This window comes from Saccharothrix sp. ALI-22-I (genome assembly GCF_001984175.1).
Classification (GTDB): domain Bacteria; phylum Actinomycetota; class Actinomycetes; order Mycobacteriales; family Pseudonocardiaceae; genus Actinosynnema.
The window spans coordinates 734,820-792,490 of the sequence record NZ_MTQP01000067.1 but is presented as its reverse complement, the minus strand read 5'-3'; the positions used below and the strand labels follow the sequence as shown (position 1 = coordinate 792,490).

Annotated in this window: 45 protein-coding genes and 2 tRNA genes (1 of these 47 only partly in view); 25 read left to right on the top strand and 22 right to left on the bottom strand. The window is 70.2% G+C overall.

Annotated features, from left to right (window positions below):
• Positions 1 to 969 precede the first annotated feature (969 nt).
• From ALI22I_RS49890 to ALI22I_RS52565, 4 genes are all read left to right on the top strand, one after another.
• Entirely contained in the window at positions 970 to 4,272 is a 3,303-nt protein-coding gene (locus ALI22I_RS49890; protein ID WP_077010008.1) for a TNT domain-containing protein, read from the top strand.
• Positions 4,235 to 4,726: a hypothetical protein gene (locus ALI22I_RS36150; protein WP_077010007.1), complete on the top strand. Its 492-nt coding sequence runs from the start codon at positions 4,235 to 4,237 to the stop codon at positions 4,724 to 4,726. The genes ALI22I_RS49890 and ALI22I_RS36150 overlap by 38 nt, the downstream gene beginning before the upstream one ends.
• Positions 4,723 to 6,231, top strand: coding sequence for a TNT domain-containing protein (locus tag ALI22I_RS36145; protein ID WP_077010006.1), 1,509 nt, complete (start codon positions 4,723 to 4,725; stop codon positions 6,229 to 6,231). The genes ALI22I_RS36150 and ALI22I_RS36145 overlap by 4 nt, the downstream gene beginning before the upstream one ends.
• Before the next feature lie 83 nt (positions 6,232 to 6,314).
• Positions 6,315 to 9,176, top strand: coding sequence for a TNT domain-containing protein (locus tag ALI22I_RS52565; protein ID WP_238598737.1), 2,862 nt, complete (start codon positions 6,315 to 6,317; stop codon positions 9,174 to 9,176).
• Between the two features lie 17 nt (positions 9,177 to 9,193).
• Here the strand turns inward: ALI22I_RS52565 and ALI22I_RS36135 are convergent, their stop codons facing one another.
• Positions 9,194 to 9,781, bottom strand: coding sequence for a pentapeptide repeat-containing protein (locus ALI22I_RS36135; protein ID WP_077010004.1), 588 nt, complete (start codon positions 9,779 to 9,781; stop codon positions 9,194 to 9,196).
• A gap of 153 nt (positions 9,782 to 9,934) precedes the next feature.
• Here ALI22I_RS36135 and ALI22I_RS36130 point away from each other — a divergent pair, with 153 nt between their 5' ends.
• Both ALI22I_RS36130 and ALI22I_RS36125 read left to right on the top strand, forming a co-directional pair.
• Positions 9,935 to 10,924: a malate dehydrogenase gene (locus ALI22I_RS36130; protein WP_077010003.1), complete on the top strand. Its 990-nt coding sequence runs from the start codon at positions 9,935 to 9,937 to the stop codon at positions 10,922 to 10,924.
• A 68-nt stretch (positions 10,925 to 10,992) separates the two neighbouring features.
• Positions 10,993 to 11,802 (top strand): inositol monophosphatase family protein, encoded by an 810-nt coding sequence (locus ALI22I_RS36125; RefSeq protein ID WP_077010002.1) that lies wholly within the window; start codon positions 10,993 to 10,995, stop codon positions 11,800 to 11,802.
• Positions 11,803 to 11,856: 54 nt separating this feature from the next.
• Here ALI22I_RS36125 and ALI22I_RS36120 read toward each other — a convergent pair whose 3' ends face one another.
• Positions 11,857 to 12,765: an NAD-dependent epimerase/dehydratase family protein gene (locus tag ALI22I_RS36120; protein WP_077010001.1), complete on the bottom strand. Its 909-nt coding sequence runs from the start codon at positions 12,763 to 12,765 to the stop codon at positions 11,857 to 11,859.
• Between the two features lie 82 nt (positions 12,766 to 12,847).
• Between ALI22I_RS36120 and ALI22I_RS36115 the strand changes: the two genes are divergently transcribed.
• Complete coding sequence (locus ALI22I_RS36115; RefSeq protein WP_077010000.1) at positions 12,848 to 13,561, top strand: TetR/AcrR family transcriptional regulator; 714 nt, start codon at positions 12,848 to 12,850, stop codon at positions 13,559 to 13,561.
• On the opposite strand, the gene ALI22I_RS36110 is transcribed toward ALI22I_RS36115, so the two are convergent.
• The 7 genes from ALI22I_RS36110 to ALI22I_RS36080 all read right to left on the bottom strand — a co-directional run bounded on the left by ALI22I_RS36110 (position 13,480) and on the right by ALI22I_RS36080 (position 17,486).
• Positions 13,480 to 13,707 (bottom strand): DUF1918 domain-containing protein, encoded by a 228-nt coding sequence (locus ALI22I_RS36110; RefSeq protein ID WP_077009999.1) that lies wholly within the window; start codon positions 13,705 to 13,707, stop codon positions 13,480 to 13,482. The genes ALI22I_RS36115 and ALI22I_RS36110 overlap by 82 nt on opposite strands.
• A 67-nt stretch (positions 13,708 to 13,774) precedes the next feature.
• Entirely contained in the window at positions 13,775 to 14,170 is a 396-nt protein-coding gene (locus ALI22I_RS36105) for a bacteriophage spanin2 family protein (protein ID WP_077009998.1), read from the bottom strand.
• 37 nt (positions 14,171 to 14,207) lie between these two features.
• Positions 14,208 to 15,068, bottom strand: a complete 861-nt coding sequence (locus tag ALI22I_RS36100) for an ABC transporter ATP-binding protein (RefSeq protein ID WP_238598736.1) — start codon at positions 15,066 to 15,068, stop codon at positions 14,208 to 14,210.
• A gap of 92 nt (positions 15,069 to 15,160) precedes the next feature.
• The gene (locus ALI22I_RS36095; protein WP_077009996.1) at positions 15,161 to 15,958 is read right to left on the bottom strand and encodes an ABC transporter permease; all 798 of its coding nucleotides are present in this window, start codon (positions 15,956 to 15,958) and stop codon (positions 15,161 to 15,163) included.
• Positions 15,951 to 16,727 carry an ABC transporter permease gene (locus ALI22I_RS36090; protein WP_143532615.1) on the bottom strand — a complete coding sequence of 259 codons (777 nt, stop codon included), beginning with the start codon at positions 16,725 to 16,727 and terminating at the stop codon, positions 15,951 to 15,953. The genes ALI22I_RS36095 and ALI22I_RS36090 overlap by 8 nt, the downstream gene beginning before the upstream one ends.
• A 49-nt stretch (positions 16,728 to 16,776) precedes the next feature.
• On the bottom strand, positions 16,777 to 17,172 hold the full coding sequence (locus ALI22I_RS36085; protein ID WP_077009994.1) for a hypothetical protein: 396 nt from the start codon (positions 17,170 to 17,172) through the stop codon (positions 16,777 to 16,779).
• On the bottom strand, positions 17,169 to 17,486 hold the full coding sequence (locus tag ALI22I_RS36080; protein ID WP_443216995.1) for an ArsR/SmtB family transcription factor: 318 nt from the start codon (positions 17,484 to 17,486) through the stop codon (positions 17,169 to 17,171). The genes ALI22I_RS36085 and ALI22I_RS36080 overlap by 4 nt, the downstream gene beginning before the upstream one ends.
• Positions 17,487 to 17,562: 76 nt before the next feature.
• Here ALI22I_RS36080 and ALI22I_RS36075 point away from each other — a divergent pair, with 76 nt between their 5' ends.
• A complete protein-coding gene (locus ALI22I_RS36075; protein ID WP_077009992.1) occupies positions 17,563 to 18,756 on the top strand; it encodes an MFS transporter in 1,194 nt (397 codons plus the stop codon).
• On the opposite strand, the gene ALI22I_RS36070 is transcribed toward ALI22I_RS36075, so the two are convergent.
• The gene (locus tag ALI22I_RS36070; protein WP_077009991.1) at positions 18,693 to 20,345 is read right to left on the bottom strand and encodes a serine/threonine-protein kinase; all 1,653 of its coding nucleotides are present in this window, start codon (positions 20,343 to 20,345) and stop codon (positions 18,693 to 18,695) included. The genes ALI22I_RS36075 and ALI22I_RS36070 overlap by 64 nt on opposite strands.
• 112 nt (positions 20,346 to 20,457) lie before the next feature.
• On the opposite strand from ALI22I_RS36070, the gene ALI22I_RS36065 reads away from it, so the two are divergent.
• Positions 20,458 to 21,339 (top strand): DNA adenine methylase, encoded by an 882-nt coding sequence (locus ALI22I_RS36065; protein WP_077009990.1) that lies wholly within the window; start codon positions 20,458 to 20,460, stop codon positions 21,337 to 21,339.
• Here the strand turns inward: ALI22I_RS36065 and ALI22I_RS36060 are convergent.
• From ALI22I_RS36060 to ALI22I_RS36050, 3 genes are all read right to left on the bottom strand, one after another.
• Positions 21,326 to 21,895 (bottom strand): HhH-GPD-type base excision DNA repair protein, encoded by a 570-nt coding sequence (locus ALI22I_RS36060; protein ID WP_077009989.1) that lies wholly within the window; start codon positions 21,893 to 21,895, stop codon positions 21,326 to 21,328. The genes ALI22I_RS36065 and ALI22I_RS36060 overlap by 14 nt on opposite strands.
• Positions 21,896 to 21,930: 35 nt before the next feature.
• Positions 21,931 to 22,695 carry a Fic family protein gene (locus ALI22I_RS36055; protein WP_202971142.1) on the bottom strand — a complete coding sequence of 255 codons (765 nt, stop codon included), beginning with the start codon at positions 22,693 to 22,695 and terminating at the stop codon, positions 21,931 to 21,933.
• A 305-nt stretch (positions 22,696 to 23,000) separates the two neighbouring features.
• Entirely contained in the window at positions 23,001 to 24,110 is a 1,110-nt protein-coding gene (locus ALI22I_RS36050) for a J domain-containing protein (RefSeq protein ID WP_077009988.1), read from the bottom strand.
• A gap of 58 nt (positions 24,111 to 24,168) precedes the next feature.
• Between ALI22I_RS36050 and ALI22I_RS36045 the strand changes: the two genes are divergently transcribed.
• The 4 genes from ALI22I_RS36045 to ALI22I_RS36030 all read left to right on the top strand — a co-directional run bounded on the left by ALI22I_RS36045 (position 24,169) and on the right by ALI22I_RS36030 (position 24,987).
• Positions 24,169 to 24,241, top strand: a tRNA-Cys gene (locus ALI22I_RS36045).
• A tRNA-Arg gene (locus ALI22I_RS36040) sits at positions 24,242 to 24,315 on the top strand.
• A 13-nt stretch (positions 24,316 to 24,328) separates the two neighbouring features.
• A complete protein-coding gene (locus ALI22I_RS36035; RefSeq protein WP_077009987.1) occupies positions 24,329 to 24,688 on the top strand; it encodes an MmcQ/YjbR family DNA-binding protein in 360 nt (119 codons plus the stop codon).
• Between the two features lie 41 nt (positions 24,689 to 24,729).
• Positions 24,730 to 24,987 (top strand): Prokaryotic metallothionein, encoded by a 258-nt coding sequence (locus ALI22I_RS36030; RefSeq protein ID WP_077010181.1) that lies wholly within the window; start codon positions 24,730 to 24,732, stop codon positions 24,985 to 24,987.
• 38 nt (positions 24,988 to 25,025) lie between these two features.
• Here the strand turns inward: ALI22I_RS36030 and ALI22I_RS36025 are convergent, their stop codons facing one another.
• Both ALI22I_RS36025 and ALI22I_RS36020 read right to left on the bottom strand, forming a co-directional pair.
• Positions 25,026 to 25,505 (bottom strand): hypothetical protein, encoded by a 480-nt coding sequence (locus ALI22I_RS36025; protein WP_077009986.1) that lies wholly within the window; start codon positions 25,503 to 25,505, stop codon positions 25,026 to 25,028.
• Between the two features lie 142 nt (positions 25,506 to 25,647).
• Positions 25,648 to 26,454, bottom strand: coding sequence for a metal-dependent hydrolase (locus ALI22I_RS36020; protein ID WP_077010180.1), 807 nt, complete (start codon positions 26,452 to 26,454; stop codon positions 25,648 to 25,650).
• A 280-nt stretch (positions 26,455 to 26,734) separates the two neighbouring features.
• Here ALI22I_RS36020 and ALI22I_RS36015 point away from each other — a divergent pair, with 280 nt between their 5' ends.
• The 10 genes from ALI22I_RS36015 to yhjD all read left to right on the top strand — a co-directional run bounded on the left by ALI22I_RS36015 (position 26,735) and on the right by yhjD (position 35,510).
• Positions 26,735 to 27,955, top strand: coding sequence for an NADP-dependent isocitrate dehydrogenase (locus ALI22I_RS36015; protein WP_077009985.1), 1,221 nt, complete (start codon positions 26,735 to 26,737; stop codon positions 27,953 to 27,955).
• A 218-nt stretch (positions 27,956 to 28,173) separates the two neighbouring features.
• Positions 28,174 to 28,488: a hypothetical protein gene (locus ALI22I_RS36010; RefSeq protein WP_077009984.1), complete on the top strand. Its 315-nt coding sequence runs from the start codon at positions 28,174 to 28,176 to the stop codon at positions 28,486 to 28,488.
• A 12-nt stretch (positions 28,489 to 28,500) separates the two neighbouring features.
• A complete protein-coding gene (locus ALI22I_RS36005; protein WP_077009983.1) occupies positions 28,501 to 28,719 on the top strand; it encodes a hypothetical protein in 219 nt (72 codons plus the stop codon).
• Positions 28,720 to 28,728: 9 nt separating this feature from the next.
• Positions 28,729 to 29,553 (top strand): exodeoxyribonuclease III, encoded by an 825-nt coding sequence (locus ALI22I_RS36000; RefSeq protein ID WP_077009982.1) that lies wholly within the window; start codon positions 28,729 to 28,731, stop codon positions 29,551 to 29,553.
• 16 nt (positions 29,554 to 29,569) lie between these two features.
• Complete coding sequence (locus tag ALI22I_RS35995; protein WP_077010179.1) at positions 29,570 to 29,878, top strand: nucleotidyltransferase family protein; 309 nt, start codon at positions 29,570 to 29,572, stop codon at positions 29,876 to 29,878.
• Complete coding sequence (locus tag ALI22I_RS54090) at positions 29,875 to 30,288, top strand: HepT-like ribonuclease domain-containing protein (protein ID WP_338013532.1); 414 nt, start codon at positions 29,875 to 29,877, stop codon at positions 30,286 to 30,288. The genes ALI22I_RS35995 and ALI22I_RS54090 overlap by 4 nt, the downstream gene beginning before the upstream one ends.
• A gap of 117 nt (positions 30,289 to 30,405) precedes the next feature.
• The gene (locus ALI22I_RS35980) at positions 30,406 to 32,946 is read left to right on the top strand and encodes a bifunctional FO biosynthesis protein CofGH (RefSeq protein ID WP_077009981.1); all 2,541 of its coding nucleotides are present in this window, start codon (positions 30,406 to 30,408) and stop codon (positions 32,944 to 32,946) included.
• A gap of 140 nt (positions 32,947 to 33,086) precedes the next feature.
• Entirely contained in the window at positions 33,087 to 33,374 is a 288-nt protein-coding gene (locus tag ALI22I_RS35975) for a hypothetical protein (RefSeq protein WP_143532614.1), read from the top strand.
• A gap of 64 nt (positions 33,375 to 33,438) precedes the next feature.
• Positions 33,439 to 34,467 (top strand): tryptophan--tRNA ligase, encoded by a 1,029-nt coding sequence (gene trpS, locus ALI22I_RS35970; protein ID WP_083752243.1) that lies wholly within the window; start codon positions 33,439 to 33,441, stop codon positions 34,465 to 34,467.
• A 71-nt stretch (positions 34,468 to 34,538) separates the two neighbouring features.
• A complete protein-coding gene (gene yhjD / locus ALI22I_RS35965; protein ID WP_077009978.1) occupies positions 34,539 to 35,510 on the top strand; it encodes an inner membrane protein YhjD in 972 nt (323 codons plus the stop codon).
• A 34-nt stretch (positions 35,511 to 35,544) separates the two neighbouring features.
• On the opposite strand, the gene ALI22I_RS35960 is transcribed toward yhjD, so the two are convergent.
• Positions 35,545 to 35,892, bottom strand: a complete 348-nt coding sequence (locus ALI22I_RS35960) for a hypothetical protein (protein WP_077009977.1) — start codon at positions 35,890 to 35,892, stop codon at positions 35,545 to 35,547.
• Between the two features lie 24 nt (positions 35,893 to 35,916).
• Positions 35,917 to 36,153 carry an SCO4848 family membrane protein gene (locus ALI22I_RS35955; RefSeq protein WP_077009976.1) on the bottom strand — a complete coding sequence of 79 codons (237 nt, stop codon included), beginning with the start codon at positions 36,151 to 36,153 and terminating at the stop codon, positions 35,917 to 35,919.
• A 60-nt stretch (positions 36,154 to 36,213) separates the two neighbouring features.
• On the opposite strand from ALI22I_RS35955, the gene ALI22I_RS35950 reads away from it, so the two are divergent.
• Positions 36,214 to 37,497 carry a D-alanyl-D-alanine carboxypeptidase family protein gene (locus ALI22I_RS35950; protein ID WP_077009975.1) on the top strand — a complete coding sequence of 428 codons (1,284 nt, stop codon included), beginning with the start codon at positions 36,214 to 36,216 and terminating at the stop codon, positions 37,495 to 37,497.
• A 147-nt stretch (positions 37,498 to 37,644) separates the two neighbouring features.
• Here the strand turns inward: ALI22I_RS35950 and ALI22I_RS35945 are convergent, their stop codons facing one another.
• The 5 genes from ALI22I_RS35945 to ALI22I_RS35925 form a co-directional block, all read right to left on the bottom strand.
• Positions 37,645 to 38,427 carry a succinate dehydrogenase iron-sulfur subunit gene (locus ALI22I_RS35945; protein WP_077009974.1) on the bottom strand — a complete coding sequence of 261 codons (783 nt, stop codon included), beginning with the start codon at positions 38,425 to 38,427 and terminating at the stop codon, positions 37,645 to 37,647.
• On the bottom strand, positions 38,427 to 40,178 hold the full coding sequence (sdhA, locus tag ALI22I_RS35940; RefSeq protein ID WP_077009973.1) for a succinate dehydrogenase flavoprotein subunit: 1,752 nt from the start codon (positions 40,176 to 40,178) through the stop codon (positions 38,427 to 38,429). Before sdhA ends, ALI22I_RS35945 begins: the two co-directional genes overlap by 1 nt.
• A 24-nt stretch (positions 40,179 to 40,202) precedes the next feature.
• A complete protein-coding gene (locus tag ALI22I_RS35935) occupies positions 40,203 to 40,613 on the bottom strand; it encodes a succinate dehydrogenase hydrophobic membrane anchor subunit (protein ID WP_077009972.1) in 411 nt (136 codons plus the stop codon).
• A 2-nt stretch (positions 40,614 to 40,615) separates the two neighbouring features.
• Entirely contained in the window at positions 40,616 to 41,038 is a 423-nt protein-coding gene (gene sdhC, locus ALI22I_RS35930; RefSeq protein WP_077009971.1) for a succinate dehydrogenase, cytochrome b556 subunit, read from the bottom strand.
• A 227-nt stretch (positions 41,039 to 41,265) separates the two neighbouring features.
• The gene (locus ALI22I_RS35925) at positions 41,266 to 55,536 is read right to left on the bottom strand and encodes a hypothetical protein (RefSeq protein ID WP_077009970.1); all 14,271 of its coding nucleotides are present in this window, start codon (positions 55,534 to 55,536) and stop codon (positions 41,266 to 41,268) included.
• Positions 55,537 to 57,511: 1,975 nt separating this feature from the next.
• On the opposite strand from ALI22I_RS35925, the gene ALI22I_RS51470 reads away from it, so the two are divergent.
• Positions 57,512 to 57,671, top strand: the 5' portion of a protein-coding gene (locus ALI22I_RS51470; protein ID WP_179118472.1) for a hypothetical protein. The gene runs 65 nt beyond the window's last position; 160 of the gene's 225 nt are visible here — the first part of the coding sequence; it begins with the start codon at positions 57,512 to 57,514; the stop codon falls past the right edge of the window.

Genomic DNA, 57,671 nt, shown 5'->3' with positions numbered 1-57,671 from the left:
ACCGGTGGGCCTACGCCTGGTGCTGTGCCTACGGGTGCTGCACCTGCCGGTGGGGTGCCTGGTGGTGGGGCGGCTGGGCCTGCGGCCGGCGGGGGTGCGCCTGCGGCTGGTGGACAGGCTCCTGCGGCGGGTTCCGCACCTGCTGGAACCGGGTCCGGGACCGGCGCTCCGATGGCGGGTGGAGCCGGTGGGGTCGCGCCTCCGGCTGGTGGCGCGCCCGGTGGTGGCGGTGGTGGGCGTGGGCCTGCGGCGCCGCCGGCTAGTGCGTTCGCCCCCGAGCCTTCCTCCTCTTCTGGTCGGGACCAGAACGTTCGTGGGAACGATGCGGTCAACGCGAGTTCGTTGACCGGGATGCCGGTTCAGCCGGTGCGCGACGCCGGGCCGGTGTCGATGCCCGAGCAGCGTGGTCCTGCGACGACCGCGCCGCCGCCGTCGTCGCCCATGCCACAGCCTGGCGGTTTCGGGCCGCAGCCCGGTGGTTTTGGGCCGCAGCCTGGAGGATCCGGGCCCACCGGTCAGCCACCTGGTGGTCCGGCCGCGCCGGTCCGGCCGGAAGGCTCGGCCCCGGCACGTGCTCCGGAGCCCACCGCACGACCCGTTGCACCGTCGCCCACCGCTTCGCCTCGGGTCGATGGACCCGCCCCGGCCTCGCGTGGCACGGACAGCCCAGTTCCCGCGTCGCGTGGCACGGACAGCCCAGTTCCCGCGTCGCGTGGCACGGACAGCCCGGCTCCCGCGTCGCGCGGCACGGATTCGCCGACTGCTCCGCCGCGCGCGGATGCCCCGGCCCCGGCAGCGCGTGGCACCGACGGGCCGGCTCCCGGTACGGATGGTCCGACGCCGACCACCGATGGTCCGACGCCTGCGACGGATGGACCGAAGCCGGACAGCACCGGACCCGACAGCACTGCGCCGGACAGCACCGGACCCGATGGCACCGGACCTGAAGGGGCGGCTGACACGGTTGGCGTGCCCGGTGACGAGCACTCCCCGGCGTCCAGCCACGAGTGGCCCGCCGACACCGACGCCGCAACAGACACCGGCACCGATACCGGCACCGACGCGGGCACGGATCCGTTCCCCCACAAGAACGTCTGGGACCTACCCGCAGGCGTTGTAAAGGACCCCTCGCACGACGGCGCCTACTTCTCGCACAACGGCGACTACCACTCGGTCCACGAGAGCACCGGCCCCACGGACCAGTCCGTCGGCACCTACGACCAGCGCGCCGCCGCCATCATCGAGCCGACCTACCAGCCCTACGGCCCGTACGGCGACTACCAGACCTTCCGCGACGCCCACTCCAAGCCGAACGGCGACATCGCCTGGCCCCCGAACCAGGGCGCGGACGGTCCGCGTGTGGTCGTCGAACTGCCCGCCGGCACCGTGCTCGACCGGTTCGGCAGCCCCAACGGTGACTTCCTCTCACCCCTGCGCCCCGACGGTCAGGCCTACGGGTTCGGCGAGCGCGCGATCATGCCGGACAGCCTCGGCAAGGGCTACCACGTCTACGTCCTGGACGCCCCGCTCACCGTCGAACTCGCCCCGGTCGCCCCCGCGTTCGACCAGAGCGGCGGCGCGCGCCAGCTCCAGCCGGTCTTCAACTTCGACCTCGCCGACCCGGCCACCGGCCAGATGAGCGTCCAACGCCTGCTCGACATGGGCGTCATGCGCGAGGTCGACGTGCCGCCCGCCGACGGCCGCGTGCTGCCGCCCGACTTCGGCACGTTCGACCGCGACGGCAACGTCCTCAGGCCGGACACGGCAACCGTGGCCGACGCGCAGAACGGCGCGTTCGACAACTACACGCCCGCCGACCCGCCGGCCAACCTCACGCCGAACCCCGAGCTCGGCCCGGTGTCGCACACCGGTCCGGTCCCGCTCGGCGAGGTGTCGCAGCGCGTCGACCAGGCGATCCGCAACAGCCAGGTCTCCGACTCGGGCGTCGCGTTGCACACCGAGGACCGGTTGCGAGACCTGTCCAGCCGCATCCCGCCGAGCAACAGCCAGGTCGTCCTGGACGTCCACACCGACGGCGACGGCGTCCGCATCGGCGACACGCACTACACCCGCGCCGAGCTGGTCCAGCTGATCAACAACCACCCGGACCTCGCGGGCCGGCCGATCGTGTTCGTCGGCTGCGACGCGGGCGCGGGCGGCGAGAACAGCCTGGCCGCGCACGTGGCGCGGGAGACCGGGCAGCGGATCGTCGCGCCGGACAACCTGGCCTGGTCCGACCAGCACGGCAACGTCTACGCCAGCTCGCCGAACGAGGCGGGCGGCCCCAAGATCCCGCCGGACGGCGGCTGGCACGCGTTCGAGCCGGACGGCACGCACGCCCCGGTCGGCGAGAACGGGATGCCGCCCGGCCACGAGCCCAAGGGCGACTTGGCCGTCACCGACGACCAGGCGCACCGCGGTCGGCAGGACATCGAGCCGCAGGTGCAGCAGCCGTGGGTGGCCCCGGAGACCACGCACGAGCGGACCGTCCAGCTCCGCAACAACGAGTCCTACTTCCACAGCGGCCAGGACCTGCCCAACGACACCCGGATCAACATCCGCGGCGAGGACGGCAACGTCCGCACCGTCGTGCACGTGGACGCGAACGGCCGGACCTACGTCGACGCGATCGCGCCGAACACCCGCCGCGGCGACAACCCCGAGGTCCGGCATCCCGCGCCGAACGCCCACTACCGCGTCGAAGTGGGCCACCGGCAGGACGTGTTCGTGGCCAACGCCGACGGCACCCGGCAGACCACCCAGGACAGCGTCAAGATCGGCGACCGGGTCGTCCCGATCGACCGCGCAGTGATCATCGAGCCGATCCCCGACCCCGCCGACGGCCGCCAGACGATCGGCCCGGACCACCCGCTCGCACCGCAGCCGAACGAGGCGTTCACCGCCCGCACGGACCTGCCGCCGAACACGCGGATGGAGGTCCACGACACCGAGGGCACCTACCGCGGCACGGTGCAGACCGACGCGGACGGCAAGCCGAAGTGGGTGGCCGCCCCCGACTACCTGTCGAACGACACCCGCAACCCCGAGGTCATGCACACCTCGCAGGGCACGAACTACAACATCGACCGCGGCCCGCTGCACCAGGAGTTCACCACCAACTCCGAGGGCCACCCGCAGCACGCGGTCGAGCGCACCGAGCCGACCACGACCAGACAGACCCCGGTCGACGACGTCCGGCAGGGCGAGCCGTTCAGCCGCCCCGGCCAACTGCACGACCCGAACACCGAGTACCTGGTCTCCGACGAGCACGGCCAGCACCGCGGCCGGTTCCTCACCGACGAGTCCGGTCACGTGGTGTTCGAGGACACCCACTCGGGCCAGCGCAGCCGCGTCAACGCCGAGATCACCCAGGCCCCGGCACACGCGCAGGTGACGTCCGACGGCTTCTACGGCCTCGGCCGCGCCGAGCAGCCGACCCGCAACTGGCCCGCGCCCGCCAACGGCGAGGTCCAGCTGGCCGTGCAGCGCACGAAGACCGACGACGGGTACGTGTACTCGGTGAAGGTCGTCAGCGGCGACGCCAGCGGCTGGACGCCGGAGCAGCGGGCCGCGGTGACCCGCCCGTTCAACAACTCCGACCCGTTCGCCGCGCGCCCCGACCTGCCGCCGAACACCCGGTTCGTGCTGGACGACCACAAGAAGCAGGGCTACGGCACGTTCCAGACCGGCGACGACGGCTCGGCCTCGCACGTGCACACGTTCCGGCCGTTCAGCCCGGACCTGAACAACCCCCTGCCGAACGCGGTGCTGGTCGCGGACAACGACTCGTGGCGCGGTCGCACCAACGGCGACGGCGAGACGGTCGCGACGACCGGCAAGCCCGACCTCAGATCGGGTGGCGCGATCCGGCGTGACTCCGGCGCCCAGGTGGAAGTAGGCAGCCACGGCGAGGTCGACGCGGACGGCCGGAAGCTGTCCGACGGCGGCCACCACCAGGGCAACGAGACGGGCGGCCCCGGTGAGGCGGCGAACCAGTCCAGCCAGCAGCGCGACGAGAACCAGGGCAACCGGCGCCCGGCGTTCGTCACCGCCGAGACCTGGCACCGGATGGAACGGGACCGGGCGAAGTTCATGAAAGCCGGCGGTACCGTCGAGATGATCGACACGTTCGCTCTGCGCGACCCGCTGCAACGCCACCCGCACACGTACCAGACTCGGTGGCGTGTGACGCTCGCCGACGGCACGACCGAGATCTACGTCAGGAGCTACCCGAATGAGCACAACGCAGCCCTCTGGCCGGCCGATTTCTGAGCAGCGCCACGACGAGCTGCTCCAGCACATCGGCGGCATGCTGCTGGACGCTGCTCCGGACGGCTTCCGGCGGATCGACCTGCTGGTGCGGATGACCGTGGCGGTGCAGGACGCGACGCTGAAGGTCTACCTGCCCGACGGGAGCACCCCCGAGGTGTTCCCGCCGGACGGGCTGAACGCCGCGTTCCAGGAGATGCGGCAGGTGACGTACCAGCCCGGCCGCGGCGCGTGGTTCTCGGCGCGGTGCGTGGTGAACGCCCCGGCCCGGATCGACATCACCTACAACTTCGACCACGACCCGCTGTTCGACCCGCCGGTGCCGGCGGCCGACTTCGCCCGTGACCTCCAGGCCTTCCCCCGCGACGAGGCCTACATCCCCGACTGGCTGCGCGCCAAGCTGGTCGAGGCGAGCGCCAGCCCGAAGGATGCAAGCACCGAGGAGCAGAACGCATGACCGCACCGCAGTTGGACGTCGAGGACCAGAACGCCATCCTCGGCTCCGTCACCACCCTGCTGGTGCAGCGCCTGCCCGGTGACTGGGAGCAGCTGTTCGTCGACTTCCGGATGGTGGGCCGCTACCTGGAGACGCAGGTCTCCGGGCTGACCATGTTCGGCTCGTCGTTCGACTGGGAGCTGCCACCGGAGGCGCTGCCGTTCTTCGTGCAGCTGCGCGACGGCATGGCGCGGCCCGGTCGCGGCACGTGGTTCACGATGAAGTTCCACCTCGTGCACCCGGACACCTACTCGGCGGAGTTCGACCGGGACAACGAACCGGACTGGACGCAGCCGCCCGCGCCGCACTACTACGCCGAGGAGCTGGAGACCTACCCCCGCGACGACGACGCGATCCCGGCGTGGCTGCGGGAGCGCGCGGGGCTGGGTCCGGCCACGAGCAGCGTGTTCGCGGCGCCGTTGTTCGACGGTGTCGACCCGCAGGGCAACCCGGCGCACAACCGGCCGGGCGTGCACCCGCAGGAGCTGGACGACGTCCTCGCCTACCTGGAGAACGCGCCGATCGTGCTGTCCGCGCGGTCCTACGGCCAGGACGCGCTCAAGCCGGACGCGACGCCGTCCGTGCCGCTGTCCTTCCACACCGACGGCACCTGGGTGTGGCCCGGCGGCGTGGCCTACTACCTGCGCAACCACCACGTCCCGCCGGTGCCGCAGCTCGTGCAGCACATCCGGGACAACAACTACACCGTGCCGCGGGTCTCGCCGGAGGCGGAGAACGCGGCGACGGCCGTCGCCACCGGGCAGGCCGAGGGCGCCCCGCTGCCCGAATACCAGCCGCGGGTGATCTCCGACGCCGAACGGCGCGTGCTCGACCAGCTCAAGGCGCGGCTCGACCACTACGGGGTCCCCGAGACCGAGTACGGCATCGTCGAGCCGAAGCCGGACGCGTTCGTGATCGAGCCCGCGCCCGGCCCGTCCGGCTGGCAGGTCCAGTTCTGGGACGCCAGCCGCGGCCCGCACGGTCGGCCGAGGGTGTACGAGCACGCGGTGGACGCGGCGAAGGTGCTGCTGGCCGAGCTGCTGTGGCGGGCGGACCCGGACCGGTCGCGGACGATGGACACGGGCGCCTTGGTGAAGCCGGTCCCGGACATCCAGCCCTTGCCCGACGAGCCGCCGCTGTCGCTGTTCCGGGACCGCGAGGACGTCGTGATCCCGGTCGGCACGGAGCTGGACCGGTTCGGGGCCGAGCTCGGCAACCTCGTCTACACGGCCGGGACCGCGTTCGGCAACCGGTCGTTGCCACCGGATTGGCTGAACCGCCGCTACCACGTGTACCGGGTGCAGAAGCCGGTGCCCGCGCTGAAGGGCGTCGCGGTGCCGTGGTTCGGCCAGGTCGGCGGGGGGACGGGCTACTTCCTGGCCAGTTCCGTGCGCGATCTGCTCGCCGACGGGAGCCTGGTCGAGGTGCCCGCGGCGGCGTCCCAGCCACCGCCACCGGGGGTCTAGGGGGCGTCGCGCCGAGTTATTGGTCCGTTCGGCGCAGCGGGGGCCCGTGCGGGCACGGGGAGTCGCGGGGGAAGATGTTGCACGTGTCCGAGCTGAAGCCGCTGAACCCGACCGAGCAGGATGCGCTGGTCAAGCAGATCGGCCTGGCGCTGATGCGGGCCGCTCCCGAGGAGTGGCGTCACGTGACGGCGGAGTACCGCGCGACCGGCCGGTACTTCGAGCTGGCCGCCGAGGTGCGGTCGGCGGACGGCGCCATGCGCCCGTGGTCGCCGCCCCACGAGGTGGCCGGCCTGTTCTCGCGGCTGCGCGCGGGCATGTACCGGGAGGGCCGCGGCAGCTGGTCCAACGCCCGCTACCAGCTCGACCACCCGTCCAGCTACAACCTGGACTTCGACCGCGCCGAGCCGACCTGGACCACGTCACCGCCGCAGCAGGCGTACCTGGACGAGATGCGCTACTTCCCGCGCACCGACGAGAACGTGCCGGACTGGCTGCGCCGACGCCTCCAGCAGGCGCCGCCGCCCCGTGAGCAGCCGCAGCCGCCGCGGGCGTTCCGCACGGCCCGGGTGTTCGACGGCGCGGGTCCCGGCGGTCGCCCTTCGGTGAACCGGCCCCCGGTCGGTGAGGCGGACCGCGAACTGCTGCTGAGCTACCTGGACCGGGCGCCGGTCGCGGTGGTCGGGCGCGGGTTCGACGCGGACGTGCTGAACCCGGACGCGCCGTCGGTGGTGCCGGTGGCGTTCCAGACCGACGGGCACTGGATCTGGCCCGCCGCGGTCGGCTACTACCTGCGGGTCTACGGCGTGCCGCCGGAGACCGAGCTGGTGGAGCGGGCCAAGGCGCTGGACTTCGTGCTGCCCGAGGTGAGCGAGGAGGCACGGGTCGCCGCCGCGGCGAACCTGGGTGCGCCCGCCGCGCCGCAGGGCAGCCAGGTTCCGGTGGCCGAGCCCGTGGAGGCCGCCGAGCCGCCCGTCGAGGTGGGTGCGACGGTGGCCGCGCCGCTGCCGGAGCTGATCGCGGACGACCCGTCCGAGGAGCCGGACTCGCCGGTGGACGTCGAGGAGACCGCGAACCTGGCCGACCTCAAGCCGGAGGTCATCGAGTATGCCCAGGAGGGTCCGCCGTACCGGGTGCGGTTCGACGAGGACGGCCCGGTGATCGACGACCGGTACCGGCGCGAGTCCTACGTGGAGGGCATGGACCTGTTCGCGCCCGCCGCGTACGAGCGGGAGCTGAACGACACCCAGACCTGGAACCCGTTCACCGACGAGGAGCCGGACACCGAGCCCGCCGAGGAGACCACCGAGGTCGAGGCGGTCACCGACGAGCCGGCGCACGAGCAGCCGGCGTTCGAGCAGCCGGTTGAGTACGAGCCGCAGGCGCACGAGCCCGAACCGGTCGAGGAGCCGGCCGACGAGGCTGACGCGCGGCACCCGGCCGATGAGGCCGACGAGGCCGAGGTCACCGCCGAGTTCGAGGTCGACCAGGGCCAGTTGTACGTGCCGGAGCGCGCCGAGTCGCACTTCACCGAGCACCAGCACGACGACCGACCCGAGCAGCACGCCGAGCCGCAGTTCACCGGGCACACCGACCCGCCGTTCGCCGAGCACACCGAATCCCACTTCGCGGAGCGCGACAACGAGCAGTTCGCCGGGCACGACGACGCGCGCTTCGGCTCGCGTTTCGGCGAGACCAACGAGTCGCAGTTCGCCGAGCCGAGCGGTTCCCTGTTCGGTGATCACGCCGAGCAGGGCGTGGCCGAGCGGGAGGAAGCCGGGTTCGACCCGCGAGCCGATTCCCGGTTCGAGGAGCACGCCGAGCAGGCGTTCAGCCACCCCGACGAGCCGCCGTTCGGCGAGCAGGACGAGTCCAGGTTCGAGTCCCGCAACGAATCGCGGAACGAGCCCCGGAACGAGCCCCGGAACGGGTCGCGCTTCGACGAGCGCGACGAACAGCACTTCGTCGAGCAGGTGCCGCCGCCGTTCGCGGACCAGGCGACCCAGTTCGCCCCGGCGATCGAGCTGTTCGACGACGTGGCCCCGGCGCCGACCCCGGCCCCGAGCCTGATCCCGCCGCCACCGGCACCACCGGTCCAGCCACCACCACCGGTCCAGCCGCCGAAGCCGGTCGAGCCGCGCCAGGTCACGCCGGACGAGGAGCGCGAGCTGTCCGGCATCCGGCGCGCGCTGGACGAACTCGACGTGCCGCCCGCCGCCTACCGCTTCGGCGAGCCCGCCGACCGCACCTGGCTGCTGCGCACCGAGGGCCAGGACTGGGAGGTGTCGTGGTTCGACCACGGCCCCACGAACCCCGTCCGCTTCGACCGCCTCGATGACGCCGCCGCCTACCTGGTCGGCAAGCTGATGCTGACCAACCGCCGCGCACCCCGCCCGATGCCACCGCCGCCCCCGCAGCGCCCGCGCCCGCCGATGAACAACGGCTTCCGCGACGAACCGCCGCGCCGTCCCGGGCCGCCGCAGCGCCCACTGGTCGAGCCGCCCGCACCGGTCCCGCCGCCCGCGCACGCCGGCCAGTCCTCGGCGCAGTCCGCGGGCGTCACGACGTCCACCCAGGAGGGCAAGCCCCAGCGCAGCTGGCCGATCAGCCCGATGAACGGCGAACCGCCGCTCACCCTGTTCCGCCACAAGACGATGGTGGAGCTGCCCCCGGGCATGGAGGTGGACCGCTTCGGCGAGGGCGAGGGCAACCTCGTCTACGCGGCGGGCACCCCGTTCGCCCAGCGCTCGCTGGTGCCGTCCTGGATCAACCGCCCCTACCACGTCTACCGCCTGCGCCGTCCGGTCGAGGTGCTGACCGGCGTCGCGGTGCCGTGGTTCGAGCAGCCCGGCGGCGGCACGGCCTACCTGATGCCGAAGACGATCGACGACCTGGTCGCCGAGGGCGTGCTGGTCGAGGTGGCCAACCAGGAGGCCCCGAGCCACTGAGGCCCGACCGACGGCGGCTACTCGACGCGCAACCCGTGCGCGGCGGCGAAGGCGACGGCCGTGTCCAGGTCCACCCGTGCCCCGCGCAGGGTGGCCTGGACGAGCCCGTCGGCGTCCAGCCGTGCCCCGCGCAGGTCGGTTCCATCCAGTTTGCACCCCCGCAACCGGGTGCCGGTCAGGTCGGCGTCGCGCAGGTCCGCGTCACGCAGGTCGGCGTTCTCCAGGTTGGCCTCGCGCAACCGCAGCCCGCGCAACGCCGCCTTCGGCAGCCGCGCGCCGGTCAAACCGGCCAGCGTGAGATCGGTCTCCTTCAACGTGATCGGCCGCAGCGCGCAGTCCACGAACATCGACCCGAGCCACGAGCACGACGTGAACGTGGTCGACGCCAGCACCGCCCGGGTGAACCGGCACGACCGGAACGCGGTGGCCGTGTGCGAGGACCCGCCCAGGTCGGTCCGGTCGAACGTGCACTCGGTGAACGTGCACCCCGATGTCACCAGGCCGCGCATATCGGCCTCGGTGAAGTCGCACTGGACGAACGACCGCCCCGCCCACTTCTGCTCGTACAAGACCGCGTCGGAGTAGTCCTCGCCGATGATGTCCACTGTCACACCTTGTCATCGTTCGCCAGTTGGTAACCTCCGGTTGCCGGGTAACCGCCCGGTGCGCGGTCCCGGAGTAGAGACCGCCGCTGACAGGTCGTCAGCCTGCCTAGTGGTCGTGCCCGAGGACTGAAGCCACAACATTCGGGAAGGCTCATGACCCGCACGCCCGTGAATGTCACCGTCACCGGTGCGGCCGGCCAGATCGGCTACGCACTGCTGTTCCGCATCGCTTCCGGCCACTTGCTCGGCGCCGATGTCCCGGTCCGCCTCCGTCTGCTGGAGATCCCCCAGGCCGTCAAGGCCGCCGAGGGCACCGCGATGGAGCTGGAGGACTGCGCGTTCCCGCTGCTGACCGGCATCGACATCACCGACGACGCCAAGACCGCGTTCGACGGCGTCAACGTGGCGCTCCTGGTCGGCGCCCGCCCGCGCAGCAAGGGCATGGAGCGCGGGGACCTGCTGGAGGCCAACGGCGGCATCTTCAAGCCGCAGGGTGAGGCGATCAACGCGGGCGCGGCGGACGACGTGCGCGTGCTCGTGGTCGGCAACCCCGCCAACACCAACGCCCTCATCGCCCAGCAGCACGCGCCCGACGTGCCCGCCGAGCGGTTCACCGCGATGACCCGCCTGGACCACAACCGGGCGCTGGCGCAGCTGGCCAAGAAGCTCGGGGTGTCGGTCACCGACATCAAGAAGCTGACCATCTGGGGCAACCACTCGGCCACCCAGTACCCCGACCTGTTCCACGCCGAGGTCAACGGCCAGAACGCGGCCGAGGCCGTGAACGACCAGGCCTGGCTGGAGAACGACTTCATCCCGACCGTCGCCAAGCGCGGCGCGGCGATCATCGAGGCGCGCGGCCTGTCGTCGGCGGCGTCGGCGGCGAACGCGGCGCTCAACCACGTCTACGACTGGGTCAACGGCACCGCCGAGGGCGACTGGGTGTCCATGGCCATCCCGTCGGACGGCTCGTACGGCGTGCCGGAGGGCATCATCTCGTCCTTCCCGGTCACCGTGACCGACGGCAAGTACTCGATCGTGCAGGGCCTGGAGATCGACGACTTCTCCCGCGCCCGCATCGACGCCTCCGTGGCCGAGCTGGTCGAGGAGCGCGACGCGGTCAGGGCCCTCGGCCTGATCTGAGTCCGCAGCTGAGTCGTACCCCACGAGAGGGCCGCCACGGGTGGCCCTCTCGTGGCATGTTGGGGGTCATGAACAAGTGGCCCGTGCCCGCAGCCGACCTGCCCGCCGACGTGCACCCGGCGCTCGCCGCCACCGCGCTCGCCGCCTCCCGCGCCTACGGCGAAGCCCGCCGTGAGTTCACCCGCGTGCAGCTGCGCGAGGAGGTCGCCGACGGCGCGGACGGCACGCCGACCATGCGGGTGGACGCGATCGTGGAGGCCGCGATCGCCGAGGCCGCCGCGCAGGCGGGCGCGAACCTGCTGTCCGAGGAAGCCGGGTTCATCGACAACGGTTCCGCCGCCACCCTCGTGATCGACCCCGTGGACGGTTCGGCGAACGCCGCGCTGGGCGTGCCGCTGTCGTGCTTCGCGGGTGCCCTGGTGATCGACGACCAGCCGGTCGAGGCCCTCACCGTCTGGTTCGACACCGGCCGGGCGTGGTCGGCGCAGGCGGGCAAGCCCACGCCGTTCCGCACGACCGGCCGCACGCAGCTCAAGGGCGCCTCGGTGTGCATGATGCGGCCGAAGCGCGGCACCGAGGAAGCCTGGATGCGGGTGGCGAACCAGGCCGACCGGATTCGCGTGCTGTGCACGACGTGCCTGGAGACGGCGCTGGTCGCCGAGGGCTCGGTGGACGCCTTCGCCGACCCCGGCTCGGACACCCACCGGCTGATGGACCTCATCGCCGCACTGGTGACCGTGCCCGCGGCCGGGGGAGCGCTGCTGGACCTGCGCGGCCGGCCGTTGACCTTCGACCTGGACCTGTCCCGCCGGTGGTCGGGCATCGCCGCCGCGACGCCCGCGCTCGCCGACGAGCTGATCACCACGATCCTCGGCTGACGGCGGCGGGAGCGTTCCCGGGTTGCCGTTTCGCTCACGCCGCCGCGCCGGTGTTCACGCGGATCGGTACCACTGCGCCGTTTCCGCGATCGCCTGCTCGTGCGGCGTGACCGGAAACGGCCCGAACGCGGCGTCGAACGCGGAGTGGTCCACCACCCACGGCTTGGTCCGCTGGTGCTGCAATTCGCCCATACCGCGCAACCTCTTGTCGAACAACGCACTCACGGTGACGGCCACCGACGGCAGCCGCAGCGGCTTGCGCGTGTTGCCCAGCACCCGGCCGGTCAGCGCGATGAACTCCCGCACGGTCAACGTTTCGGCGGCCGGCGTGAGCCAGATCTTCCCGTCGGCCCGCTCGTCGTCGCCCAGCACGATCTGCGCCCGTGCCGTGTCGGCGAGGTAGGCGAACGTGTGCGGCACGTCCAGCGACCAGAACCACGTCGCGCCCTTGCCCTGGGTCATCGGCTTGATCGCCAGCTCGCCGGGCAGCGAGCCGATCCCGCCCGGCCCGTAGTAGTCCGACGACCGGCAGGTCGTCACCGGCACGGACGCCTGCCGCAAGCGCCGGCCGAGTTCGCTGCGCAGCTTCTCCTTCGGGCCCACCGGCCGTTCCGGCGTGGTCTCGGTCAACGGGCCCGACACCGGGCCGTACGAGTAGAGGTTGTCCGCGAAGACGATCTTCGCGCCCACGGCCTCGGCGGCGGCGATGGTGTTCTCGACCATCGTCGGCAGCGTGTCCGCCCAGCTCGTGTACGGCACGTTCGCGGCCAGGTGGATCACCGACGCGCCCTTGACGGCGTCGAGCGCGGACGCCCGGTCCATCAGGTCGCCGCGCACGTCCTGCGCGCCCTCCGGAACTCCACCCGAACGTGTGACAGCGCGGACCTCTCGGCCCTCGGCCACCAGCTGCCGGGTGATCTCGCGACCGATGCCCCGACCAGCTCCCAGAACGACCACCGTCACGGCTCCCCCTAGTGTTAGCCTCTTACTCTTGTTAGAGTTTCTAACACAAGTTAGAGTATGTTTGTCAAGGAGGTGGGGAGAAGTGGTCAACGTTCGCCGCGAGCGGTTCCGCGAGGAGACGAAGGTCGAAGCCAAGCGCATCGCGCTGGAGCAGTTGGCGGAGCAGGGGATCGCCGGGATCTCGGTCAACGCCATCGCCAAGCGCATGGGCGTGACGGGTCCGGCGCTCTACCGGTACTTCAAGGGGCGCGACGACCTGCTGAACGACCTCGTCCGGGACGCGTGGCACGACCTCGCGGACACGGTCGAGGCGGCGGTCGCGGCGTCGGAGGGCGCGGAACCGCCCGATCGGGTGCGTGCGTTCGGGGAGGCGTTCCGGTCGTGGGGGGTCGGCCAGCCGCACCGGTACATGCTGCTGTTCGGCACGCCGCTACCCGGTTACCAGGCGCCGGACGACACCCTCATGGCCGCACACCGCACCATGAGCGCGTTTCTGAGCGTGCTGCCGCACGAAGGGGCAGCACCGGGGAGAGCCACGGCTGAGCCGTCCACACTGGACGCTCAGCTCGTGGCGTGGGCGGACTCGCGCGGCGAGGGCGACGTGCCCCCCGCCGTGCTGCTCACCGGCCTGCGCGGTTTCACCAGACTGCACGGAGTGCTCAGCCTGGAGGTGACCGGGCAGTTCGGGCCGATGGGCATCGACCCGGCGCTGCTCTACCGCGCCGAGGTCGAGTCCTTGCTCCTGGTTGATTCGGAAGAGGTCCGAGGCTCGACCAGGCTGTCGGGGCCGGGGTAGACCAGCCCTTCATGGCCGTCGGAGAAGCGGACCAGATATGGGGGTGCACCTTCCGAGCCGCGTACCTCCAGGATCTCGCCGATCGTATCGTCGAGACCCACCGCGCGGCTGTGGACGTGCAACCGGTCGCCTACTGTCGCGTGCATCTGCAACACCTCCGGTGCGTCACAGCGTAGGACTGTTCCGAAGGTACCGACAGCCTGGCATTTCCGCTCAGCCGCAGGCGGCGGTCAATTTCGCCACCTGGTCCAGCTTGGCCTGGGACCAGGTCGCGATGTTGGCCGGGTTCAGGTCCTCCAGCGTCACCTTGCTCATGGTGTCGGAGACGCCGGTGATGGCGTTCTGGAGCGTGGTGTCGCCCGCCTTCGCGGCGAGGTCGTTGAGCTCCTGGGCCTTCTTCTGGGTCTCCTCCAGCGCCTTCTGCGGGTCGGTGGCGTCGGGGGTGAAGCCCGCGAGCTTGAGCGCTTCGATGCACAGCGTTGCCTTGTCCGCGGCCTGGCCGACCTGGTTCGCCGTGTCCGAGGCCTGCTGGACGGCCTCGCAACCGGACACCGCGCCGACGAGCCCCAGCGCCAGAAGGAGGGTGGCAACCGGACGACCTGCACGCATAAGGGCTCCCGTTCTAAGCTGACCGTTTCGTCCGACTCTACCGACGTGCGTACAAACGACGCACCACGTCATCGATTTCGGGCTCGACGACCACCAAATCGTGCACCTCGGCACGGGCCGCGACAGCCGAGATGAGCGCCGCCGCCGTGGTGTCGGCGCGACGGAACGTGAGGTGGTGTCGCAGTCCGTTCAGCTCGGTCCGGGTCGCCGTGACGCCGGGCAGGTCGTCCAGTCCCTCGGCCGGCTTCTCCAGGTCCACGACCAGCACGCGTTCCGGCGCCACCTCGGCACGCAGTTCGTCCAGCGGCCCGTCGGCCAGCACCGTGCCACGGTCGATCACCACCAGCCGGGGGCACAACCGCTCGATGTCGTCCAGGTCGTGCGTGGTGAGCAGCAGCGTGGTCCCGCGCTGGGTGTTGAGGTCGGCCAGGAACTCGCGCAGGCGTTCCTTGGACTCCAGGTCGAGCCCGATCGTGGGTTCGTCGAGCACCAGCAGCTCAGGACCGTGCAGCAGGGCCGCCGTGACCTCGCCACGCATCCGCTGGCCAAGGGACAGCTGCCGAACCGGGGTGTCCAGGAACGGACCGAGGTCGAGCAGCTCGACGCACTCCCGCAGCCGGGCCTCGTAGTCGCCCCGCGACACCCGGTAGATGGCGCGCAGCAGGTCGAAGCTGTCCCTCAGCGGCAGGTCCCACCAGAGCTGGCTGCGCTGCCCGAAGACCACGCCGATCCGCCTGGCCAGCTCCCGCCTGCCCCGTGACGGGTCCACACCGGACACCCGGACGTGCCCGGACGTCGGCACCAGGACTCCGGTGAGCATCTTGATCGTGGTGGACTTCCCCGCGCCGTTCGGGCCGACGTACCCGACGGCCTCACCCGCCGCAACGTCAAAGCTCACCGCGTCCACCGCAAGGACAGTCCGCTTCTCCCTCCTGAACCGCCCGACCTTCGTCGATAACGTGAACTCACGACGCAGCTCCCGCACCTCGATCATGACCCAGTCCCCCGGTAGTGCCGAACAGCCGACCGCCAAACCAATCCTGCAACCCCCGCCGCCACCACGGCGACCAACGGCGAAATCCACCCCAACAACGCAGGACCGCCCAACGGGTCCGGACGGCCAAGTAACGCAAGGCTCGGGTAGTAGGCAACGAACGCACCAGGAATGACGAACGCAAAGAAGCGCCGCAGCCACGGTCCGTAGACAGTGGCCGGATAGGAGGTGAACGCGCTGCTGCCGTAAGTGACCGTGTTGGCCAGCTCCTGACCGTCGACCAGCCAGAAGCAAATCGCATTGGCCATGATCCAGATCGACCCGAAGATCACCGCGCCGCCAATGGGCGCCGCCACGACCAGCAACACCGTGAACGGTGACCACCCGATGTCGTTGTGGTTCACGGCGTAGACCAGTGTCGCCAGCCCCGCGCCAACCCGGCCGATCTTCCGCAGCTGCACGTCAGAGGTCATCATCTGAGCGAGCGTGCCCAGCGGCCGCAGTAGGACGACGTCGAACGTGCCAGTGCGGATGTAGGTCGGCAGTTGGTCCAGCTGTCCCGCGACCATATCGGCGATGCCGAACGCGGTACCCGCGATCGCGTACATCAGGACGACCTCATTGACCGAGAAGCCACCAAGAGCGCTGACCCGGTTGAACAGGACAAGGATGACCAACAACTCGCCGAGCTGCGTGACCGCTTGGGCGAGGCACTGCAACGCGAATGAGGTGCGGTAGGACATCTGGCCACGCAAACGTGCGCCGATGATTCTGACGTAGACACTCTCAGCCACCCTGAACCACCACTTTCCGCACCGCACGGTTCAGTACCAAATGACCCGCGACGAGAACGACGACAGCCCAGAACGCCTGGTTGACCAGGATCGTCCCCGGCGCCCCCTGTTCGAGGAAGACATCGATCGGCGCTTGGAAGATGGCAGGGAAAGGCGTGGACCAGAGGATGTCCCTCGCCCAGTCGGGGAAGAACGCGATCGGCACCGCCAACCCGCAGAGCACCCAGGTGCAGGACATGTAGAGCCCGTGGACGCCGCGGTTGTCGAGCAACCAGAAGGTGGTCGCGTTGACCAGGAATCGCATCCCAAAGCTGATGACCAGCGCAAGCACAGCACTGACCGCGAACAGCGGCAGCGTGCCGGCGGACGGCCACCGGAACGGGAAGAACACCGCGCCGAAGGCAACAGGCGGAACAAGCCGTACCACCGCCGCGTACCCGGCCCGCCCGACGTCCTCGGCGAGCAGTGCCAGCTGAAGATGCCAGGGCCGGTAGAGGTCGATCACCACATCGCCACTGCGAATGCGGTCAGAGAGCTGTTTGTCGCTGTAGAGCAGGACAAAGGCCATGAGCCCTTGGCCAAGCCACACGTACGTGGCCGTAGCCGCGACGTCATAGCCCGCGATGGGCCCCTGCCCAATGGCCGCGACCAGTACGGCCATCCTGAGCAGCCCAAACGCGATGTTCGTCGCCATCCCGGCGACCATCGCCTGTCGGTAGGTGGAGTATCTGCGGAAGCCGGCCAGCGCTAGACGGGTGTAAGCGCGCACGTCTATTCACCTTAGGAACGACCGCAACTGCATTTATTAAGTGCTCATGTCAAATCGAGCCGGACCCAACCCCGGCCAGCCACCGCTCAGCCCGCTCCCGCAACGCACCATTCCGCACCTGCGGCACAACCGGTTCCATCGCGCGCGCCACAAGCTTCTGGTACCGCCCCGGAATCCCGCCCTCAGCCAGCACCTCGGCCAGCACGTCAGCCGTCAACACATCAGGATCAGCCGCCCAAGCCCCCAACGACCGCACCAACCGAGCCCGCAACGCGAACCGATCCGCAACCGCCCGCGACCGCGGCACCCCACTCCGCTCACCACCGTGCGACGCCGCCAACGCCACCGCCGCCCACGCCAACCGATTCGCGGCGGACCGTTCCTCGTCGTACACCCGCCCCTGAGCCAGCACGCGAACCCACTCCCAGTCGTTCGCGTCGCTCACTGCCGCGCCGCCAGCACTCCGTCGAGCAGACCGGGGTACAGCGCGTCCAGATCAGACCGCCGCAGCGAGCTGATCCGCGCCGTCCCCTGCGGTCGGACGCGCACCACCCCCGCCTCGCGCAACGTCCGCACGTGGTGCGTCAGGGTCGACGCCGTCACACCCAGGTCCAGCACACCGCACGAAATGCCCTCTTCCTTCGAAGCGAGCGCGCGCACGATCTGGAGTCGAACCGGGTCGGCCAGCGCGTGCAGCACCGCCGTTATCCGGATCTCGTCCCGCTCCGGGTGGGCGAGCAAGGTGGTCATACCCCGCATATTACGACATCGGTCGAACTTTGACGGATGTCGTAGTACGGTGCTCGTCGAACCGTCACTCGATCGGGGAGCACCCATGTCCGCCCGCACCTACCTGCTCGCCGCCGGTGCGTTCACCATCGGCACGAGCGGGTACATCGTCTCCGGCGTGCTGCCCGCCGTGAGTGAGGAACTGCACGTCTCGCACGCCACCGCCGGACAACTGCTCACCGCGTTCGCCATCGCCTACGCCATCTCGTCACCGCTGCTGGCCGCGCTCACCGGCCGGTGGGAACGCCGCACACTCCTCGTCACCGCCCTCGGTGTCTCCGCCTTCGGCAACCTGCTCGCCGCCATCGCGCCCAACTACCCGTTGCTCTTGGTCGCACGGGTCATCAGCGCCCTGGGTGCGGCCGTCTACACGCCCGGCGCGACGCTGGTCGCCACCGTCCTCACCCCACCGGAACACCGCGGCCGAGCTGTCGCGCTCGTGTTCGGCGGACTGACGTTCTCGCTGGTCTTCGGCGTCCCAGCGGGCAGCCTGCTCGGCGGACCCCTCGGTTACCAGGGCGTGTTCGCGCTGATCGCGGTCGTCTCGGTGCTGGCGGCAGTCGCCGTCCGGCTCTGGCTGCCGCGCGTCGAGGCCCCACCGGTCGTCCGACTGCGTGAGCGCTTCGCCCCCGCCGCCGACCGGCGCGTGCTGATGGTCCTCGGGCTGACCGTGCTCGCGTGCCTCGCCGTGTTCAGCGTCTTCAACTACATCGCACCGCTGCTCACCGAAACCGCGGGCGTGGAAGGCGCCGTGATCAGCGTGCTCCTGGTCGCGTACGGGTTGGGCGGGGCGCTCGGCAACTGGGCCGCGGGACGTCTCACCGACCGGTTCGACACCCGCAAACTGCTCGTCGTGCTGTTCAGCTGCTTCACCGTCGTGCTGGCGACGTTGCCGCTGACCACGACGACCCCGGTGTCGGCCGGCATCGCGCTGTTCGTGTGGGGCGCGCTGACGTGGTCGGCGAACCCGCCGATCCAGAGCTGGCTGATCGAGTTGGCGCCCGCCAACAGCGGCCTGCTGCTGTCGCTCAACGCGTCCGCGATCTACCTCGGCGTCGGGCTGTCCGGCGTGATCGGCGGGCTGGTGATCAGCTGGGCCGGTCTGCTGCCGTTGGCGCCGATCGCCGCGCTGCTGGCGCTGGTGGCACTGGTGATGCTGATCTTCGCGCTGAAGCCTCAGGACCCGCCGAACGCGCTGGTGGTCAGCTCGCCGCCCTCGGTCGGACTGGCCAAGCAGTGAAAGTACGTCTCCTCGCCGTCCTCGAACCCGACCGCGGTGAACTCCCAGGTCGACGTGTCCACCGCCGGCCGGGTGTTGGCTTTCATCACCTCGGCCGTGCAGACACTGGCGACCTCTGGTGCCCTCACCAACTCGTCGCTGTCGACCTTCGGCACGGGCCCGGACAACCAGCCGCCCGCGAACGCCTCCCAGTAGTGCTCCTCTGAACAGTCGCCGACCCGACGTGCGGTAGACGCCAAGCCGCCGATCGAGGTGATGCCGCGGTAGCAGGTCGGTTCGGCGACGCAGTACCCCGTCGCGCACTCCTTGAGGTGCGGCGGCGGGAGCGTCTTACCGGTCGTACTAGTGGTGGTCTGCCCGCCCGGCGAGGTGGTGGTGTCGGGTGACCTCGTCGCCCACCACCACGTGCCGATGGCGACCACCGTGGCCAGCACCGCGGCTCCGATGACGAGCGCCCACGGCTTCTTGGTGGGCGGACGGACGTAACCCGCGCCGTACGGTCCGGAGTACTGCGGACCCGCGTACTGGGGCCCGGAGTTCTGCGGTCCCGAGTACTGAGGCCCGTTGAATTGCGGCCCGGCGCCGACCTGCGGCTGCCCCGGCGTCATCCCCGGCCCGGCATTCACCCCCGCGCCAGGCCACGACGCCACGTTCGGTCCCGACACCGCTCCAGACCCCGCCACCGCACTCGCGGCCGACCCTCCCACCGCATCGGGCCCGGACATCGCACCTGCGGCCGGCCCGCCCACCGCACCCACCACCGGAACCGTCGGACCGGCGACCGTCGTCATGACGATCCGGCTCAACTCGTCCCGAAACTGCACCGCACTGGGCGTACGTCGGGCGACATCCGGTTCAAGCGCCCGCACCAACGTGTCGTGAAGCTCCTGCGGCACACCCCGCACCGCCGGCACCGGCGACCGCAGCACGTCCCCAAGGTGGTCGAACGACTCAACCGGCCACGGCACCGGCCGAGGAGGCCTGCCCGCGAGCAGGTCGTACAGAGTCGCGGCCAGCGCGTAGACGTCCGCGGCAGGCGTCGGCTGAGCCATCGCGAACGCCTCAGGCGGCGCATAGCTGGGGCTCAACGCGTCCCGCGTGACCGTGCTGGAGCCTTCAGCGTCCAGCAGCGCCGCCAGCCCGAAGTCGGCGAGCTTCGCCGTGCCGTACCGGTCGAGCAGGATGTTGCCCGGCTTGATGTCCCGGTGCAGCACACCCTCCGCGTGGGCGGCGGCCAACGCGTCCGCCAACTGCACGCCGTACTGCCGCACCCGGTCCGCGGACAACGGCCCGTCACGCCGGATCACGTCGGCCAACGACCCACCCGTGCACAACTCCATGACCAGGTAGGGCGTGCCCTGCGGGGTGAAGTTGGCGTCGTGCACGGACACGACGTGCGGATGCCCGGACAGCCGCGCAGCAGCGTGCGCCTCCCGCAGAAACCGCCGCCGATCGCGTTCCGTCTGCAACACCCGGTTATCGATCTTGACCGCGACCTCGCGGTTCAACTGGACCTGACGGGCGCGGTACACGGTGGCGAAACCACCCTGGCCCAACGGCGTGAGATCGGAGAGTCCCGGCAACTGCACGTCGGGACTCTAGCCGCTCACCGCCGCTCTCACCGCCCGCTTCAGCCGCCTTCGCGAAGCCGTGCACCGACCTACCCGGCCACCGCCGCCTGTGCGCGAAGATGCCCAGGTGATGACGACGAGCCTCCAATCCGCGAGTAGCGCCGGCGGTGATGGCCGGTCGTTCCTCAAATGGGCTGGAGGCAAGACCCGCTACGTCGATCAACTAGTGGCGATCGCGCCGCCCTACCGCGGACGGTACTTCGAACCGTTCATGGGAAGTGCGGCCGTATTCTTCGCACACCGCCCCGCCGAGGCTTTCTTGTCCGACTCCAACCAAGAGCTGGTCGTCTGCTTCCAGGTCGTCGCCCGGGACCCCGCAGTCGTCATGCAGCACCTGGACAGGATGCCCAACAGTCGCGATTTCTTTGAGGAAGTCAAAAGCCTCGAACCCGAAGAACTCACCGCCGCCGAGCGCGCCGCCCGGGTGATCTACCTCAACAAGACATCGTTCCGCGGCCTGTGGCGCGTGAACAAAAAAGGCCGGTTCAACGCCCCGTACGGCGCCTACGATCGCCCCTACTACAACCGAAACGTCCTGCTCGCCGCCGCGAAGGCCTTGGCCTTCGCCGAGATATCGACCAACGACTTCGAAGTACAACTACAGCGCGCAAAGCCCGGCGACTGGGTCTTCCTGGACCCACCCTACATCCCCGTCGGCGGCTTCTCCGACTTCAAGCGCTACACCGCCGAACAATTCGGCTGCGCAGACCACGAGAGGTTGGCCGCAGCGATGCGCGACGCTTCATCTCGCGGCGTCTTCCTCACCCTCACCAACAGCAATACCGATGAAACAAAAAACACATTCGCCGAGTTCGACGTCTTCGAGATGCCCACCCGCAGGGACATCAACCTGCAATCGACCAAACGCGTCAGCTCGGACCTGGTCTTCACCAACTACAAGATCAACTCCCCAGGCCCGACAAGCCCGACAACCCCGCCTAACCGTTCTTGACCGCCGCCTTGGCCGCCTTCTTGAAGGCACGCACCTCCAGCAACGACTTCTGGTCCACGACATCCGCGACACTGCGCCGCGACCCGTCCTCCCCGTACGCCCCAGCAGCCTCCCGCCACCCGTCCGGCTGAACCCCGAACTGCTTGCCCAGCAACGCCAGGAAGATCCGAGCCTTCTGCTCCCCGAACCCCGGCAACGCCTTGAGCCGCTTCAACACCACAGCCCCGTCCCCGTCCGCCCACATCCGGGAAACGTCCCCGCCGTACTCCTCGACCACCGCCTGGGCCAACGCCTGCACCCTCTTGGCCATCGACCCAGGAAACCGATGCACCGCCGGCGGCGCAGCCATCACCGCAGCGAACCCCTCCGGATCAGCGTCCGCGATCACCTGAGGGGACAACGCCCCAAGCCGATCGGCCAACACCTTCGGCCCGCTGAACGCCTTCTCCAACGGGATCTGCTGGTCCAGCAGCATGCCCAAGAGCAGCGCGAACATGTCGTCGGCCAGCAGTTCGTCCGCTTCCGGGTTCTGGGCCAGGCACACCTTGCGCGTCATGGCGGTAATGGTGGCACGGGCGTAGTCGCGCGCTGTCAAGAGGAGCGGTCGCTGACGCGCCGGTGTCGGTTCTGTCGGTATTCGTCGACCCAGTTCTTACTGCTGCGCCGCAGACCATCGTCGCCCTTGATCGCGCGCAAGCGCCCGGGCATCGATGCCACGCGAAGCGCGTTCTCGCTCAACTCGCTGGTGGCGAGGGCGGCGAGTGGTACGAGCTTCACCGGACCGGCCACGGCTGGAATGACGAACTTGTAGAGGTTGGCAGTGACGCTGCGTGCGATCAGTTCGCCGAGTGGGCCGTACTCCCCGCGATCCGCACACCTCATCGCCTGGAGGTACTTGTCCCGGTCTCGCTTGAAGATGATCGCCGGCGGGTACCCGAGCCGTCCGAGCAACAGGTTGAGCGCCAACCGTCCCGCACGGCCGTTGCCGTCGAGGAACGGGTGGATCTGTTCCAACGAGTTGTGGGCTCGGACCAGTGCTCCCGGTAGTGGCTCGTCGCCGATGTCACGAAGCTTGTTCGTCTCTCCGACCCAGTCGCGCGTCACACCCGCTGTGCTGCGTCGCCGTAGCCGCGCACCTCCATGTAGTCCCTGAGCGGCTTCGCGCCCCACTGCACGTCCCTCGTCGAGGAGTCTCTCGACTTCTTGCAGGACAAGGGTGTTGCCTTCAAGCGCTGTGCTGTTGTGGGCTTCCTGATGCCAGATGTTGGACCAGATGTCCTCGGCTTCGGCCGGGGCGGGCAGACCGCCGGGGCGCACGCGAAGTTCGGCCACGGCCTCGTCCAACCGCTGGTACACGACCGCTCGTGATGGGCGTCCAGCCGCGTGGTTCCTCGAAGTTGTTCGGATCAAGGGGAGCTAACTGTACCGAACAACTATCGCGTCAGGGGTGCTTCCGGCATCTGCTCCAACGCCTCCGTGATGCGCGCGTTCTGGTGCCCCTCCGGCCACGGGCGCGGGTCTTGGACCTCGTTGAAGACGTCGACCTTCATCCGCCCCCGCTCCTCCCCGGTGGGTTGGCCGAAACGTAGCTCGCCACCGACTCCGAGACATGCGCCATTCGGTTGACCGCCCGGCGCCAACCGCCCGGCGTCAACCGGTCATCACTGCCGGACGATCGGCACGACCTGTCCGATGAGCAGGCGCAACGCCTCGCGGTCCACCGTGGCCGGGTCCTCGGCCAGCCAGTCGCCGATCTCCTCGACGAACTGGGCGGGCGTCATCGGCGGCACGACGGCGTCCGCCGGCTCCTCCGTGGTCACCACGCCGGCGCGGCTCGGGTACACCAGCAGCGCGGTCCGGATGTCCAGCCACGGCAGCAGTTTCCGGTACACGGCGAGGCTGCGCGGCATCCGCATGCCGCCGCCCCGGAACGGGTGGCCGTTGCGCCACACCGTGCCGTCGTCCTCGGCCTCGTAGTGGCCGGGCAGCCACGACTTCGACTCGATCAGCACCAGCTTCCGCCCGCACAGCACGGCGTGGTCGACGTCGGCGAACACCGAGCCCGGCCAGGCCAGCCCGTGGAAGATCCGCACACCGGGCAGTCGGGTCAGGTACTGGCTGAGCAGGTCCGCGGTGAGCCGTTCGCAGACCCGGTCGTCGGTGGTCCCGTGCACCACGCCGGTGTCGTGGTCCAGGGTGAACGCCCGGTCGGCCCGGATCGCCGCAAGGTACCGCCGCACCAACCGGAACGCCGCGGCCGCGGCGGCGGCGACGACCAGCAGCCACACGCCCAACGCGAGCGGCGAGAAGTCCAGCGTGACGACGGGCAGCAGCAGGAAGAACCACCCGCATATGGCGGCCAACGCGGGCGCGTGGCCGGGAGCGAGGTTGGGCACGTACCGGATCCGCTGCGCCACGTCGACCAGGTGCCACCACGCGATGCCGCCGAGGTCCACCGCGGGCTTCGGAGGTACGAAGTCGGGATCTTCGCCGAAGTTTCGCAACCGACCGGTCCGGCCGGAGCGCGGCGGACGGGTCGGCGACGTCGGTCTAGCGCCCGGACGGGTGAACGCCCAACCCCGGTCGTAGTCACGTCTGCGGGACGGATCTCGCAGGGTGTCATATGCCTCTTGCAGCATGCGGAAGGTGCCGGAGGACCCGCCCGCGTCCGGGTGCATGACCTTGGCCAGGGAGCGGTAGGCAGATTTGATCTCCGCCTCGGACGCGTTGCGACCGACCCCGAGGAGTTCGTAGTAGTCGACCCCGCGCACGCGGCAGACCTTAGCGGCACTGTCTCCCGGCCCGTGGTCATGGTTAGGTTTGGGGTAGGAGCCCGGTAGCGCAGTGGTTGTCGCGCCCCCTGCACGGGGGGAGGACGCCGGTTCGAATCCGGCCCGGCTCGGGACCATGTAGCGCAGTGGTTGACGCGCCCTCCTGCGTGGAGGGAGGACGCCGGTTCGAGTCCGGCCTGGTCCGCTCGGTGGTGAGGATGGCAGGCGTGGGATCGCTGGAGCGGTTGCGGGAGTTGTGCCTGGGGTTCCCGGAGGCGAGCGAACGGCTCAGCCACGGTGGGCCGGCGTGGTTCGTGCGCGAGAAAAAGCTGTTCGTGACGTTCAACGACCACCACCACGACGACCGTGTCGCGTTCTGGTGCGCGGCGCCGCCCGGTGTGCAGGAGGCGCTGGTCGGCAGCGAGCCGGACCGGTACTTCCGCCCGCCCTACGTCGGGCACCGCGGCTGGCTCGGCGTCTACCTCGACGTGGACGTCGACTGGGACGCCGTCGCCGAACTCGTCCGGGACGCCTACCGCCAGGTCGCGCCCAAACGGCTCGTCGCACTGCTGGAGTAACCCGAGTTGCCGGGGTGCGCGGGCCGGCGCAGGCTTCCGCCATGGCGACTTGCGACGTCTGCGGCAACGACTACTGGATGGCCTTCGAGGTCCGCACGGTCGGCGGTGGTGTGTACACGTTCGACAGCTTCGAGTGCGCGGCCCAACGCCTGGCACCGCGCTGCGAGCACTGCGACTGCCGCATCCTCGGCCACGGCGTCGAGGTGCAGGGCCGGTTCTTCTGCTGCGCCCACTGCGCGCGCAGCGCGGACAGCCTCGGTGCGGAGATCAGGGACACCGTCGGCGCCCACCCGGGCTGACCGCGGTTCGGCAAGTCCGGCAGGTCAGCGGGTCGGTACTAACCGCAGTCCAGCACCAGGCGGCCGTTGACGAACACCGGCTGGAGGTCGCCGCGCGCGTCCACGCTCTTGGTGCCGTGCGGCAGGACCTCTTCGATCGCGCTGAACGCGAGGATGTCCGACACGCCGTAGCGACCGCGCAGCGTGCGCTGACCGGGGAACCGCAACGCCCGTCCCTCACTCCGGTCGCGGTGGGCCAACGCGGCCCGCAGCGCGCCGCGGGTGAGCGATTCGGGCCCGGCGAGCCGTTGCAGGCTGCCGTTGTGCACGGCCACGCCGTAACCGCGTTCGAGCAGCGTCGACACGGTGTTCTCGGACGGCTCGTCGGTGAGTCGGAACGAGATCGCGTGCCGGCCTCCCACGTCGTGCACGCACACGATCTGGGCGTGGAACAGCAGAGTCTCGTAGAGCGACACCGCGATGGTGTCGGCGGTCACCTGGTCCTCGTGACCGGCGTTCAAGCCGAGCCAGGTGGTCATCCGGCCGCCTCGACATCGTTGTCGTGCGTGTGGTGGGGCACGAAAGTCCTCCTCGACGCGGGTCAGCGCGGGACGGGATTTCGTGGAGACTAGTCCGATCGGGTGATGAAGTGGTAGCCGCCGAATGGCCGTTATCTGAAATCTAGATAGGTAGCAGGTCGAAACTTTCGAGGAACGGGATCGCGCCCGCCTGCTGGAGGGCCGCGGCGGACAGCCAGACGCTCAGGATCGTGATCAACGGGCCGACGATCGCCATCTCGACCTTGCCGCCGGTCTGCATCCGCATGATCTTCGGCGGTGCGACGGGGAACCACGTCTTGCCCATCAGCGGGATCGGCCACAGGATCGGACAGCCCTGTTCGGTGATCGCGTCACCCAGGTAGTGGGCCACGCAGCCGACGCCGACCGCCACGCCGCACGCCGCCGCACTGGCCGGTGTCTGCGCGGTCCAGGCCACGCAGGCGAAGGTGATCGCGGCCGAGACACCGGTGATGAGCAGGGCGTCCCTCTGCGGGCACCAGTCGTTCATGATGCCGCGCACGGCCAGGCCCGCGAAAACGAACATCAGCACCGGCAGCGCCCACTTCTGCGACTGCTGGACTACGGCCGTCGTGCCGATCGCGGCGGCGAGCGCGAACACCAGCGTGTGCGTGAGGCCGCGGTGGCCGCCGTCCCGGTTCGAGTCCTTGCGGGTGCGGGTGGTGCGGTAGACGAACGAGCTGATCGTGTTGATCAGCGCGGACGCGCCCGCGCTGATCGGCCCGAACGTGCGCGAGATGGTGGACGACGGGTGGTCGAGGTCGGGCAGCAGGGCGGCGCCGGTGGCGAGCACCGCGCCGACCGCCCAACTCTGCGGCGTGAGCTGGCCGATGGGGTGGTTCTCCGCGATGGCGGTCACTGCGGCCCAGGCCAGCAGACCGCTCATGGCGTGGGTTGGACCCGTCGACAACGCTGCCCCCTTGTTCACTCGTTCGGATGCGAGGTTAGCGGGCTGTCGGCGTGCGGCGGCGGCAACCGCGAACGCGTGTTCGATTCCGGCCCTGGATCGTCCCCGTGGAGCGGACCGGCGGCGCGGCTGGTTGTATTGGGCGGGAGAACACCCGTGCCACCCCGTCCGCGGCGTCCTGCCGGTGTGACGCCGTTCCCTTTTCAGTCGAGGTGGACGCAAGCAACCCGACATAGCAGTACGCTTGTCTTGCTTGCATTGTCGCGAGAGGAGCGCCCTGAGTATGGGCAAGATCAAGGTTCAGGGGACCGTCGTCGAGCTTGACGGCGACGAGATGACCCGGATCATCTGGCAGTTCATCAAGGACAAGTTGATCCACCCGTACCTGGACGTCAACCTCGAGTACTACGACCTGGGCATCGAGCACCGGGACGCGACCGACGACCAGGTCACGATCGACTCCGCGCACGCCATCAAGAAGCACGGCGTCGGCGTGAAGTGCGCCACCATCACGCCGGACGAGGCGCGGGTCGAGGAGTTCGGCCTGAAGAAGATGTGGGTCTCGCCGAACGGCACGATCCGCAACATCCTCGGCGGCGTGGTGTTCCGCGAGCCGATCATCATCTCCAACATCCCGCGGCTGGTGCCGGGCTGGACCAAGCCGATCATCATCGGCCGTCACGCCCACGGTGACCAGTACAAGGCGACCAACTTCAAGGTCCCCGGCGCGGGTGAGCTCACCATCACGTTCACGCCCGAGGACGGCTCCGAGCCGATCAAGCACGTGGTCGCCAACTACGGCCCCGACGGCGGCGTGGCGATGGGCATGTACAACTTCAACAAGTCCATCGAGGACTTCGCGCGGGCCTCGTTCTCGTACGGGTTGCAGCGCAACTACCCGGTGTACATGTCGACCAAGAACACCATCCTCAAGGCGTACGACGGTGCGTTCAAGGACATCTTCCAGAAGGTGTTCGAGGAGGAGTTCAAGGCGCAGTTCGACACGGCGGGCCTCACCTACGAGCACCGCCTGATCGACGACATGGTCGCCGCCGCCATGAAGTGGGAGGGCGGCTACGTCTGGGCCTGCAAGAACTACGACGGTGACGTGCAGTCCGACACGGTCGCGCAGGGCTTCGGCTCGCTGGGCCTGATGACGTCGGTGCTGATGACGCCGGACGGCAAGACCGTCGAGGCCGAGGCCGCGCACGGCACGGTCACCCGGCACTTCCGCCAGCACCAGGCGGGCAAGCCGACCTCCACCAACCCGATCGCGTCGATCTTCGCGTGGACGGGTGGTCTGAAGCACCGCGGCAAGCTGGACGGCACGCCGGAGGTGACGGGCTTCGCGGAGACGCTGGAGCAGGTCATCGTCGAGACCGTCGAGAGCGGCCGGATGACCAAGGACCTGGCTTCGCTCGTCGGCCCGGACCAGGAGTGGCTGACCACCGAGGACTTCCTCGGCACGCTGGACGAGAACCTCCAGAAGAAGATGGCCGGCTGACGCCTGTTCTTCGCGAGGTTGATCAGGGGACCGCTTCCGGGCGGTCCCCTGATCCGTCTCCGGAGCACTGTCCGGGTCCGTCCGGTCCCGTCCGGGTCTGTCCGGGTAGCGGGCTCACCCGTTCGGTTTCCCGGTGGAGTGGATTGTGGCCGGGGCCGGTGTAGGCCGGTGTCCGGCGCGCTATATCTGCACTTCAGAAGAGGTGCCGGGGAGGCGTGATGTTCGGGATTCCTACGCGTGGTCTGGTCGTCGTCGGGGTGCTGGCGGCGGCCGGGTTCATGTACGTGACCAACGAGGTGAAGAAGTTGGGGGTGGAGGAAGTCGCCGCCCGCGAGTGCAGGGTGACCGTGATCGCCGACATCCTCAACGTCCGGTCCGGGCCGGCCGACACCCAGCCGATCGTGGCGACCATGCGGCGTGACGCGGTGGCGGGGGCCGAACGGCAGGTGGTGAACGGGTTCCGGTTGCTGTCCGACGGGCGGTGGGTGAAGGACGAGTTCGTGACGCCCACCTCGGACAGCAGTTGCGCGTGATGTGATTGGTGGATGTTCTTCAAGTGGCGGCCGTTCCGCCGTGACGTGGTGACGTGCGCGTGCGAGCCGGAGTGGCCCGCTCTGCGCGCGTCGGTGGACGGGCACGACATCGCCGGGGTGCCGTCACCCGAGGGCAGCAGTCCGTTGGTGCTGATGATGGGGCTGGTCGCGTTCTGCGCGCGGTGTGGCGCGGAATACCCGTACGGCTGGGCGGTGGCCGAGCGCGGATAGGCTGCGCCGGTGCTGACTGTCTCGACGATCAACGTCAACGGGCTGCGTGCGGCCGCCAAGAAGGGCTACCTGGAGTGGCTGGCCGCGACGTCCGCGGACGTCGTGTGCCTGCAGGAGGTGCGGGCCGAGCCGGGGCAGTTGTCCGACGAGGTGCGGGCACCTTCCGGTTGGCACGTGGCGCACGCGCACTCCGAGGTGAAGGGGCGCAACGGGGTCGCGGTGCTGACGCGGGTCGCGCCGGAGGCCGTCCGGATCGGGTTCGGGGTGTCGGAGTTCGAGCACTCCGGCCGGTACGTCGAGGTCGAGTTGGCCGACGTCGTGGTGGCGTCGCTCTACCTGCCCAGCGGTGACGTCGGCACGCCGCGGCAGGACGAGAAGGACCGGTTCATGGCCGCGTTCCTGCCGTACCTGGTGGAACTGCGCGACAAGGCCGCCGCCGACGGGCGCGAGGTGCTGGTCTGCGGCGACTGGAACATCGCGCACCGGCCGGAGGACCTGAAGGCGTGGAAGACGAACCAGAAGTCGTCCGGGTTCCTGCCCGAGGAACGCGCGTGGATGGACCGCGTGTTCGGTGAGGCCCGGTATGTCGACGTCGTGCGCTCCCTGCACCCCGACGCGACCGGCCCGTACACCTGGTGGTCGTACCGCGGCAAGGCGTTCGACAACGACTCCGGCTGGCGCATCGACCTCCACGTGGCCACCGAGGGCCTGGCCCGGACCGCGAAGACCGCCGTGGTCGAACGCGCCGCCACCTACGGCGAGCGCTGGTCGGACCACGCTCCCGTGACGGTGACGTTTGACTGGCCGCAGGCCGGAGATCAGGCACAATCGTGAGCGGGAGGTGACGTCCGTGCACGAGATCATCGCAGCCAGACTGTCCGAGGTCGAGGAGCTGTGCCGTGCGTTGGGCGTCCGACGTCTGGACGTGTTCGGGTCCGCTGTCGGTGACTCGTTCGACTTGGTGTCGAGTGACGTTGACGTTCTGGTGGAGTTCGACGTTCGGCCGGGCTTCGACCACTTCGGCAACTACTTCGCCCTGAAGGAAGGGCTGGAGCGGATCTTCAACCGACAGGTCGATCTCGTGAGCGGTTCGAGCATCCGCAACCCTTACTTCCGGCAGCGCGTGATGGAAACCAGGGAACAGCTGTATGCGGCCTGATCCCCGCGCCTAACCTCTGGGACGCGCTGCACGCCGTTGACCTGCTGCGTCAGTTCAGTGCGGGCAAGTCGTTCACGGACTACGAGTCGGACGCCATGCTGAGGTCGGCGGTCGAGCGGCAGTTCGAGATCATCGGTGAAGCCCTGAACCAGCTTCGCAAGGTGGATGCCGAGCTCGCGTCGGCCATCCGGACGTCAATCGGATCGTCGCGTTCCGCGTCCCTGTTCACGACCCTGGTCGACGGTGACGCGCCCTACCAGGCCGACTACGACGACTTCTCGCCCCGCGGCCTCGCCGCACTGGCCCGCGAGTTCGCGTTCAACGACCCGCACGCCGACCCGAACGCGGTCGGCGCGGTTACTGACCGCAACACCGAACTCCTCGTCGCCGGGAGGGCACCGGTCCGCTAGAACACCACTAGAACACCACAAGAGCACCGCTAGAGCACCGGTAGAACGCGGGAAGTCCGCAGTGCTGGAAATCACTCCTGGCCTGATCAGGAATTTTCCGCACATAAGGTCGTTGTCGTGGCCGTGGACATCTCGATCACCCCGCCGGAGCCGACGCCGAGCCCGTCGGCGATGCGACGCGCGTTGCGCCGTGCCGCCGACGGCGCCGTGCTGGACGTCACCGAGGCCGCCGTGCTGCTGCACGCCCGCGGTGACGACCTGGACGTGCTGCTGGACGCCGCGGGCCGGGTGCGCGACGCACACCTGCTGGCGGAGGGGCGGCCGGGCGTCGTCACCTACAGCCGCAACGCGTTCATCCCGCTGACCCGCCTGTGTCAGGACCGCTGTCACTACTGCACGTTCGCGACCGTCCCGCACAAGCTGCCCGCCGCGTTCCTGGAACGGGACGAGGTGCTGGACATCGCCCGCCGGGCCGCCGCCCAGGGCTGCAAGGAAGCTCTCTTCACGCTGGGTGACCGGCCCGAGGAGCGGTGGCCGCAGGCGCGCGAGTGGCTGGAGGCGCGCGGCTACTCCTCGACGCTGGACTACGTGCGGGCCAGTGCGATCGCCGTGCTGGAGGAGACCGGACTGCTGCCGCACCTCAACCCCGGCGTGCTGAGCTGGGAGGAGTTGCAGCGGCTGCGGCCGGTCGCGGCCAGCATGGGGATGATGCTGGAGACCACGGCCGAGCGGCTGTGGTCGGAGAAGGGCGGCGCGCACTACGGCAGCCCGGACAAGGAACCCGCGGTTCGGCTGCGGGTGCTCACCGACGCGGGCCGGGTGAACGTGCCGTTCACCACCGGCATCCTGATCGGCATCGGCGAGACGATCACAGAGCGCGCCGAGTCGTTGCTGGCCATGCGCGGTATCGCCCGCCAGTACGGGCACATCCAGGAAGTGATCATCCAGAACTTCCGCGCCAAGCCGGACACCGCGATGCGCGGCATGCCGGACGCCGACCTGCGCGAACTGGCCGCCACGATCGCGGTGGCACGGCTGGTCATGCCGTCGTCCACGAGCGTGCAGGCGCCGCCGAACCTGGTCGGCGGCGAGTTCGGCCTGATGCTGCGCGCGGGCATCGACGACTGGGGTGGCGTGTCGCCGGTGACGCCGGACCACGTCAACCCCGAACGGCCGTGGCCGCAGGTGGACGCGCTCGCCGAGCACACCCGCGAAGCGGGCTTCGACCTGCAAGAACGCCTCGCCGTCTACCCGCGGTACGTGACCGCGACCGCCGGCCAGTGGATCGACACCCGCCTCACCGCGCACGTCTCCGCGCTGGCGCGGGAGGACGGGCTGGCCGAGCCGGACGCCCCGGTCGTCGGCCGCGACTGGCAGGAGCCGGACGGCGGGCTCGACACCTACGGCCGGGCCGACCTGAACACCGCCATCGACACCGAGGGGCGCACCGAGGACCGCCGTGGCGACTTCGACAGCGTCTACGGCGACTGGGCGTCGTTGAGCGTCCCCAAGGCCGTCGAGAGGCTGCCCGAGGACGCCGCACGCGCCCTCAGGCTCGCCGAGTCGGACCCGGCCAAGATCCTGGACGACACGGACGCCGCGATGGCGCTGCTCACCGCCGACGGCGCGGCCCTGGAGACCATGGCCAGGCTCGCCGACGAACTGCGCGCCGAGGTGGTCGGCGACGACGTCACCTACGTGGTCAACCGCAACATCAACTTCTCCAACGTCTGCTACGTCGGCTGCCGCTTCTGCGCGTTCGCCCAGCGGGAGCGGGACGCGGACGCGTTCCGGCTGTCCGTGGCCGAGGTCGCCGACCGCGCCCAGGAGGCGTGGGACGCGGGCGCCACCGAGGTCTGCATGCAGGGCGGCATCGACCCGAAGCTGCCGGTCACCTACTACGCCGACGTCGTGCGGGCGATCAAGACCAGGGTCCCCGGGATGCACGTCCACGCGTTCAGCCCGATGGAGATCGTCAGCGCGGCGGCCAAGGCCGGCGTGAGCGTGCGCGAGTGGCTGACCGAGCTGCACGACGCGGGCCTGGACACCATCCCCGGCACCGCCGCCGAGATCCTGGACGACGACGTGCGCTGGGTGCTGACCAAGGGCAAGCTGCCCGCCGCGACCTGGCTCGACGTGGTGGCCACCGCGCACGAGGTCGGCATCCGCTCGTCGTCCACGATGATGTACGGCCACGTGGACCACCCCGGCCACTGGCTCGGGCACTTCCGGGCGTTGGCGGCGTTGCAGGACCGCACGGGCGGGCTCACCGAGTTCGTCGGCCTGCCGTTCGTGCACCGCAACGCGCCGATCTACCTGGCGGGCGTGGCCCGCCCCGGCCCCACGCGGCGGGACAACCGGGCCGTGCACGCGTTCGCCCGGCTCGCCCTGCACGGGCGGGTCGACAACATCCAGTGCTCGTGGGTCAAGCTCGGCGACGAGGGCACCGCCGAGGTGCTCCGCGGCGGCGCCAACGACCTGGGCGGGACGCTCATGGAGGAGACCATCAGCCGGATGGCCGGCTCCGAGCACGGCTCCGCGCGCACCGCCGAGCAGCTGCACACCACGGCGGCCCTGGCCGGTCGAACGGCCAGGCAGCGCACTACGACGTATGGCCGAGTGGACGTCGTGAGCCGACCCCTGGGCTGGAGGGCTTGATCGGCTCTGGTTACTCTGCCGCCGGTCGCGTTAACCCGATCCGAACACACCTGCCCCATAGCTTCGGTAGGTTCGCGGCCGTCCGTCAACAAGGTTCACTCCATCGTGGGTGACACGGTGTTGGTGAGGAGGCTGGGCAGTTGCGCGGTCGCGGTGTGGTCCTGGGTCTGGTCCTGGGCGCGGCGTCATCCCTGGTCATCGAAGGTGTCGCGGTGGCAGCCGACGGTTCGGTGGCGATCCCGGTCTCCCTTGAGGCGCCGGTCGGCATCGCGGCGGTGGCGTTCGGCGTGATCGGTCTGGTGGCCGGCCTGGTCCGGCACCGCCGGGCCGCGGTGGGGCGTGCTGCCGCAGCAGCCGCCGCCGCGGTAGCGGTCGTCGTCGAGGTCGACAACCAGACCGAGGTGCGGCCCGCCACCACGGCGGTCTGATCCGCCTGGGAGAATCACTCCCGTGGTCGTCGAAAACTCCGCTGAGAACGCCGCAGGCGCGCCCGTGGGGCAGCCTGTCGAGAACGCGGCTCCGGTGAGCCGTCCCCGCGTGCTGTCCGGTATCCAGCCGACCGCGGGGTCGTTCCACCTCGGCAACTACCTCGGCGCGATCCGCCAGTGGGTGGCGTTGCAGGAGACGCACGACGCGTTCTACTGCGTCGTGGACCTGCACGCGATCACCGTCGAGCAGGATCCCAAGGTGCTGCGGCAGAACACCCGCATGTCCGCCGCGCAGCTCCTCGCGCTGGGCATCGACCCGGACCGCTCGTCGCTGTTCGTGCAGTCGCACGTGCCCGAGCACGCCCAGCTCGGCTGGGTCATGCAGTGCCTGACCGGGTTCGGCGAGGCCAGCCGGATGACCCAGTTCAAGGACAAGTCCGCGCGGCAGGAGTCGTCCGTCGGCGTCGGCCTGTTCACCTACCCGATCCTCCAGGCCGCGGACATCCTGCTGTACCAGGCGCACCACGTGCCGGTCGGCGGTGACCAGCGCCAGCACGTGGAGCTGACCCGGGATCTGGCGCAGCGGTTCAACACCCGGTACGGCAAGACGTTCCGGCTGCCCGAGCCGTACATCGTCAAGGAGACCGCCAAGATCTACGACCTCCAGGACCCGACGTCGAAGATGTCGAAGTCCGTGCCCGCGGGCGTGGTGGAGCTGCTGGAGGACCCGAAGCGGTCGGCCAAGAAGATCCGGTCGGCGGTCACGGACACCGGCCGCGAGATCGTGTACGACCCGGAGGCGAAGGCCGGGGTGAGCAACCTGCTGGTGATCTACTCGGCGTTGACCGGCCGGTCGGTCGAGTCGCTGGTCGCCGACTACGACGGCAAGGGCTACGGGGACCTGAAGAAGGACCTCGGCGAGGTGTTCACCGAGTTCGTCACGCCGGTGCGGGCGCGGGTGGCCGAGTACCTGGACGACACCGCCGAGCTGGACAAGGTGCTGGCGCGCGGCGCGGAACGGGCGCGTTCGGTGGCGTCGAAGACGCTGGCCAGGGCGTACGAGCGAATCGGCTTCCTCTCCAGTGGCGTGTGATCACCTCACGGGCTAACTTTTTCCGTGTGGCGGAAGAAGTAGGGGCCAAGGCCGGGTCGAAGCTCGACCGGATGCGCCGCGAGCGGCCGTGGCTGGACCACCTGTTCCGCGCCGCCCAGCGGTACAGCGAGCAGTACGGGGCGCACTACGCGGCGGCCGTGACGTACTTCAGCGTGCTGTCGCTGGTGCCGATGCTGATGATCGGCTTCGCCGTCGCCGGTTTCGTGCTGTCCTCGCAGCCCGGACTGCTGGACGAGATGAAGGCCGGCATCACCGAGGCGGTGCCCGGCACGCTCGGCAACACCATCAACGAGGTGGTCGAGCAGGCGATCCAGTCCAAGGGCACCGTGGGTGTGCTCGGCCTGCTCACCGCCGCCTACTCCGGCCTCGGCTGGATGAGCAACCTGCGTGACGCGTTGACCGCGCAGTGGGGCCACGCGAAGGCCGACCTGCCGTTCCTGAAGACGGCGTTGAAGGACCTGCTGGCGCTCATCAGCCTCGGGGTGGCCCTGGTGGTGTCGTTCGGCCTCACGGCGGTCGGCAGCGGGTTCGCCGAACTGGTGCTGCGGTGGGTGGGCCTGGACGGCGTGGGGTGGGCCGAGGCGATGTTGAAGGTCGGCACGATCGTGCTGGCCCTGGTCGCGAACTGGCTGGTGTTCCTGTGGGTGCTGGCCAAGCTGCCGCGCGAGCCGGTGGGGTGGCGCAGCGCGGTGAAGGGTGCGGCCGCCGCCGCGATCGGGTTCGAGATCCTGAAGCAGGCCGGGACGCTCTACCTGAGCACCGTCACGTCTTCGCCCGCCGGCGCCGCGTTCGGGCCGATCATCGGTGTGCTGTTCTTCGCGAATCTGGTGGCCCAGTTCCTGCTGTTCATCACGGCGTGGACCGCCACGGCGCGGGAGAACGCCAGGAAGGACCTGCCGCCGCCACCGCCGCCCGCGGTGATCCGGCCGGTGGTGGAGGTCCGGTCCGGCCCCAGCCCCCGCGCCGCCGTCGGGCTGGTCGGCGTGGGGCTGCTGCTGGGTGCGTTGTTCCGGCGGCGGTGACCGCGGCGTTCACGTCGGGGTTTACGTCGCGGGTTTACGTCCAGAACACCGCGATGCCGACGTTGACGACCACCAGACCGGCGAGCGTCGGGGTGAGCCACGTGGCGGGTTTCGGCTTGCTCAGGTTGACCGCGACCAGACCTCCGATCACGACCAGCACCAGCAGTTTCACCCCGATTTTGATGTTGTCGTAGTCCTGGTCGGTCAGCGGGGCCAGACCCATCAGCGCCACGCCGGTCAACAGTTGGAGCGCGCTGCCGTGCAGCCAGCCCTTGTTCAGGGGGGCGTCCGCCCCGGCCCGGCGCTGGACGAAGAACATCGCGATGAGCATGCCCATGCCGAGCAGGTGCAGGAACACCAGCAGTAGGCGCACGAACTCCACGGCGGAGCCTCCAGGTGTGGTGGGTTATTCGCTTTTCGCGGCACGCAGGGCGCGCAGACCGCGCACGCCCAGCACGCCGATGACCGTGCCGAATGTGAGCGACGCGACAACGAGCAGCAGGTGAACGGTGAAGAACGCGGTCGGGCCGGCGTCCCACGAGCGCGGGTCATTCCAGATGTTCTGCAGGAAGGTCGGCCAGATCACCCAGGACCACACCCCGAAGGCAAGCAGGAACACGGACATGCCGCGGGAGAGCTTCACCGGAGCAGTATCGGACGTGGCGGGTGCAGGTCACTCATCCGGGGTGGCTAGCCTGGGCGGGTGCGTTCCTCCGCGTTCCGACGGCCCGTTGCCCTGGTTCTGGCTGCCTGCGCGCTGATGGCCACCGCGGCGTTCGCGGCCGCACCGGTCGCAGTGGCCCAGCCGGCCTGTGAGAACAAGGTCTCACCGCCACCTCCGGTCGACACCTCCGAAGAGGTCGCGCCGGGCGAGAAGCCGCCTTCACCGCTCGAAGTGCCGGAGAACCCGGTCGGTGGACAGCGCCTCGGCGAGTGCGGCCTCGTGCTGCCGCCGAACGCGCCCGTGCCGCCGGACGGCATCACCGCCAAGAGCTGGCTCCTGGCGGACCTGAACAGCGGCGCCGTGCTGGCCGCGCTCGACCCGCACGGCCGCCAGCGGCCCGCCTCGGTCATCAAGGTGCTCCTCGCGACGGTGGTGGCCAAGGAGCTGGCCCCGAACGCGACGGTGGCGGCGACGCCCGAGGACATCGCGCAGGAGTGCACCTGCATCGGTCTGCGCAACGGCGCCGAGTACACCGTCGAGCAGATGCTCCAGGCGCTGGTGATGGCGTCGGGCAACGACGTGGCGCACGCGTTGGCCCGCAGGCTGGGCGGGGTGCCGTCGGCGATCCGCAAGATGAACGCGCTGGCGATCGAACTCGGTGCGCTGGACACGCGGGCGGTGACGCCGTCCGGGCTGGACGCGCCCGGCACGTCGACGTCGGCCTACGACGTGGCGCTGATCTACCGCGAGGCGATGAAGTACCCGGACTTCGTCAAGGCCGTCATGACGCAACGCATCGACTTCCCGGCGGCCAACGGCAACGGGACCGTGCCGATCGTCAACGACAACCGGATGCTGACCGCGTACCAGGGCGCTCTGGGTGGGAAGTCCGGGTTCACCGACGACGCCCAGCACACCTACGTCGGTGCGGCGGAGCGCAACGGCCAGAAGCTCGTCGTGGTGTTGCTGCGGGGCCAGCAGCAGCCCGTCCGGATGACCGACCAGGCGGCCCGCCTGCTGGACTACGGCTTCGCCCTGGAGCCGGCCGCGTCCGGCAACCCCGTCGGCCGACTGGTCGAAGGCGCGCCCCAGGCGAAGAAGAAGACCGTCGAACCCACGCCGACCAGCGCCGGCGTAGGCGAAGTCGCCAACTCGACCCCCGACGGCACCCAACCCTCCGCCATGCAGACCGCCTTCGGCAACGTCGGCGGCCCGATCACCGCCGTAGCCGGCCTGGGCATCCTCCTGGCCATGGTCATGTACCTCCGCAGCCGCCGAGCCAAGGCCGCCCGAGCCGCCCGAGCCCGCCAACAAACCTCCTGACCACCCCGAGAGTCCCGAACGTTCGACTTTCGCGCGTGTCCTGCGTTCGGAATGCGCGTGTCCTGCGTTCGGGATGGGTGAGTTGAACGCTCAGAACGTGCTGAGGGCCCCTGAGCACCGCTCAGGGGCCCTCAGCAGTGCGTGGGGTCAGACGCGCTTGAAGAGGAGGGCGCGCTTGACTTCCTGGATGGCCTTGGTGACCTGGATGCCACGTGGGCAGGCGTCGGTGCAGTTGAACGTCGTGCGGCAGCGCCACACGCCGTCGATGTCGTTGAGGATGTCCAGCCGCTCCTCGGCGCCCTCGTCACGGCTGTCGAAGATGAACCGGTGCGCGTTCACGATCGCCGCGGGGCCGAAGTAGGAGCCCTCGGTCCAGTACACCGGGCACGACGTGGTGCACGCCGCACACAGGATGCACTTCGTGGTGTCGTCGAACCGCTCACGGTCGGCGATGGACTGCACCCGCTCGCGCGTCGGCTCGTTGCCGTACGTGATGAGGTACGGCTTGACCGCCTTGAACGCCTCGAAGAACGGCTCCATGTCCACCAGCAGGTCCTTGTGGACCGGCAGACCCTTGATGGGTTCGATGGTGATCGTGGTCGGCTTGCCACCGGACGCCAGCAGGTCCTTCAGCAGCACCTTGCACGCCAGCCGGTTCACGCCGTTGATGCGCATGGCGTCCGAGCCGCAGATGCCGTGCGCGCACGACCGACGGAACGTCAGCGTCCCGTCCAGGTACCACTTCACGTAGTGCAGCAGGTTCAGCACGCGGTCCGACGGCAGGGCCGGGATCTCGAACGAGTCCCAGCGCGGCTCGTCGTCGAACTCCGAGTTGAACCGGCGGATCTTCACGGTGACGGTGATCGCGCCGTCCGGCACGGGGGGCTGGTTCCCGCGCGAGCCGGTGGACACTTCAGCGGTAGCGGTCATCAGTACTTGCGCTCCATCGGCTGGTACCGGGTGAACGTCACGGGCTTGTAGTCGAGCCGGATGTCGGCCGCCAAGCCGTCGCCCTGCTTGTAGTACATGCTGTGGCGCATGAAGTTCGTGTCGTCGCGGTTCGGGTAGTCCTCGCGCGCGTGACCGCCGCGGGACTCCTTGCGCGCCAGCGCGCCGACGACGAGAACCTCGGCCAGCTCCAACAGGAAGCCCAGTTCGACGGCTTCGAGGAGGTCGGTGTTGAACCGCTTCCCCTTGTCCTGCACGGTGATCCGCTGGTACCGCTCCTTCAACGCCTGCACGTCGTGCAGCGCCGTCTTGAGCGTGTCCTCGGTGCGGTACACCGACGCGTTGGCGTCCATCGTGGCCTGCAACTCGGTGCGGATGTCCGCCACGCGCTCCTGGCCGTGCTCGGACAGCACCAGCGCCACCTGCGCCTCGACCTGGGCGGCGGGGTTCTCCGGCAGCTCCACGTGCTCGTGCGCCAGCGCGTACTCGGCGGCGGCGATGCCCGCACGGCGGCCGAACACGTTGATGTCCAGCAACGAGTTGGTGCCCAGGCGGTTCGCGCCGTGCACGGACACGCACGCGCACTCACCGGCCGCGTACAACCCCGGCACGACGCTGTCGTTGTCCCGCAGCACCTCGCCGTGCACGTTGGTCGGGATGCCACCCATCGCGTAGTGCGCGGTCGGGTAGACCGGCACCGGCTCCTTCACCGGGTCGACCGCGAGGTACGTGCGGGCGAACTCGGTGATGTCGGGCAGCTTGCTCTCCAGCACCTCGGCGCCCAGGTGCGTGCAGTCCAGCAGCACGTAGTCCTTGTTCGGACCGGCGCCGCGGCCTTCCAGCACCTCCAACGCCATGGAACGGGCCACGATGTCGCGCGGCGCGAGGTCCTTGATGGTGGGGGCGTAGCGCTCCATGAACCGCTCGCCGGAGCCGTTGCGGAGGATCGCGCCCTCACCGCGCGCGCCCTCCGTCAAGAGGATGCCCAGGCCCGCGAGGCCGGTCGGGTGGAACTGGTAGAACTCCATGTCCTCCAGCGGCAGGCCCTTGCGGAACACGATGCCCATGCCGTCGCCGGTGAGCGTGTGCGCGTTGGACGTGGTCTTGAAGACCTTGCCGAAGCCGCCGGTGGCGAACACCACGGACTTCGCCTGGAACACGTGGATCTCGCCGGTCGCCAGCTCGTAGGCCACCGCGCCGGTGCACACCGGGCCGTCGGCGGTCTCGGTCATGCAGATGTCGAGCACGTAGAACTCGTTGAAGAACTCGATGCCGTGCTTGACGCAGTTCTGGTACAGCGTCTGCAGGATCATGTGGCCGGTGCGGTCGGCCGCGTAGCAGGCACGGCGCACGGCCGCCTCGCCGTGGTTGCGGGTGTGGCCGCCGAACCGCCGCTGGTCGATCTTGCCCTCGGGCGTGCGGTTGAACGGCAGGCCCATCTTCTCCAGGTCGAGGACCGCGTCGATGGCCTCCTTCGCCATGATCTCGGCCGCGTCCTGGTCGACCAGGTAGTCACCGCCCTTGATCGTGTCGAAGGTGTGCCACTCCCAGTTGTCCTCTTCCACGTTCGCCAGCGCGGCGCACATACCGCCCTGCGCGGCGCCCGTGTGGGACCGGGTCGGGTAGAGCTTGGTCAGCACCGCCGTGCGGGCCCGCTGGCCGGACTCGATCGCCGCGCGCATCCCGGCGCCACCCGCGCCGATGATGACGACGTCGTACTTGTGGAACTGCATGGCTCTAGTACTCCCCGCGGCGGGTCAGTCGGTGATGTTCGGGTCGAAGGTGAAGATCACGTACGTGCCGAGGGCGATGATCAGCACCATCGAGACGTAGAGCAGCACCTTGAGCCAGAACCGGGTCGCGTCCTTGCGGGCGTAGTCGTTGATCACGGTGCGCAGGCCGTTGCCGCCGTGGATCTGGGCCAGCCACAGCATGGTCAGGTCCCAGAACTGCCAGAACGGCGAGGCCCAGCGGCCCGCGACGAAGCCGAAGTTGATGCGGTGCACACCGCCGTCGAGGATGTTCATGATGAACAGGTGCCCGAGCACCAGCACCACCAGCGCCATGCCCGAGATGCGCATGAACAGCCAGCTGTGCAGCTCGAAGTTGTTGCGACGGGCGGCCGGACGGCGCGGGGTGCGCGGCTTGGCCAGGGTCAGCTCGCTCATGATCACTGACCTCCGAACAGGTCGGACACCGTGCGGACCATCATGAAGTAGGTGCCGGGGACCATGACCAGCACCCAGACACCGAGGATCGCCCACAACATCTGCCGCTGGTACCGGGGGCCCTTGGCCCAGAAGTCGACCAGCATCACGCGGATGCCGTTGAGCGCGTGGTAGAGGACCGCGCCGACGAGGCCGACCTCGAACAGGTTGACGATCGGGTTCTTGTAGGTCTCGATGACCTTGTCGTACGCGTCCGGGGACACCCGCACCAGCGCGGTGTCCAGGACGTGCGCGAACAGGAAGAAGAACGTCAACACACCGGTGATGCGGTGGGCGACCCAGGACCACATCCCCAGGTCGCCGCGGTAGAGCGTTCCGCCCCCTTTAGAGGTGCCCGCCCGCTCGGGTGCGGTGGTGCCGGCCATGCGCAACGGCCTCCAGCGTCAGTGGTGGACTGGTCTCCGGTACGTGCGTACTCGGACCTTGACCCTCGGATGCTAGTCCCGCGCGCGGCACCCGACCCAACGGCCTGACCCGTCTGTGAGCGACGAGACACCGGGTGGGCACTGGATCGATTCCGGCTCACAGTCCCGGCTGGTCGGCTGTGCGGTGCCGGTCACCCAGGCGGGTGACCGGCACCGTCCACTGCGGATCAGCGCGACCGGTAGGTGGCCACTCCGTTGACGATGACGAGATCGATGTGGATCTCCGGCTGGACCTGCCCGGTGAACGGCGCCAGCCGCACCGGCTGGGGCGTGCCGGGGAGGTGGATGACCAGGTTCGCGCCCAACCGGGTCGCGATGAGCCGCCCGGTGAGGTCACGGGCGTTGCCCGCCCTGGTGTTCTCCGGCGCGTCCTTGAGCGACCAGTTCAGGTTCTCCACCAGCGCCCCGTATAGGTGGTTCTTGCGCATGGGGTGCGTCACGGTGAAGTCCGCGACGTGCTGCGGGATGCCGCCCGCCGTGGTCACCACGTCTTGGCGCAGGGTCGCCGGTGGGATGCCGGTGGCCTGGCTGATGGCCGCGTACAGGCCACCGATCGCCGGTGGTGGGGCGGTCGGGAGGAGGTCGGTGGCGGTGTACCTCAGGTGCTTGAGGGCCTCGCCGACGTGCTCGGGGGCCACCGGCGGGTGGTTGGGGGCGGGCTCGATGCCGACGTTCGGCTGGGCGGCTGTGCTCGGCGGCAGCGGGTTGGTGCGGGTGCTGGTGAGGACGGGGCTGGGCGTGTCGGTGTGGGTCGGGGCGGGGACGCTCGGCGGTGCGGTGTGGGGGTTGCCGTTCGTGGTCGACGGGGCCGGTTTTGGCGGCGTGACCACCATCTCCGGCGTGACCACGATCTCCGGCGTGACCACGATCTCCGGGGTGCCGTCGGTGGGCGGGGTGCCGTTGGTCGGTGGCGTGCCGTTGGTGGGCGGGGTGCCGTTGGTGGGCGCGGGCGCGGGGGTGTTGTAGGTGTCGATCTGTTGGTCCACCGCGATCTTGGCGTCCCACCACTCCTGCTGACGGGCGTCCGCCTCGCGCCGCTTGGCGTCCAGTTCCACCTCGGCGGCGGTGATGCGGGCGTCCTGGGCGTCGCGGGCGCCGACCAGGCCGTCGTACTGCTTCTGCACGTCGGTGCGGGCCGTCTGGGCATCGCGGACGATCTTCTGCTGGTCGCGGAGGTTGTCCTTGGCCGTCTTGAGGTCCTTGCCCGCGTCCGTCAGGTTGTCGCGCGCCTTGGCCTGGGCCTCCTTCACGCCGTTCAGGTCTTCCAGGGCCTTCGCGGCGGCGTCCTCGGCCTTCTCGTGGTTCTTGACGTTCGTCTCGTGCTGCGTCCGCGCTTTGCCCAGCTCGACGGCCAGGCCGTCGACCTCGGACTTGATGCCGTCCCGGACCGTGACGGCGTCGTTGATCTCGGCTTGCAGGCCTTGCGCCACGGCCGGGTCCACCGGTGGCGCGCCCTCGGCGGGCGGGGGCGCCGATTGGTGGGCGGCCAGGTTCTGCTCGGCGAGCTGGACGGCCTTGTCCGCCTCGGTCAGGCGGGCGTCGGCGTCGGACAGCCGGCCTTCCAGGTCGGCGACGACGTCGGCGCTCTCCGTCACGTCGTCGGCCCGGTCGCCGACCACGTCGTCGGCGATCTGCGCCGCGATCTCCAGCTCCGCGACCTGGCCGGTCAGGTTCTTGTAGGTCTCCTGTGCCTTGCCGACGCCCTCGGTGGCGGTCTCGATGCCCGTCTCCAGGCCGGGGACCTTGCCGGATTCGACGACGTCGGCCTCGATGGCGTTGTTCAACGTGATCTGGGCGCCGGTCAGCGCGTTGTCGGTCTTGGCGAGTTCGGCCGCCACCTCGTTGATGGTGTCCTGCGCGTCGTTGCGGGCCTTGTCGACCGCGATCTCCGCGTCCCGCCACGCCTTCGCCGTGGTCTTCACGCCGTTCTGCGCGTCGCTGAGCGCGGCGTCGAACTCGCGGCCGAGCACGGCCTCCGCCTCGGGCGCGGGCATCCGCACCGCGGCCGAGCCGGGCACCGCCAGGTCGATCACGCCGGTCTTGCCGCCGATGGTGGCGACCACCCGGTACTCGACGTCGAACTCGACCAGCCCGGACCGGCCCTGTGGCTTGAGGTTGTTGACCTTGTTGTCGGTCGCGCCACCGGAGACGGCCTGTGAGTCCTCGGCCGCGTGCCGGACCTCGACGCCGCCGGTGCTGAAGTTGATCGTGTCCTTGGGGTCTCCGTGCTGCTTCACGCCCGCACTGCCGGTCGCGAAGCCCACCGACACGTCGGCGTTCTCGCTGACCTTCGCCTCACCGCTGGTCGTGCTCACGGTGGACTTGGGGTTCTCCAGGTTGACGCCGTCGCTCAGGCCACCCAACCGGGGGTTGACCAGCTTGGCGTACACCTTCACGTCCGCGTCCTGGCCGAACGTGAGCGCCGCCTCGTGCAGTCCGGGCACGTCCAGCGGCCCGTCCAGCATGCCCGGCAGGCTCGGCTGGAGGTTCTCCGAGCTCAACGTGGACAGCAGGGTGTTCAGCGGCGCGGTGCCCTTGCCGGTGATGCCCTGGTTCGCGCCCGCCTCGGTCAGCGCGCGCACCGCCGCGTCCCGCAGGTCCTTCACGCCGCGCAGGTTCTCCACCGACGCGGACGCGGGCAGCGCGGACGGGGTGTTCGCCTGCTGCCACGCCAGGGCGGCGGTGGGCGTGCCGAGTTCGGGGCCCCGCTTGATCGCCGCGGCCATGTACGGCTGGTTCGGCGTGGTGCCGCCCGCGACCTTCTGGTTGTCCGCGTGCAGCCGGATGCCCATCTCCTGCGGGCCGCTGGTGGCGGTCGAGATGACCTCGGTGCCCTTCTCCACCACCAGTTCGAACTCGACCGGCACGGTGTACTTCACCGCCGGGCCGCCGCCCGCCCGCAGGTGGCCGAACTGCCGCGTGGTCGAGTCGGTGATCGAACTGCTCTGCGCGTGGTTGAAGCCCGCGGACGCGATCACGCCGGCCGTGCCCGAGACGTTCGGGTTGGCGCTGCCCGGCTGGGCCAGGCCCGGCGCCTTCACACCGACGCCCCAGCCCTTGCCGCGACCCTGGCCGTCGGTGATCTTCTGCGCGGCGGCGATGGTGTGTTCCATGTCGACACCGTCGTTGACGACCCGGTCGAACTTGGGGTCGCCGGTGGTCTTCGCGCGCAGCGTGACCTGGAACGAGTCCTTGCCGAACGTGCCCGGCTGGTGCACCAGCAGCGGGACGCCGCCGTCCAAGGCGCTGTCGATCATCGCCTTGACGCTGGTCGGCGAGCTGAAGTCGACCAGCCGCTGGAGGTTGTTCATCGAGTCCTTGAGGACCGAGTCCGGCACCAGCGGGTCGCCGAAGCGCTTGGACGTCTTCTGGTTCACGTCCGCGACCAGGTCGTTCACCACGCCGGACAGGTCCGGCACATTGTCCACAGTGGACAGGCCGAGCGCGCCGGGCTCGCCGTTCGCCAGCGTCTTCGGCGGCGCCATCTGCGGGAACGCGGGCGGCGGCACCTTCGGCGACACGGTCGGCAGCACGCCGAGCTCACGTGCCACGTCCTCGCTGACCCGCACGAACACCGACTTGGGCAGGTTCACCGTCGCGCCCTCGGCGCGCGGGGTGCCGCCGTGGAGCACGTTGCCCGCCCGGCTCTCGCCGACGATCGTCACGTCCGCGTCCAACTGGACGAGCACGGTCCGCGCGGCGGGCGGCGTCACGAAGTTGCGGTCGACGCTGCCGCTGATCTCCCGCGCCTCGGACTTCGAGTCCGCCCACGGCGTGTACTTGGCGGTCACGGCCGCGCCGCCGGACCCGCTCGGCGGGGTCGGCTCGCCCGCCGGCGGCGGGGTGGCGTTCGGCTTGACCGGCACGTTGATGCCGCCGGTGACGTCCACCGACCGGCTCACCGACTTGCTCTCGCCCGCCTTGTAGCCGCCGGTGACCGCGTTCTCGGTGCCGGTGTCGTTGGAGATCGAGATCAGCTTGGCGTTGCCGAGCTTCATCGACATGCCGACCGAGCCGGTGCGGTCGGTGATCCGCCGGTCGTAGCGGAGGCTCTGCTCCTGCATGCCGGTCTCGACCAGCTTGCGCAGGTTGGCCTTGATGTTCTCGGGGCTGAACATCCGGTCGATCTGGTTGCGCGCCTCCGTGCCCGGCACGGTCAGCGCCGAGTCGCCCTTCGCCGCCCGGTTGAGCGCGTCGATCGCCTCGTCGCGCAACGTCGTGGTGTTCGCCACCGCCTCGACGTGCAGGAACTCCGGCGACTTCTCCTCCGGCCGGGTGGTGAGCAGGTCCTTCACCGTGGGCGCTTCGGTCAGCCTGGTGACCACCGGGTCGCCTGGTTTGAAGCCCGCCGGGTCGGACTTCATCACCGAGCTGTCCGACACCCACACGTTCACCTTGCCGCTGATCTGCGGCAGGATCTGCGGGTTGTCGCGGGCGGTCGGGTCGAGCGACGCGCCGACCGTGCGGGCGACGACCTGCTGCTGAGGCGCCTGCTGCCCGGGCATGCCGGGGGTGACGCGCTGCACCCACGACCTCGGCCGGGTGAACGTGGTGATCTCGACCTCGAACTCGACGTCGTTGGCGAACACCTGGGCGTTCGGGCTGCCCACGTTCAACCCGGTGCTGTTCACCGTGGGGCCGGCGGTGTTCTTCACCGTCGACGACTGGTTGTACTTCACGCCGAACTGCGGCGTCGGCGTCACGGTCGCGATGCCGGTCTTGTTCGGGATGAGGACCTTGCCCTCGATGCCGCCGCTCCAGCCCTTGGTGGTGGCGGTGGCGCTGTCCAGCTTGGGGCCGCTGGACGACGAGCCGCGCACGTTGCGCGCGTCCGCCTGACCGAGGTGGGTGGAGTTGGTGAGCTTCGCCTTGACCGTGATGTTGACGTAGGTGTTGCTGGTGGCGTCGGAGTTCTTCAGCTGGATCTGGACACCCGGACCCATCAGGCTGTCCACGTTGGACTTCAGCGCGGTCGGCGAGAGCTGGTTGAGCTTGCGCTGGTTGGCCAGCTGCTGCGCCACGTCGGCGAAGCTCTGGCCCTTGCCGCTGCGCGGGTCGGCGTTCGGGTCGTTCCAGCTCGGCAGGAACTTCTCGAAGCCCTTGACGTTCTTCAGCGCCGCTTCGACCTGCGGCTGCACCCGACTGGCCGGTTCGAAGTCGCCGATCTTCGCGTTGCCCGCGGCGATCGCGGCGTCCAGGTACGGAGGTGCCCAACGGGGCTCCGCGGTCGGCTTGGCGATGCCCGCCTGGGTGCCCTCGGGCGTCGGCAGGTTCAGCGCCGCCGCCTCCGGCAGGCCCAACCGCACGTAGGTGGTCACAGGCACGGTGACGTTCGCGCCGCTGGCGGTGCGCACCTCGACGTCCGCGGTCACCTTGTAGAGGCCGGTCTCGCCCTTGAGCTGGATGCCGGTGCGGTTGGTGGTGTTCGTGCCCGCGTTCGAGCTGTCCGCGGTGCGCGCGGAGTAGCCGAGCGTGGCGCCGACCTGGCCGGTGACCGCGCCGGGCACGCCCACGTTGCCGCCGAACCCACCGGTGGCGTCGAACCCGGTCTTGGTGGTCGCGGTGACCCCGGTGCTCGACGACGTGGCCTCGTGCAGACGGAGCTGCGCGGCGTCGTGCACGCCGACCAGTTCGGCGGTGCGCAGGTTCGCGTGCATCTGGACCGCGGCGCCCTTGCTCGCGTGCGGGCTGATCAGGTCGGGTGAGGTCACCCAGCCGGTGAGCATCGCGCCCATGTTGTCCCTGATCGTGGTCGGGCTCAGGAACGTCTGGAGCGCGGTGCGGCCGGGCGAGCCGATCTTGGTGATGGACGGGTGCAGCTTGGCCGCCACGTCGGTGAACGCCTGGTTCGGGTTGACCACCGTGACGGCCTCGGGCACCGGGTGCTCGATCCGCGCGCCCCAGTCCGCGCTCGGGGCTGTGGGGTTGTCCGCGATGGTCGGGTTGGAGTCCGCGATCGTGGACAGGTCGTTCGGGATCTGCAGGGTGACGTCCACCGGGCCGGTGTGGTCGGAGTCCACGGTGATCGGCGGCTGCGCGTTGCCCTGGGCGTCGGTCAGCGTGATCTGGAAGCTCACCGGGACGTTGGCCTGGGTGGAGAACTCGCCGGAGCGGATGATCCGCTGGTCCACTGTGGACGTCGAGCTGGTGTTGGCGGTGGCCGGGGTGGCGAGCTGAGCCTTGCCGCCGAGCGAACCGTACGGGCCGATCGCCGTGCCGGCCGTGGCCGCGGCGCCGATGTCGTTGGCGGTGGCCAGGGTGTTGGTGGTGGACGTGCTCGCGCCGCTCTGCGCGGCCATGTCCACCTTGGTGTTGGTGGACGGCGTGCTCACCGCCGCGGCGGGGTCGGCCGGCGGCAGCATCGTGGCCTGGATGTTGGCCTCGAACCAGTCCTTGCCGATCTTGACCTGGAAGTTGCGGCCGTGGCCGAGGAACGACTCGAAGTCGCTGGTCAGAGCGGTTTCGATCTTGGTCGCGTCGTCGGTTTTGAGGCCGTTGACGGCACCGGTGACCTTGGGCGCGCCCTGGACGTCCACCGGGGCGATGGTGCCCAGGGCCTGGTTGTTCTGGAAGAAGTCCGGGAGGTTCTTGGTGGCCAGCACCGGGCCGGGGTTGGGCGGGGTGATCGTGGCCAGCGGGACGACCGGGTTCGGGGTGGTGCGGCGGAACGGGTTGCGCAGCGGCGCGTTCGGCGGCTGCACGTCGGCGTCCGAGCTGGTCGGGGTGGTCGAGGTGTCCGTGGCGGCCGGGTTGGTGGTGTCCGGTGCGGGCGGCGGGTTGAACGACTCCAGGGCGTGCATCCGGTTTTCGACCAGCCACAGGTTGCGCGGCTTGACGCCCGCGCCGGGCTCGTCGAAACCGTCGGCCATGGGACCGTTGTCATCGACGACGCGGCCCTTGCCGTCCTTGTGCTGGAAGATCGGCTTGACGTCGCTCTTCTCGAAGGATTCGTCGTGCAGGCCGAGGAAGTGGCCGATTTCGTGGCCGAGGACGGCGGGGTCGGAGTCGACGGGCCAGTTCAGCTGGTTGGCGCGGCCCTTGGGGGCGCTGACGGCGACGGTGGCGTGCGCGTCGGCGGGGTCGGTGGAGAATTCGACGGTGACGTGGAACTGCTCGCCGCCGGGCAGCCGGTTGCCGTTGTTGTAGAAGGTCTCGACGCCCTGCTTGGTGCGCCTCTGGAGGTCGGCGACCTGGTCGGGGGTCGCGTTGGCGTTTCCGTTGGGGTCGATGAAGACCTTGACGGTGAAGTCGCGTACGGGGATGCCGTTGACGTCCATGACGCGTGTGTCGTACGCGATCGGCCCGCGCCACGCCTTCATGTCGATGCCGTCGGGACCCACGGTGGTGGTGTTCAGGACACCGCCGTCCTCGCCGCGGACGGTGCTGGTTACGGGGGCGTTCGCCCGTGCGTCCTCGATGCTCTGGTTCGACGCGGCGTTCGGCTGCGCGTCGAACCAGGGCGCGCTGGAGTCCGGGCTGTGTCGCCAGTCGGGGTTGTCCAGGACCGGGTGCGGACCCTGCGGTTCGGGCGAGGTGATGACGGTGTCGGTGACCTTCACGCCTACGGGCGCGGCCGGCGGTGTCCAGCCGTCGGGGCGCTCGAGGTCGTGGTTCACGTGCACGTCGGTGGTGGGGCCGTTGGTGTCGCGGATGGCCGCGTCGATGCCCTTGGCCGCCAGCGCGTCCGCGACGACCTGCGCGTTGGGGCCGGAGACCTCGACCACGGCGTGCTGGTAGCCGTTCCGGTCGCGCATCGCGTTGGACTCGGCGATGTCGGCGGCCAGCGAGTCGAGGTCGGCGGTCTGCGTGCCGTCGAGTTGCGCTCCGGCTGGGACGTCGAAGGACCGTTCCGGGGACGGCGTCTGGTACGGACGTGCGGATGCCGGTGCGGCGGTCGGCGCGGTCGGTGCCTGCGGTGCGGTCGGTGCCGGCGGCGCGTTGGTGTCGGTGGCCGATCGGGTGGTGGACGGCGTGGGTGCGGAGGGCGGTACCGCCGGCGTGGTGGTGTTGGGCGGCGCGGGTGGGGTGGTGGGCGGGTTGAGGAGACCGTCCAGGTCGGCCTCGGCCAGCTGGAGCCGGGTTTGGGCGTTGGCGATCGCCGGGTGCAGTGGTGCGCTGGACGAGGTGGGCAGGTGGCCGTACTTGCTGTTCGCCTGTTCCAGCGCGGTTGTCGCGGCGTCCAGTTCGGCGGTCGCCGCGACGATGTCCGGGCGCGTGTTCAGGTCTGCGGCGGGAGTCGCGGGGGTGGTGACGGCGGGGGGCTGGGTGCCGTTCGTCGTGATCGGCGGGTTGGCCGGTGTCACGGTTTCCGGGGTGGACTTCGGAGTCGGCGGCAGGTCGGTGGACTTCTGGCCGGCCGGCGGGGTGTCGGTGGGTGCGGTGTTGGTGGGTGGGGTGTCGGTGGGCGGGGTGCCCGGGTCGGGCGAGGTGATCGTGTTGTCGGGCAGCGGCGTCGGCACGACCGGTGTGGTGCCGGGTGGGGTGACGGTGATGGTCGGTGTGGTGCCGGGCGGTGGGGGAGGGGGTGTCGGGCCGCGGTTGAAGTCGGCGACCCGCTGGTCGACCACGATGCGGGCGTTCCACCAGTCGAGTTGGCGCGCGTCGGCCTCGGTGCGACGGTTGTCCAGTTCCACCTCGGCCGCGGTGATTTCCGCTTCCAGGTCGGCGATGGTGTTCTCGACCTGCTGCTGCTCCTGCCGCGCGATCTCGCGCGCGTCCGCCGCGAGCTGAGCGGCGTCACGGCCGGTGCCCAGGTGGCCCTCGGCGGTCTGCAGGTTGCCCTGCGCGGTGTTCAGGTGGCCGTTGGCCTTGCCGAGTTCGATCCGCGCTTTGTCCGCGGCGAGCCCGGTCTTGTCGACCTTGAGCTGTGCGGCGGTCTGCTCCTCGATCGCCTTCGTGTTCGCGGTCTGCGCCTTGTCGGCGACGCCGACCGCCGTCTCGACCTCGGTTTCACGGGCGTCACGCGCGGCACGGGCGGTGTCGACCTTGCCGACGAGGTCCTTGGCCACCGGGTCGGCGGCGATCGGTGGTGCGTCTTCGGGGCGGTTGTCGAGGTGTGCGTCGAGGTTGGCCTGGGCGACGTCCAACGCCGCCTGCGCGGCGTCCAGCCTGCCCTGCGCCGCCTCCACCTCCGCGTTCGCGCCTGCCAGGTCACCCCCGGTGGAACGCACGTCGATGTCGGCGTCACCCAGCGCGGTCCGCGCGTCCTGGAGGTCCGAATCGAGGCCGGCGATCTGCTTGCCCAGGTCCTTGACCGCGGTGGTCGCGTTGTCCCGCGCGGTCTGCGCGTCCCGGACGGCCTGTTCCAGGTTGGGCACGCGGCCGGCCTCGGTCAGGTCTGCGCCGATCGCGGTGTTGTGCTGCGTCTGCGCGCGGGTGAGGTCGGCCTGGAGCCGGGCGACCTCGGCGGCGACGCGGTTGATCACGGCCTGGGCGTCGTGCCGCGCGCCGTCCACCGCCAGTTCCGCGTCACGCCACGCCTTGGCGGTGTCCTTGACCGTGGTCTGCGCGTCGCTCAGCTCCGCGTCGAAGTCGCGGCCCAGCACCGTCTCGGCTTCCGGTGACGGCATCCGCACCGACGCCGAGCCGGGGATGTCCAGGTCCACCACGCTGGTCTTGCCGCCGACCGTGGCCACGACGCGGTACTCGACGTCGAAGTCGACCAGGCCGGTGCGGCCCTGCGGCTTGAGGTTGTTGACCTTGTTGTTGGTCGCGCCGCCGGACACCGCTTCGGCGTCCTCGGACGCGTGCCGGGTCTCGATGCCGCCGGTGGAGAACCCGGCGGTGTCCTTGGGGTCGGTGTTCGGTTTGACCGACGCGCTGCCGGTCGCCCAGCCCACCGACACGTCACCGGTCTCGCTGTGCTTGGCCTCGGACGAGGTCGTGGTGACCGACGACTTCGGGTTCTCCAGGTTCACGCCGTCGCTCAGGCCGCCAAGGCGGGGGTTGACCAGCTTGGCGTAGACCTTCACGTCGGCGTGCTGGCCGAACGTGAGCGCCGCCTCGTGCAGCCCCGGCACCTCCAGGGGGCCGTTGAGCATCCCGGGCAGGCTGGGCTGGAGGTTCTCCGAGCTGAGCGTGGACAGCAGGGTGTTGAGCGGGCCGGTGCCCTTGCCGGTGATGCCCTTGTTCGCGCCCGCGTCGGCCAGTGCCTGGATCGCCGCGGCACGCAGGTCCGCCGCGCCGCGCAGGTTCTCCACCGACGCCTTGGGCGGCAGCGTCGCCGGGTTGCCGTTCTGCTGCCAGGCCGTCGCGGCGGCCGGCGTGCCCTGCGCGGCGGGCGGCGTGGTCGTGGTCGAGACGTAGCCGGGCGGCGGCGTGGCGGCGGGGGTGAACACCTTCTGGTTGTCCCCGTGCAGCCGTACCCCGACGTCCTGCGGCTGGCCGGTGGCCCTGGCGACGACCTGGTCGCCCTTCTCCACCACCAGTTCGAACTCGATCGGCACGGTGTACTTCGCCGCCGGGCCGCCGCCCGCGCGCAGGTGGCCGAACTGCTCGGTGGTCGCCTTGGTCTCGGTGCTGCTGTGCTGCTGGCCGACGTTCGCCGAGGCGATCACGCCCACGCCGCCGGACACGTTCTTGTTCGCGCTGCCGGGCTGGGCGAGGCCGGGTGACTTGAGGCCGACGCCCCAGCCGGTGGACCGCCCCTGACCGTCGGTCACCTTCTGGGCGCCGGCGATGGTGTGTTCCATGTCGACGCCGTCGTTGACGACCCCGTCGAAGGTCGGCGTGTTGGTGATCCGGGCCTTGAGCGTGACCTGGTAGGTGTCCTTGCCGAACGTGCCCGGCTGGTGCAGCAGCAATGGCACGCCGCCGTCCAACGTGCTGTCGATCATCGCCTTGACGCTGGTGGGCGAGGTGAAGTCGACCAGCCGCTGGAAGTTGTTCATCGAGTCCTTGAGCACCGAGTCCGGCACCAGGTCGCTCTTGAACGGACCGCCGGTCTGCCGGTTGAGGTCGGTGATCAGCCCGGAGACCATGCCGGTCAGGTCCGGCGCGGTGTCCAGCGTGCTCAGGCCCAGCGAGCTGGGCTGGTCCGGGGTCAGTGTCGCGGGCGGCGTCATCGCGCCGAACGGGGGTGGCGTCGTCTTCGGCTTCACGTCGGGCAGCACGCCCAACTCGCGCGCCACGTCCTCGCTGACCCGCACGAACACCCCGCCGGGCAGGGTGACCGTGGCGCCCTCCACGCGCGGGGTGCCTCCGTAGACGGCGTTGCCCGACCGGGTCTCGCCGACCACGGTGACGTCCGCGTCGAGCTGGATCAGCACGGTCCGCGCGGCGGGCGGGGTGACGACGTTGCGGTCCACGCTGCCGCTGATCTCGTTCGCGCTGGTCTTCGACGACGAGTACGGCGTGACCTTGCCGGTCACGGCCACACCGCTGGACCCGCTCGCCGGGGTCGGCTCGCCCGCGGGCGGCGGCGTCGTGTTCGGCTTGATGGGCAGGTTGAGGCCGGCGGTGAGGTCGATGGTGTGGCTGCTGGACTTCGCGTCGCCGGCTTTGTAACCGCCGGTGGTCGCGTTCTCGGTGCCGGTGTTGTCGGAGATCGACACCAGTTTCGGGTTGCCCAGTTCGATCGCCATGCCGATGGCGCCGGTGCGGTCGGTGACCCGGCGGCCGTACTTCAGGCCGTTCTCCTGCATGCCGGTCTCGGTCAGCTTGCGCAGGTTGGCCTTGATGCTCTCCGGGCTGAACAGCTTGTCGATCTGGTTGCGCGCCTCCGTGCCGGGCACGGTCAGCGACGAGTCGCCCTTGGCCGCCGCGTCGAGCGCCGCGATGGCCTGGTCGCGCACCGTTTCGGTGTTGACCACCGCCTCGACGTGCAGGAAGTCCGGCGCGGGCGGGCGGGGTGTGGGCGGGTTGAGCAGGTTCTTGATCGTCGGCGGGTTGTCCAGCCTGGTTGACGTCGGCGGGCCGGGTCGGAAGCCGGACGGGTCGTTGTCCATCGAGGAGCTGTCCGACACCCACAGGTGCACCGGGCCGGAGATCTGGTCCAGGTTGGCCACGCCGGGCGGGTTGGGGCCGCCGGTCTTGGCGACCAGCTTGGGGTCGGGCACCTGGAGGAACGGCGAGCCGGGTGTCACCCGCTTGACCCACGCCCGGTTGCGGCTGAACGTGGTGATCTCGACGTCGAATTCCAGGTCTTGGGAGAACACCTGGGCGTTCGGGCTGCCGACGTTGAGCCCGGTGCTGGTGACGGTCGGGCCGCCGGTGTTCTTCGTGCCCCACCCGTGGGTGTACTTCGCGCCGAGCTGCGGCGTCGGGGTGAGCGAGGCGTCGCCGGTCTTGGCGGGGAACGTCGCCTTGCCCTCGACGCCGATGTTGACCGACTTCTGCGTGGCGGTGGTGCTGTCCAGCTTCGGCGCGGTGTTGGCCGAGCCGCGCACGTTGCGCGCGTCGACCTGGCCGAGGTGTTGGTTGTTGGCGGGCCTGGCGCGGACGGTGATGTTGACGTACTCGTTGGTGCTCAGGCCGCGCTTCTTGAGCTGCACCTGGACACCGGGGCCCAGCAGACTGTCCATTTTGGTCTTCAGCGCGGTCGGCGACAGTTCCGCGTCGAGCTTGCGCTGGTTGGCCATGGCCTCCGCGACGTCGGCCAGGCTCTGGCCCTTGCGGGGGTTCACGTCCGGGTCGTTCCAGCCGGGTAGGAATTTGGCAAAGCCGGGCAGGTCCTTCAACGTGGCCTGGACCTGCGACTGCACCTGCGTGCCGGGGCCGAACTCGCCGACCTTGACGTTGCCCGCCGCCAGGTCCGCCGCCAGGTAGGGCGGGAGGAACTTGGTGTTCGCCGTGCCGGGCTTGGTCAGCCCGGCGTCGGTGCCCGGCGGCACCGGCAGGTTCAGCGCGGCGGCCTCGGGCAGGCCCACGCGCATGTAGGTGGTGACCGGCACGACGACGTCCGCGCCGTTGGGTGTGCTGATGTGGACGTTCGCGGTCACCTTGTACAGGCCGGTGTCGCCCTTGAGCTGGATGCCGGTGCGGGTGCTGGAGCTGGTGCCCGCCGCGGACGTCTCCGCGGTCCGGGCCGAGTAGCCGCCGGTGATGCCCGCCGTGCCGCCGATCACACCCGGCAGGCCCACGCCGCCGCCCACACCGGCCGAGGCGTCGAAGCCCGTCTTGGTGGTGGAAGTGACGGAGCTGCCGGTGGCCTGGGACTCGTGCAGCCGCAGCTGGGCGGCGTCGGTCGTGCCGATCAGTTCGGCGGTCAGCAGGGAGGCCTTCATCTGCACGGCGTTGGCCTTGCTGCCGTGCGGGCTGATCAGGTCCGGCGAGGTGACCCAGCCGCCCAGCATCGCGCCCATGTTGTCGCGGACGGTGGTGGCGTTGAGGAAGTCCTGCAACGCGGTGCGGCCGGGCGCGCCGATCTTGGTGATCGACGGGTGCAGCTTCGCGGCGACGTCCGTGAACGCCTGGTTGGTGTCGAAGTCGGTGACCGCCTCGGGCAACGCGTGCTCCAGCTTGGTCCCCCATCCGGGCGGCAGTGCCGCGGCGGGTTGGGCGTTGCCGGAGTTGGCGATCGTCTCCAGGTCGTTGGGTACCGCGAGGGTGACGCCGCCGTTGACCGCCTGCGGAGGGCGCACGGTGCCGTTCGCGGCGGTCAGCGTGACCCGGTAGGAGACCGGGACGTCGACGTTCGTGGAGCTCTCGCCGCCGCGGATGACCCGCTGGTCCACCGTGCCCGAGGAGGTGTTCAGCGTGGTGGCGGGGGTGGCGAGCTGCGCCTTGCCGGCCAGCGACCCGTACGGTCCGACGCCGGCGGTCGCCGCTGCCCCGAAACCGATGTCGTTGGCGGTGGTGAGGTTGGTGGCGGTGCCCGTGGCGGTGCCGGACTGGGCGGCCATGTCCACCTTGGTGGTGGTGGACGGCGTGCTGGTGACCGCGGCGCCGTTCGCCGGGGGGATCATCGTGGCCTGGACGTTGGCCTCGAACCAGTCCTTGCCGATCTTGACCTGGAAGTTGCGGCCCTGGCCGAGGAACGACTCGAAATTGTTCTCCAGCGCGCTCTCGATGACCTTGGCGTCGGCCGGCGTGATCCCGGTCATGACACCGGTGACCTGCCCCGCGCCCCGCACGTCCGTGGGCGCGATCGTGCCCAACGCCTTGCCGTCCTGGAAGAAGTCCGGCAGGTTCCGCGACCCGAGCACCGGGTTCGGTGCGGGGTTGGGTGCGGGGTTGGGCGCAGGGTTCGGCACGGGATTGGCCGTCGGATTAGCCGCCGGGTTGACCCCCGTCGGGTTGGCGAGGTTCACCATCGGGATCGGCGCGGAGATCGTCGGCGGCTGCGGGGTGGGGGCGGACCGGAACGGGTTGCGCAGCGGCGCGTTCGGCAGCTGGACGTAGGTGTCGGCGTCGCGTGCGGTGTTCTCGGCCCGGGGCGGCTGGACGGTGGGGCTCGTGCTCTGCGTGTTCGCCGCGGGCACCGGTGGTGCGGTGCTCACCGGAGGCGCTGCCGGCGTGACCGGGCCGACGGGCGGCGAGTTGACCGGCGTCGACGTGACGGCCGGACTCGACGGCGGAGCGGCCGATGGGGTAGCTGGCGGAGCGGGTTTGGTCTGGGGAGCGGGGGCGTTGTCGACGGGTGGGCCGGCGACCGGGGGCGTGCCGACGGGCCGTGTGCTGGTGGGTGGTGTGGAGGGCGTCGGGGGAGCGCTGGGAGGCACTTGGCCTGCGGGTGGTGCGGTTTTGACGGTGCCGTCGCCGGCTGGGGGCTTGGGCGCGTCGAAGACGCCGGCGGGCGTGCCGGGCTGGGTGAACTTGGTGTTGCGGTCGCCGCCCGTTGTCGGGCTCGGCGTGCCGGCGGCCGGCGGTGTGGCTGCGGGAGGTGCCGCCGCTGGGGGGACGGTGGAGGGCGCCGCCGTCGGTGAGGTGGCTGCCGGTGTCGTCGCCGGAGATGGCGCTGTCGCAGGCGGGGTGGCTGCGGGTGGCGTTGCCGCAGATGGGCTGGCTGCGGGTGGGCCGGCTGCCGGTGGGGTGCTGATCACCGGTGGCGTCTTGGCCGCAGGCGGTGGGGTGGCGGACGGTGGCTGGGCCGTCGTCGGCGTGCCTGCCGGAGTGGTGGTCGGCGGCGGGGTGCCCGCCGGGGAAGCGGTCGGTGGGGTGGTGCCTGCCGGAGGGGTGGTCGGCGGAGGGGTGGTCGGGGTCGGCTTGGGAGCCGGGGGCGGGGTCGAGGACGACGTCGGCGGAGCCTTGGTGATGTTGCCGTCGCCCGTCGGGGGCTTGGGCGCGTCGAAGACGCCCTTGCCCGGCCCGCCGGTGAACTTGCTCGAACGGTCCGTCCCACCGGCGCCTGGCGCGGCCGGAGCACCTGCCGGTCCGGCCATGGGCGGCACGCCGGCGGCTGGAGCGCCTACCGGTGGCATGGCTCCGGGCGTCGTCGGCTTCGTGGTCGTCGTCGGTGAAGTCGTCGAGGGCGGGGTCGCCGAAGGTGGCGTGGCCGAGGGTGGGGTCGTTGAAGGTGGCGTGGCCGAAGGAGGAGTGGCGCCGCTTGGAGCGCTCGGGATGCTCGGGGCACCGACGGTCGGTTTCGGGGCCGGTGGCGGGGTTGAGGTGGACGAAGGCGGAGCCTTGGTGATGTTGCCGTCCGCCGTGGGGGGCTTGGGCGCGTCGAAGACGCCCTTGCCCGGCCCGCCGGTGAACTTGCTCGAACGGTCCGACCCACCCCCGGCGCCCGGAGCACCCGGTGCACCGGGAGCCATCGGGCTGCCGCCCGCCATCGGGGGCGGCGTGGCACCCGCGCCACCGGACAGCGCACCCGAGATGGAACGGGACGACGCCGTGCTCCCGCCCGGAGGCGTGGAGACACCGGTCACCGGGCCCGCACCCGGCGGGGTGCCGCCCTTGACCGACGAACCGCTGCCGCTCGGAGCGCCAGGCACCCCAGCACCAGGCACCCCACCGCCGGGCACACCGCCGCCGCGCGCGCCACCAGGGGAGCCGGGAACACCCGTGACCGGGCTGGCCGAAGGCCCACCGGTACCGCGTGACCCACCCGGAGTGCTGGTCCCGGGAGCACCGGGGAGACCGGTGATCGGCGCGATCGACGGACCGCCAGGCCCCTTGGAACCACCAGGCGCACTAGGCCCGGTAGCACCGGGCACGTTCTTGATCGGGCTGACCGAGGGCCCACCCGTACCAGAAGTGCCGCCCGGCCTGTTGGAGCCGCCGGCACCGGGGACACCCGTGATCGGCGCGACCGAAGGCCCACCGGAACCACGCGTGCCACCGGACGTGTTGGGTCCGGTACCACCCGGAATGTTGCCGACCGGCGTGACGGAAGGCCCACCCGGCCCCTTCGACCCACCAGGCGTGTTGGGCCCGGTACCCCCTGGAAGGTTCTTGACCGGCGCGACCGAAGGCCCGCCAGGACTCTTGGGCCCACCGGACGGATTGGCCCCGGTACCCCCGGGAGTGTTCTTGATCGGCGCGACCGAAGGCCCGCCGGGACCCTTGGGCCCACCGGACGGATTCGGCCCGGTACCCCCGGCGATGTTGTTGACCGGAGCGACGGAAGGCCCACCGGGCCCCTTGGACCCGATCGGACCGCTGCCGGGCGACCCGGGCGGCCGCTGGGCGT

What these genes read in the sequence shown, in the direction of transcription:
- ALI22I_RS36150 (WP_077010007.1), top strand. Translation starts at nt 4,235, where the DNA reads ATGAGCACAACGCAGCCCTCTGGCCGGCCGATTTCTGAGCAGCGCCAC.
- ALI22I_RS36145 (WP_077010006.1), top strand. Translation starts at nt 4,723, where the DNA reads ATGACCGCACCGCAGTTGGACGTCGAGGACCAGAACGCCATCCTCGGC.
- ALI22I_RS36130 (WP_077010003.1), top strand. Translation starts at nt 9,935, where the DNA reads ATGACCCGCACGCCCGTGAATGTCACCGTCACCGGTGCGGCCGGCCAG.
- ALI22I_RS36125 (WP_077010002.1), top strand. Translation starts at nt 10,993, where the DNA reads ATGAACAAGTGGCCCGTGCCCGCAGCCGACCTGCCCGCCGACGTGCAC.
- ALI22I_RS36110 (WP_077009999.1), bottom strand. Translation starts at nt 13,707, where the DNA reads ATGCACGCGACAGTAGGCGACCGGTTGCACGTCCACAGCCGCGCGGTG.
- ALI22I_RS36105 (WP_077009998.1), bottom strand. Translation starts at nt 14,170, where the DNA reads ATGCGTGCAGGTCGTCCGGTTGCCACCCTCCTTCTGGCGCTGGGGCTC.
- ALI22I_RS36080 (WP_443216995.1), bottom strand. Translation starts at nt 17,486, where the DNA reads ATGCGGGGTATGACCACCTTGCTCGCCCACCCGGAGCGGGACGAGATC.
- ALI22I_RS36075 (WP_077009992.1), top strand. Translation starts at nt 17,563, where the DNA reads ATGTCCGCCCGCACCTACCTGCTCGCCGCCGGTGCGTTCACCATCGGC.
- ALI22I_RS36065 (WP_077009990.1), top strand. Translation starts at nt 20,458, where the DNA reads ATGACGACGAGCCTCCAATCCGCGAGTAGCGCCGGCGGTGATGGCCGG.
- ALI22I_RS36060 (WP_077009989.1), bottom strand. Translation starts at nt 21,895, where the DNA reads ATGACGCGCAAGGTGTGCCTGGCCCAGAACCCGGAAGCGGACGAACTG.
- ALI22I_RS36035 (WP_077009987.1), top strand. Translation starts at nt 24,329, where the DNA reads ATGGCAGGCGTGGGATCGCTGGAGCGGTTGCGGGAGTTGTGCCTGGGG.
- ALI22I_RS36030 (WP_077010181.1), top strand. Translation starts at nt 24,730, where the DNA reads ATGGCGACTTGCGACGTCTGCGGCAACGACTACTGGATGGCCTTCGAG.
- ALI22I_RS36025 (WP_077009986.1), bottom strand. Translation starts at nt 25,505, where the DNA reads ATGACCACCTGGCTCGGCTTGAACGCCGGTCACGAGGACCAGGTGACC.
- ALI22I_RS36015 (WP_077009985.1), top strand. Translation starts at nt 26,735, where the DNA reads ATGGGCAAGATCAAGGTTCAGGGGACCGTCGTCGAGCTTGACGGCGAC.
- ALI22I_RS36010 (WP_077009984.1), top strand. Translation starts at nt 28,174, where the DNA reads ATGTTCGGGATTCCTACGCGTGGTCTGGTCGTCGTCGGGGTGCTGGCG.
- ALI22I_RS36005 (WP_077009983.1), top strand. Translation starts at nt 28,501, where the DNA reads ATGTTCTTCAAGTGGCGGCCGTTCCGCCGTGACGTGGTGACGTGCGCG.
- yhjD (WP_077009978.1), top strand. Translation starts at nt 34,539, where the DNA reads ATGCGCCGCGAGCGGCCGTGGCTGGACCACCTGTTCCGCGCCGCCCAG.
- ALI22I_RS35945 (WP_077009974.1), bottom strand. Translation starts at nt 38,427, where the DNA reads ATGACCGCTACCGCTGAAGTGTCCACCGGCTCGCGCGGGAACCAGCCC.
- sdhA (WP_077009973.1), bottom strand. Translation starts at nt 40,178, where the DNA reads ATGCAGTTCCACAAGTACGACGTCGTCATCATCGGCGCGGGTGGCGCC.
- ALI22I_RS35935 (WP_077009972.1), bottom strand. Translation starts at nt 40,613, where the DNA reads ATGAGCGAGCTGACCCTGGCCAAGCCGCGCACCCCGCGCCGTCCGGCC.
- sdhC (WP_077009971.1), bottom strand. Translation starts at nt 41,038, where the DNA reads ATGGCCGGCACCACCGCACCCGAGCGGGCGGGCACCTCTAAAGGGGGC.